Source organism: Bacillus sp. 7894-2 (genome assembly GCF_002272225.1).
GTDB lineage: Bacteria > Bacillota > Bacilli > Bacillales > Cytobacillaceae > Cytobacillus.
In genome coordinates, this window is sequence record NZ_NPDG01000019.1 from 1 (window position 1) to 57,671 (window position 57,671).

Here is a 57,671-nt window from a genome sequence, read left to right on the forward strand (position 1 = left end):
TTTATCTTGGTTTAACCAGAATTTCAGTTTCTAAACGTAAAAAAACCAGCTCCCATCAGGAACTGGCTTGATTACAGTATGTACAGCCGCCATTGCCGTAAATAATGATAAGAAAGTTTTAAACCACCACTCCTCAAAGTGGGTGTTCGCAGAAACATTCCTGCCTGTCCTCCTTGTCATATAGACGGAGGCCTGTCATTCCCGTTTCAATGTAAAACTCCCTATTACAGCTTAAAGGTTAAAACTTTATTATGATTACGAACAATGCAGCTTGTATTTATATATTAACGGATGCCGGCGGATTTTTCAATGGGCTTGCTCAGGTATTTTATTTGGTTGAGCAAGGGAGTGAGCGCTCTAAGCCATCGTTTTCTCCGCGCTCTCTCTTTTTTGAGCCTTTCCTCCAATTATAGTGAAAGCTGACCGCTTGCTCTTTTTTGCTTCTTAACAGTACGGATTTCCTTAATGTCGCGCTTCATCAGCAGAGAAACAATGAAGCCAATGGCAAGCATGGTGCCAAATACATAGAAGGTAATCGTATAGCTTTGCGTATTTTCATAGATGCTCGAGACAAGCATCGGTCCGACCACTCCGGCAATCGACCACGATGTAAGCAGATAACCATGAATCGCGCCAAGCTGTTTGGTGCCAAACAGGTCTCCGATAAAGGCCGGAAGCGATGCAAATCCGCCCCCATAGCATGAAACAATGATATAGAGGAAAACAGAAAAGATAAACGAGTTTGTGATGAATGGAAGAATGAAGAATGCTGCCACCTGTATCAGGAAGAAGGTCATATATGTATTTCCTCTTCCAAGATAATCGGATGCAAATGCCCAGCCAATTCTTCCGCCTCCATTAAAGAGACCCATTATGCCAACGATGCTTGCTGCGGTGATGGCGCTGGCTCCAGTGATTTCCTGTGCCATTGGTGCGGCAACGGAGAGGATCATGATGCCTGCAGAAATATTGATGAACATCATAAACCAAAGCAGCCAGAAACGCTTCGTCTTAATTGCTTCATTTGCAGTCAGCTGTGCCAGGTCCGCTTTTACCGGCCGCTCTTCCCTGTTCTCTTCCATTCCTTCAGGTGCCCATCCTTCTGGCGGCTTAGCGATGTAAAGTGCTCCCAAAATCATCAGTACAAAATAACTGATTCCAAGGATATAGAAGGTTGTCGGAATCGATGTGGCAATCATTAATCTGCTGGCAATTGGGCTTGTAATGAGAGCCCCTGCACCGAAGCCCATAACTGCCATCCCGGTGGCAAGTCCCCTTCTGTCAGGAAACCATTTTACCAATGTGGAGACAGGTGCAATATAGCCGAAGCCGAGACCCAATCCCCCAATGACACCGAAGAAAATCAGGAATAGGATATAGTTCTCCAATTGAATGGCAAACCCGGATCCAATAATCCCAATTCCAAAGAAGACAGCAGCAATCATGGCTGACACTCTTGGCCCCCGCTTTTCCACAAACCGGCCAAAAAAGGCTGCCGCAATCCCCAGAATAAAAATGGCAATGGTAAAAGCCAGTGAGACATCGGTCTTTTCCCAGCCGAGCGATTCCTTCAAGGGATTTTGATAAACACTGTACGCATACACCGAACCAATTGATAAATGAATGGCGACAGCTGAAAGGGCAATCAGCCATCTGTTCTTGTTCGCCATAAATAACCCCTTTCCTGAATATTGTTTTATTTATTTCCCTTATAAAGAATAAGCTCCATGCTATTTTTTACCTTCCCAAAAAAGCCTGTCTCTAATCCTTTTAGAGACAGGCTTTCTGAAAATCATTCTGATAAGAACCCTTTTTTCAGTAAATAGATTTCTTTTTTGTAATTATGGACAGCTTCGTCGAATGGCAGCTCCCCTGCAAATTTTTTTACGATATTATGAAACGTGACAGAAGAAATAATCTGCATCATATGGAAAAGCTCCTGCTCGTCCTGAATATTCAGCCGTTCCTTATTAATCAGATTGCTGATCTTCTTAAAATTCTCATTCAGGTCATTTTCCCCGAAGCTTCTTGCCATAACATTTTCGATCCGGTGAGTCATATTAAGAAACAAATTCCTCAAAAACTGCAGGTTTTCTTTTTCTTCTGTAATGATGGCTGTATAAAAATCGGTCATCGCATCAAAAAGATCACCATTATTTTTTTGCAGCGTTTCAAGGAAGTACTTCTTATAAGCAGACACATGGCTATTTAATAAGTAGAAAAACGCATCTTCTTTGTCATCAAAATACTGATAGAAGCTGCCACGCGGGATTTTGGCATCTTTTATGATATTGGATATGGATGCCTGGTAAAGCGGCACGCGGGCAAATTCCTTTTTGGCCGCATGGACTAAGTTTTCCCGTTTGTCTTCAGGCAAATTGAAAAAAGTAATTTTCGGCAAACTTTGTTCCTCCTTATTGCCAGTCTCTTTTTTCCTCCTTTAAGAATTGGATAAAATAAGGGACAGCCTTTCTGGGGTTCTCATTGATCAATGCTTGATATCTCGCTTTAATAGGGGCAGAAGCCCATTGGCTTTTAGAAATCCGTTCTTTCATGTACTGTGAGCTCAGTTTTTGAATCTCCAGCTGCTTATGCTTCCCTTCTTTAGAAAGTGCGAAACCGAGCGCACCAATAATAGCGTAAATCAGAATGGCTGCCGGCGATGTTTTCTCATCCTGAACGGCGAAAAACAAGGTCATGAGATTGATTAGTGACAGAATAATCAAAGGTGTAGACCAAAAAATATATCTGGAAGCTTTTTTCATGATGGGAGATACTATTTCTTCAAGCTGCTCAAGCTCTCTTTTTACGAAATTCGGCATATCTGTCCACACTTGCATTTATTTCGTCTCCTTTAAGTTTTAATCCCTTTATGGCCCAGCAGAAATTGCAGGCTTTCGGGCGAAAAAGTCATGGCTTCATTATCATCCAGCTGTTTTAAAGCAATCATTTCATCATGGAGATTCTCCATTTTCCGATCGAGGCGTGAAGCTGTGTCAGCTGCCTCTTTCAGTTCTTTCACTATTCTTTGCGGAATTTCTTTATTGTACTTGTAGTAAATCTTGTGCTCGAGGCTCGCCCAGAAATCCATCGCAATCGTCCGTATTTGAATCTCCACAGGAACAAGCTCTTCCCTGTCAGACATAAAAATGGGGATCTGGACAATTAGATGAAGGCTCTGGTAGCCATTTGGCTTGGGATGCTGAATATAATCCTTGCATTCGAGCACGGTTATATCTTTCTGGTTTTCAAGCATGGCTTTGATTTTATAAATATCGGATACAAAGGAACATGTAATGCGGACGCCCGCAATATCTCTAATATTCTGCTTAATGGATTCCAAAGAAATCTCCAATTTTTTTCTTTGCAGCTTTTTAAATATACTTTCTGGAGATTTAATACGTGATTTTACATGCTCAATTGGATTATAGTCATGCACATACTGAAATTCTTCTTTAAGGATATTTAATTTCGTGTTTATTTCTTCCAATGCGAACTTGTAGGACATCATAAAACGCACTAGATCTGTCCTTAGTTCCCTCAGTGTAATTTGCTCGGGCGTATTTGTGGCCATATGGACTCCTTTGAATTTTATCCTTATTTTTGGGTGGCTTAAGACTGGATGGCTTTTTGCAGATTGCAGCATTTACCCCCTGTTTTTGCAATTTAGAAATAAGCAAATGAATTTTGAACAATGCTTTCACCTCTATATGACACTGTGTCATTCTTACAATTGAATTGTATATGACATCGTGTCATACGTCAACTAAATATGACACGATGTCACAAAATTGCCTTCTTTTATTGAATGGACAGCTGTTTTGGAAACAAAGATTTGGCCTATTTACATATCACTGATGAGAACTGTATAATGGATAAATAATTAGTTACTCTCGATAACTATTACTCAAAGTAACCATTTAGGAGGTTTTTAAGATCGAAACATTTCAGCGGTTTTTTCATCAGCTTGTGCTATTGTATCGCCCATTTGAGAATAGGCTGAACAATGAATTAAGCAGGCATCATTTATACAGGGCTCAATGGTCCATCATGTATTACTTGAATAATGATGGCTCCGGTACACTGGTGGAGCTTTCACATTATCTTGGCGTTGAAAAACCAACGGTGACAAGGACGATTGCAAAATTGGAGGAAATGGGCTATTTAGAACCTGTTCCGACTAAAGACAAACGGGAAAAAAGAATGCAGCTGACCGATACTGGCAGGAAGGTTTATCAGGAGGTCCGCGTAACTATTGATCAATTCGAACAGGACATTCTAAAAGGAATTTCAGAGGAGGACCAGCTGGAAGGAATTCGTCTGATGAGCCTGATCCGCAAAAATTTAATGCAGGGAGAGTTATAAATTGAATTCGAAGCTTTGGACAAAGGATTTTATAATTGTTTCATCGGTTAATTTTTTCTTAACATTGATTTTCTATCTGCTGATGGTGACCATCGCTGTTTTTGCAGTGGATTACTATAGTGCCACAACCAGCCAGGCCGGGCTTGTGACGGGCATCTTTATTATTGGAACGCTCATTGGCAGGCTTTATATCGGGCGGGCCATTGATAACATCGGGCGTAAGAAAACACTTTTTATCGGTTTGATCTTTTTTACGCTGACGACACTTTTATATTTTGTGAACGTCGGAATTGCTTTCCTGCTGACTACCAGGTTTATACACGGCATTGCTTTAGGTGTGGCAAGTACGGCGACTGGGACCATCGCTGCACAAATTATTCCTGCAGCACGCAAAGGGGAAGGAATTGGCTACTTCAGCATGAGCACAACGCTGGCGACAGCTGTTGGGCCATTTATTGGATTATTGATGATGCAAAAGGTTTCTTTCCAAATGATTTTTGCCTTCTGTCTGGCCATCGGCATCATTGCCCTGATTACATCCTTCTTTTTATATGTTCCTGCAATAGAAACCTCTGGTGTGAAAAAGCAAGGCTTCCAAATTTCCAGCTTTATCGAGCCAAAAGCAGTCCCAATTGCATTCATCACACTGGCAATCGCATTCGGTTATTCCGGGGTCCTCTCTTTTATCAACTTTTACGCGATAGAAGTCGATTTAGTAAAGGCTGCGAGCTTTTTCTTTCTGATTTACTCAGCCGCTGTCCTGGTTTCACGACCATTTACCGGGCGGCTGATGGATCTTAAAGGAGCAAATTATGTTATGTACCCCGCTTTTCTCTTATTTGCAGCAGGCATGTTTGTGCTCAGCACAGCAAACAGCAGTTTCACCCTGCTTTTGGCTGGCGCGTTAATTGGGCTGGGCTTTGGTAATATGCAGTCCTGCACCCAGGCCGTGGCCGTCAAGCTGACACCGGCACATCGGATGGGATTGGCGACGTCAACGTTTTTTATTTTTCTTGATGCAGGCCTGGGATTTGGACCATATTTGCTTGGGTTCATAATTCCGGTTACAGGGTATGGCAGGCTCTATGGAATGATGGCCATGTTTGTATTAATGTCAGCGATTTTATATTATTTTCTGCATGGGAAGAAGGAGACGGCATCTTTAAGGAAATTGAACACTAATGTTTCAGCTTGACCCTGAGGTATTACAAAATACCAAAAGCCATGGACCTTTTTACCGTCCATGGCTTTTGATCGTTTTAGTTCTGAAGCACTGTAACCGTTTTAGGACTCGTGGTAACACTAAAGCCTTGCTTATTTGTAACATCCGCACTAATGGTATATGTTCCATCCGGAAGATCTGCGTCCGGAGTCCACTTTAAGTGAATTTCGAGTTCATTTTCCACATTAAAAGTTTCAACGATTTTTCCTGCTTCATCTTTAATGTACACTTTCCAGTTTACGCGGTTATTTGCAAATGCATTGATGCCGGCAGGTGTGTTTGCATTCACATTTTTATTAGGATAAACACTGAAGTAGCTTACCAGCATTCCTTCATTAATATAGGAAGGATCCCCCCATACAGCATAGCTATGGTTTAAGGCATGGTCGACACCCAAAACGACAATGCTTTTCGGTTCTTCTTTTACAAGGGCTGACGTTTTTCCAGGCTCGAGCGGCATATACTTGCCGTTATACCAGATGATGGCCCCATTATAGCCGCTTCCCCCCTCGTTATCTTCAGACTTGAAGGAAATCTCATATTGGCCGTCCTTTGGCTGTACCTGAATATCCGAGACGACTGGTGCAACTGAATCTACGTGAACCGGAAGCCTTACTTCCTGCGGTTTGGCATCCTTGTAATCAAGTGTTGTTTTGATTACATACTGATAGGTTCCATCCTCAACGAATTGCCCGTTTTGATTCTTAACATCCCATAAATATCCGTAAATCATATTATCCCCAAGTGCCATAATATTTTTTCGGAACTTCCATGGCTTGCCGGTATATTCACTGAAGTCACCTAAATAATTGATCACTTCACCTTTATCATTCTCAACATACATTTCTGTCTTTTGTAAATTGCGAAGAGCTGTAAAAGATGGGAAAACACCCGGCAAAGCAGCATTAGGGGAAATCACAATGCGGTCCATATTAAAGGTTCCGGTATATGGGTCATATCCCATTGGAAATCGTGCCCCTTCATCGTTCCAAAGAATGGTGTACCCAAGGAATGCATCTTTTTCCCAGGCAGCTGGGTCCAGGTTTTGAGGCTTGTCCCATTCTCCATAGTAACCCATATAAGGCACCGTTAGCGGAACAGCTGCTTCGCTATTTTTCCCGGATGGCACAAGACGGACAAAGCCTTCTACAAATGAGCCCTTCTTTAAGTTTTTCGGCAATTGAATCTGTACATCCAAACTCTTATTTTGTCCTGGCTTAATTTTCAGCTTTTTTCCTTTGAATTCCGTTACTTTATCACCGTTAACGATGGCAGCAGCCCCTGAAATTCTCTTGCTTGTCATCGTTAAATATTCTTTAGAGTCTAATTTACCGTCGTTGTCCAAATCAAACTCTTTTGTTTCTGTTTCATCTGTTAAAACATCAACGTACACTTGATATTCAAGATCTTTCACATCAGCATCACGAAGTGCTTCGACATTCAGTTTGAAGTGTGCTTTACCGTTGATCTCCTTAAGAGCAACGGCTCCAGCCTGTTCCAAAGGAGCATTTTTATTTGTAACAAGTACAGGTGTTTTGATCGCATTTTGTATTTGCATCATGCCGGAACCCTGAACGCGCGGTGAGTATGGAACCTGGTTATTTGCACGCGGATCCCATACGACTTTTGACGTATTCATTAAAGCAATTTTCGCTTTAAGCGCCGTTTCTTTTGATTGTTTTAATCCTTTTTCATATAGTGCCTGAAGCAGCAGTGCTGACCCTCCTGCAACATGAGGTGCTGCCATGGATGTTCCGCTCATGATTTCATATTCATTGCCGGGAACAGTCGAATAAATTCCGCCGCCAGGTGCGGATAGCTCAGGTTTGAAATCCAGCGTGTGCGGTGTTCCAAACGATGAAAAGTCTGACATATTATCCTTTTCCGCATTTTCCAGCCAAATCCCTTTGCTCATCTGCATTTTTACTGTTTGTCCCTTTGTAAGCTTGGAAATTAAGGCCTCTCCTGCCTCTTTGCCTGTTGTTGCTGCAGGGATAAAGTATGGACTAAAATACAAGAAAGAATAGTCCCCTTTTTCAGGCGGCGGAACAAGGATAACTGCCTTGGCTCCATTTTTTTCGGCTTCAGATTGTACATGTGTATAGGAAAAATAGTTAAGTGTTGGCTTTGCTATAACAATTTTGCCTGCTACATCTATGCCTGTAAAATCTTCTCTTTTGCCTTCCCCCACATACACAAATTCATAGCTCTCACCAGGAGTTAATACCTTTGAAAGCTTTAAATCCACATGGGTCTGATCCTGGTATGGAAGCTTGAAACCATTTTCATCCGAAAGGACGTTCCTATACAATTTACTATTTTCATAGGAAGCAACAGATAGCGCAAACGGGCTGACAGAAGGTTCCCCGACTGTGCCAATATCCGGATTTTCCGCATATGGCTTAGCAGAGGACTCCAAAATATTATTTTTAGTACTGTAAGAGGAATTGCCTCCAGCTACTACTACCAGGGTACCCTGCTCAGTTGCTTCCCGGATTGACTTTTGGATCGGATCATTTTCTTCTCCAACAAAGCCGGCATCAGATCCAAGACTCATGTTAATGACATCAGCCCCCATTGTGACAGCATGTTCAATTCCGGCAATAATATCATCTTCATAAGCTCCCCCGCCGTTATCAGAAAAGACTTTTTCTGCCAGGAGCTGAACACCGGGAGCAATCCCCTTAACTCCATCATTATCTTCATCTCCATTGGCACCTACAGTACCGGCGACATGCATGCCATGCGGGCTTCCATACTGCCCGCGGGGAATGACATCCGTATCCTCATCTGCCCAGTCATAGCCTGTCGGCACTTTGTCACTATACCAGACGTCATTTATAGCCGTTTCAGTGAGTTTTCCCTGTATTCCTTGCTCCGACCATTTCTGCTTATCTTTCCCATCATCCGTCAATGTCATATCCTGGTGTGTATAATCCAATCCGGAATCAACTACTGCAACAAGCAGCCCTTCTCCTTCATAGCCATGCCGCTCCCAGACCTTTTGCGCCTGCACTAACTCCTTGCTGGCACCCATGGATGGCTGGAAGGTCCTCGCAATATGCACGTTTGTGACTCCGGGAATTGCCTGTATGTCTTTTACATTACGAAACTCGGTATCTAGGCTGAATCCATTAAACCCCTCATAAAAGCGATGCTTCACTTTCTTGAAGGATTTTTTCCTGGAGAGCGTTGAAATGACTTCGTCCTGTTTTGCTTTCATTTTACTTTTTTTGCTTTGCTTTGTTTTCTCTGTATCTGCCGGCTTTTCGACCTCAACGATTACACGCAGAATTTCATTTGGCTTATAAGGCGCCACTAATCCTTTTTCTTGCAAATCTGTATACCCAAGCTTGTCCACTGCCTGTGATCCAGCCTGATGTTGCTGATCCAAAAATATTTTTTGCCCCTGCTTAACAATCTCTTCTACACTTGGAGCCTGGATCTGATCATCCTGATCTCCTTGTGCCGATACGGTTCCCCCAAATAATAAGGCTGCTGCCAATGCAGAAGTCAGCACCTTATAGGGTACCCCTTTTTTCGCCTTCATCTCTCTCCCGCCCTTTCCTCCATATGGAAAATAAATTTTTTAACTTTTCATAAAATTAATTGTAGGGCCGGGCCTGAGAGAAGTAAATTGGGGGAATTTTACGGGAAGGGTCTTTTAAATATCATAGCTTTGTATCTAAAACACGGTATATTTTCGTGTACTAATAGTATAAAAGACTCGTTAAGCTTATTACTCAGCGGTACAAAAGGCTTTTTAAATTACCCCAAATGGATAGCCTTTTTCCACTGCGCCAAAATCAGTTTTTAAAATATTAATATAGCTTTGAGCTCCTCATAGCTGAAAAAATACCAAAAACCACTGCTGCGATTTGCGATAAGAAAAAGCTATAAACATTAAAATAAAGACTATTAGTGTATTGATTGAACCAGCCAAAACGGTAAATTCTTGATTCCGGGTTATCCGGTTTTCCTCCAAGAGCCATGATCAGTTCACTTGTGTAATCATAAATTCCGATCATCAGCAAAGCACTGACAGCAAGCGAAAGCAGCAAAAGTCCTATAGTCATTTTGTTATTTTTCAATAGTGTTGCTTTTGCCCGTTTAAAAGTATAAACCCAACTGGAAATAAAGACAGGTGTAAAAAGAAAAATTATGAGGATGCCTAAATTTCCATTGCCGGAAACCACATGGGGCTTTACCGTAAAAACATGTTCTATAAGGTAAAAACCAAGGAATGAAAACAGGAAGCTTAAGCTCCAATAGATCTGTTTTTTTCTCAACGCTGACACACCCTTTTCATAATTTTTTAATGAAGCTTTTCTGTCATCTAATCAGCAGGTAAATCCCTGTAAAAATCAATATAATATATGTAAAAACCTTGAAAAACCGCTGATTGATTTTGACAAATAAAATTTGTCCCAGATATAGACCCAGCAGCACCAGGGGCAAAGCATACAAACTTGAAAGCCAAATCGTCTTATTGGTTCCTGCAAAGATGATCTGAACTACCAGACTGGCCGAGTAGATAAACAAGTAAAAAGCCAAAGTGGTTCCCCTAAGCCGCTCTTTTTCAGTATCCGTTCCTGAAAAATACAACAGAAGCGGCGGGCCGGGCATGCCAATGCTGGTTGTCATGATTCCTGACAATCCACCCACTGAATAATCCCTCGTGCTTGTTTCTTTCACACGGAAATTCGCCATCAAAAGGAGTGTTAAAAGCAAAATAATGAAACTGACAGCTATCTTCAGCCGGGAAATGTCCAAAAATAAAAAAATGGCCATACCGATGGGCAGCCCGGCTGAACTGCCAATTGTGAACCTTTTCAAAACTCCAAAGTCTGTATCCTTCTTGATTTTTGAAAATAAGGCAGCTGAAATGCTTAAGGATAAAATCAAATTGATTTGAATGGCTTCTCTTGGTTCAAAAAGCAGCAGCAAAAACGGTGTGGCCAGGATTGAGAAGCCAAATCCCGTGCTTGTCTGTAAAATGGATGCAATTAAAATAATAAGGATAAAAAGAAAGATTTCCATGTTCAAAACCTGCTTTTTACCCTATTTTACCACAGCCCGGAATCGTTCTGGCACACCTTCAGCTTTTCCTATACAATAATGGAAGGAATATGCAAAAGTGTGGTGAGCAAATTGTTTAAAGTGCTATTAATCGAGGATGATGCCTCCCTTTTTACTGAAATCAAAGACCGGCTCTCCCAATGGTCTTATGAAGTCCACGGAATTAAGGATTTCAGTGAAGTCATGAAGGAGTTTGCCTGCATTCAGCCAGATTTGGTCATTATTGATATCCAGCTTCCTAAGTTCGACGGGTTTCATTGGTGCCGGATGATCCGTTCACATTCGAATGTGCCGATTATTTTTCTGTCATCCCGTGATCACCCCTCAGACCAGGTCATGTCCATGCAGCTTGGCGCTGATGATTTTGTCCAAAAGCCCTTTCACTTCGAAGTTCTGATTGCCAAAATACAGGCAATCCTTAGACGTGTCTACAACTATAGTGCCGTTCAAAATAACCTGAAGACCTGGTGCGGTGCGGCGGTTGATTTCGAAAAGAATACCGTAACAAATGATAATGGTTCCATAGAATTAACGAAAAATGAAATTTACATTTTAAAGCTTCTAATAGAAAGAAAAAATCAAATAGTCAGCAGGGATGAGATTATTAATAGCCTATGGGATGACAAGCGATTCATTAGTGACAATACTCTGACGGTCAATGTTAACAGACTAAGGAAAAAGCTTGGCGAAATTGGGCTTGGCGACAGGATCGAAACAAAGGTCGGCCAGGGTTATATGGCAATTGAAGAGGAAGCCCCGCGTGTTTAGGAACTATATCAGGGAGCGCTTAAGCTGGATCCTGCTGTTCAGTTTCCTTCAGGTGCTTGCTGCCTTTGTCGTATATATCGATTCAGCCATATCCCTTAAGCCCTTCCTTTATTACACCTTTTTATCTGCCATTATTTTTACTGGGTTCATTTTTCTCCGTTATCAAAAAGAAACACGATTTTACAGAGAAGTAGCCGAGCGGGAAGATAATTTAGATCTGTCAAGCATACCGGAGTCTGTAAGTCCTTTTGAAAAAATAATAGAATCGGGCCTGGTTAGCCAAACCGAGCGGTTTAAACAGGAGTACACCCGGAATTGGACACTGCTGGAGCAGGAAAAGGATGAACTGCTTTCCTGGATTCATGAAGTCAAAACACCCTTGACTGCCATGCATCTCATGATTGACCGGATCGAGGATCAGAACCTTAAATCCGCCCTTACATACGAATGGCTGCGCATCCACCTTCTTCTGGATCAGCAGCTCCATCAAAAGCGGATTCCTTCTATGGAAAATGACCTGTATATTGAAATAGTTAATCTTGAAGGTATCCTATTTAGTGAGATCAAATCTCTGCAGTCCTGGTGCATGCAAAAAGGCATTGGCTTTGAAATGGAAATCGAAGAAATGGAAGCCATGAGCGATGCCAAATGGCTAAGCTTTATCATTCGCCAGCTTTTAACTAACGCTGTAAAGTATAGTGAGGACTCAGACATTTTGATTTCATGCTCCAGTCATGACGGTAAAATATCCTTGAGGATACAGGATTTTGGCAGAGGCATTGATCCGAGAGATTTGCCGCGGATCTTTGAGAAGGGATTCACCTCTACTGCCAATCATCATGAAAACGCAGCAACAGGCATGGGGTTATATTTAGCCAAAAAAGCAGCAGACCAGCTGAAAATACAAATCCATGCGGAGTCTTTTTTAAACAAAGGCACCATCATGACACTTGTATTCCCTACCCGAAATGATTTCGTCAGCATAACAGGCATGTGACAAAAATGTCACATGCTTTTGCTGTTAGTTCGTTCAATCGAAGGAATTACATAAACGTAACCTTCTATACTAAAGCTAACAAAGAAAGGATGGTTGCACATGACTGTACTTGAAGCCAAAAAAATTCATAAAAGCTACGGCAATAAATTTAATAGGCAGGAAGTATTAAAAGGAATTGATTTGAAGATTGAAACGGGTGAATTTGTAAGCATTATGGGTGCTTCCGGTTCAGGGAAGACCACACTTCTCAATGTGCTCTCGTCTATTGACAGTGCAAGCGGCGGAGAAATCAACATTGAAGGAAAGGAAATGACAAGGCTGAAGGAAAAACAGCTCGCTGAGTTCCGCAAGAAGCATCTCGGATTTATCTTTCAGGAATATAATCTCCTTGATACCTTGACAGTGAAGGAAAATATCCTTCTTCCGCTTTCCATCAGCAAAACACCAAAAAAAGAGGCCGATGAAAAGTTTGCAGCGGTGGCGGCTGAGCTTGGTATTTTAGAGTTAAAGGATAAATATCCGAATGAAATTTCCGGCGGGCAAAAGCAGCGCACTTCTGCAGCTCGTGCGTATATTCATGAGCCAAGCATCATTTTCGCTGATGAGCCGACAGGTGCGCTCGATTCGAAATCAGCTTCAGACTTATTAAATAAGTTAAGTGATTTAAATCAGAAAAGGAAAGCAACGATTATCATGGTCACCCATGATCCTGTAGCAGCAAGCTTCTGCAGCCGGGTTATTTTTATCAAGGATGGCCAGATCTATACGCAGCTTAATAAAGGTGATCAATCAAGACAGGCTTTTTTCAAGGATATTATGAAAACACAAGGTGTTTTGGGCGGTGTGCAGCATGAGCATTAATACCATCATTCTCCGCAATCTGAAAAAGAATCTGAAACATTATTATCTCTATGTATTTGCGCTCATTTTCAGTGTTGCTCTCTATTTTGCCTTTGTCACCCTTCAATATGACCCATCGATGACTGAAGCAAAGGGCTCGATTAAAGGTGCGGCTGCGATCAAAACGGCCTCCATCCTGCTCGTTGCGATTGTTTCTATCTTTCTTCTGTACGCCAACACGATTTTTATTAAAAGGCGAAGCAAAGAAATCGGGCTGTTTCAGCTGATCGGAATGACGAAGAATGAAATCTTCAGGCTGCTTAGCCTGGAAAATCTTACATTGTATTTTGGATCCTTGGTCATTGGAATCTTTATCGGCTTTTCGGTTTCAAAATTGATACTAATGGTTCTTTTTAAATTAACAGGTGTTGAGGGAGTAGCATCCTTGCACTTTTCAAGTGAGGCGCTTTTGCAGACTGTCATCGTCTTTACGGTAATTTATGTTTTCATCATGCTGATGAACTTTGTATTTATCAAGAGGCAAACCATTCTATCTTTATTCAGGGTGGTTTCGGTTGCCGAGGGAAAAGTGAAAAAGCTGTCCATTTGGGAAATGATCCTGGGCGTTCTTGGTTTAGCCCTGATCATTGCCGGCTATTACATCTCTTCCCTTTTATTTGGCGGGGATTTCACATCCATGAATCAGTTGTTTATGGCGATGGTTTTCATCCTTGCTTCCGTTATCATTGGAACCTATCTTTTCTACAAAGGATCTGTCAGCTTTGTCGCAAGCCTGATCCGCAATAAGAAGGACGGATACCTGAATGTAAATGAAGTACTTTCACTGTCCTCCATCATGTTCCGAATGAAGTCGAGTGCACTGCTTTTAACGATTATTACAACTGTGTCCGCCCTTGCAATCGGGCTGCTGTCTTTAAGCTATATTTCCTACTACTCAGCGGAAAAATCAGCTCAGGATAGCCTCCCCTCCCACTTTTCGTTCACAAGCCGGGAGGATGCAGATAAGTTTGCGAACAGGCTTGAAGAAAATGGATTAGGCTATAAGGAACAAAGCATTGAGGTATTGCAGGTGAATACTGATATGGAGGACATTCTGGATGTCAATCTGGAAGAAATGAATTTTGATTCGCCAACCATGCTTTTGCCGGTTGTAAGCGAAAAGTCCATACCTGGCATGGAACTTTCCCCTAAAGAAACCGTGCTTACTGGATATAATGATGCTCTGCAGAAGTTCATGACCTTGAAGGACTCAGGAAAGCTTGATTTCAAGGGAAAAACAAAAACCATTGAACAAAATTATATAGGGCTGAATAAAGACTTTGTTATCCCGTTTTATTTTACGGCAGGCGGGCTGCCGGTTGCCATTGTGGATAAAAAGGTGTATGAAGAACTGAAAGCTGACCTTAATCCTGAAATCCAACTGGAGAATTCGCTATTCATCGGGGTGGATTTGAAGAATGAAAGCGATATGGTGACAGCCAATGCACTTTTTAAAGAGATGGAGTTCAGCGGCAGAGCCGATTCGCAGCTGGAGATGAGCACAAGTCAAAAAATGAATATGGGGTTAGTCATGTTTATTGTCGGCTTTCTCGGCTTGACCTTCCTTGTCACTTCAGGCTGCATCCTCTATTTCAAACAAATGGATCAGAGTGAGGATGAAAAACCAAACTATACGATCTTGAGAAAGCTTGGCTTCACACAGGGAGACCTGCTGCGCGGAATTCGATCCAAAATGGCCTTCAACTTTGGAATTCCGCTGGTGGTCGGCCTTCTGCACAGCTACTTTGCCGTAAAATCAGGCTGGTTCTTCTTCGGCAGTGAGCTTTGGATGCCGATGATCCTGGTGATGGTGCTTTACACCGTGCTTTATTCGATTTTCGGAATACTGTCAGTGATGTATTCGAAAAAAGTGATAAAGGATGCACTTTAGGACGGAAAAACCGCTCAGGTATGATAGCCTGAGCGGTTTTTATGTGTTGGAATTTGGCTTCGTTATCGAGTTTGAATGGCTTATTTGCGGGTTTTCTATGTCTATTTGCAAGTTTTCCCAGTCTATTTGCAAATTGGTACTTGCTGGTCTTCGGAATTTCTTTTTATTTGCAGGTCTTCTCACTCTATTTGCAAGTTTTCCAGTTTATTTGCAGGTTTGACCAGGCTATTTGCAAATCACCTTATTTATTTGCAATTTCTTCATATCTATTTGCAAATTAGCCTCTCGTTTCATTCGCTGTGATTCAATAATTAACTTATCCAACTCCTGGCTTAATTTCAAGGTCTCTTCATCTGTCAGTCCCTTGGAATAAATGCTTTGAATCATTGCCTGCCTACTCTGTTCAATTGCCTCTGTAAAATCCATTGCGTTATCCTTCCAGAAGCGGAATTCGGGATTTATATCTTTTCACCAGCTCGCTGTTATGCTGGTCTGCTCCATCTACATTTCCACTTTTAAAAATAGGCGGTTCGAACCCGTTTTCAATCATCACTTCCACTGCTTCCACCATCAGGCTGTTTACAATCGCAAAGCCAATAATAGATGAGGCGGAGCCGAAGCTAGTCCCCATTGCTGGGTGCTGCATTAATGCGTCCCCTGGCTCGATATGATTGTCAATCGCCAGGTTCACTGATGAAAACAGATACTTTCCATCATTATGGCGGGAGGACTGCGTTTCAGCATAGCGCGGGGAAGTTATCCCAATCACGTATGCCCCCCTGGATTTAGAGATTTCAGCTACATCCACCGGTACTGGATTCCGTCCTGAAGTGGAAGCCACAATCACAATATCATTCGGCCGGATATCAGCATTTTCCATGAATCCTCCGGCAAAATTGTTTTCTTTTTCCAAGGAAGAAGAACGGACTGCGCCCTTATGCAGCATTAAATCCTCAACAAAAATGGGTTTAATGGGGGCAAGACCGCCTGCACGGTAAAACAGCTCTTCGGCGAGCATATGTGAATGCCCGCAGCCAAACACATGTATAATTCCATTGTTTTGGATAGACTCAGCCACTGCTTGGGCTGCTTTCTTCAGTTTTTGTCCCTCTTCTTTTTCCACGAGTGACAATAATTCTTTTATGTCATTTAGATATTTCTCCAGCATATTTCCTACCCCATTTATACCCTGACTTTGGATGCGCTTAGTGCTGCTTCGTCTGCAATCACTTTTACATTCGGATGATTTCTTAATACTGATGCAGGAAACTGCTCATTAACTCCATTTCCAAGAAGCTGCCCAATGGCATCGGCTTTTGCTTCACCTGAAGCAAGCAGGAGAATCTCCCTGCTCTGCATGATCGTAGCGATTCCCATGGTAATGGCTTGGGTCGGCACCTCTTCAATCGTATTAAAAAACCTGGCATTGGCTTTAATAGTTGAGTCTGCTAAATCAACGATATGAGTTTTAGATGAAAAAGATGTGCCAGGCTCATTAAAGCCAATGTGTCCATTATTGCCGATCCCCAAAATCTGCAGATCAATCCCGCCGTGGTTTTTAAGCTTACTCTCATAATTTCTGCATTCTGCTTCCAAATCCGCTGCCGTACCGCTTGGGACAAAAGTATTTTCCTTACGAATGTCGAGATGGTCAAACAATTGAGAATCCATAAAATATCGGTAGCTTTGCGGGTTTTCTCCAGAAAGGCCGATATATTCATCCAAATTAAAGGTAGTAACCTTTTTATATGATGTCCCGTTATCCTTATAATCTTCAATCAATCGTTTATATGTTCCCACAGGTGTGCTCCCGGTTGCCAATCCGAACGTCGCTTCAGGAAATTGGCATACCTTTCGGATGATGTACTCCGCTGCGGTTTTACTCATTTCTTCATAGTTGTTTACTTTAATAATCTCCATCATGAGTTCCTCCCTGCAAAAAAGCTGAATAAGAATATATTTGCACTAATGAAGGCAAAATATTGGAATAAAATTAACCCATTTATACTTCATATCGTAACACTGTAAAGTATAGTTGTCTATACCAATTTAACCACTATTAAAACCTGATTTTAAAAAGCATATTAATTTTTTCTTTTAAAAATGGTATAGACAACTATATTTATATTTTGGTATGATTACGACAGTTTAGTAAAACGCTTTCTTATTCATTATTTTTATTAAGGAGAGATCAATATGTTAGGATTCCTACAGAGAATTGGTAAGGCATTAATGCTTCCGATTGCAGTCCTGCCTGCGGCTGGTCTTTTGCTCCGCTTTGGACAGGATGATTTATTGGGTATTCCGTTCATCGCCAATGCCGGCAATGCCATTTTCGCAAACCTGGCACTTATTTTTGCCATTGGGGTTGCGATGGGATTTGCGAAGGATAATAATGGGGCTGCTGCCCTCTCAGGAGCCATCGGTTTTCTTGTATTAACCGAAGGGGCAATCGCCATCGATGAAAATATCAATATGGGTGTACTCGGCGGTATTATTGCCGGTATTATAGCCGGGTTATTATATAACCGGTTCCATGATATCAAGCTTCCGGATTGGCTCGGATTCTTCAGCGGACGCCGCTTTGTTCCGATTATTACATCCGTAACTATGATTTTGCTTGCTGCAATCGCAGGGTTTGCCTGGCCTCCAATTCAGGGTGCGATCGATGCACTGGGCAATTGGATTATTGGCCTTGGCGCATTGGGTTCAGGTATATTCGGCTTTATGAACCGCCTTTTAATTCCATTGGGGCTGCATCATGTATTGAACAGTTTATTCTGGTTCCAGTTCGGCGAATTTGAAGGAGTTAATGGAGATATAGCCCGCTTCTTCGCAGGAGATCCATCAGCTGGTGCTTACATGACAGGATTCTTCCCTGTAATGATGTTCGGTCTTCCGGCTGCAGCTTTTGCGATCATTGCAACAGCTAAGCCTGAAAAAAGAAAAGCGGTATCCGGAATGTTCATCGGTCTTGCGCTGACTTCATTCCTGACTGGTATTACAGAGCCGATCGAGTTCTCCTTTATGTTTATTGCACCTCTTTTATATGGAGTGCATGCCATCTTAACCGGGGTTTCCATGTGGGTAACATCCTTACTGGGCATACGGGATGGCTTCACATTCTCAGCAGGCGCACTCGATTTTGCACTGAACTTTAACATCGCGGAAAAGCCAGTGCTGCTATTGGGAATTGGTGTAGTCTACGCTATTCTGTACTTCGTTATCTTCTATGCCCTAATTAAAGCATTAGACCTGAAAACGCCTGGCCGTGAAGAGGACGAAGAGATCGTGGAAGATGAAGATGCACATGTCTCAACCGGCAACAACAAGTATGAAGTTATGGCCAGCCAATTTATTAAAGATATTGGCGGTACTGACAACATTACTTCTATTGATAACTGTGCAACACGCCTTCGCTTAACCATTGCTGATATGGAAAAAGTAAAGGAAAGCGCACTGAAAGCACATGGTGCAAAAGGAATCATGAAATTAAGCAAGACGAATCTGCAGATCATTGTTGGAACAGACGTTGAGTTTGTTGCAGATGAGATGAAGAAAATAAAGAAGTAATTGACTGAAAACCCAGTGTCCCTTGTTGACACTGGGTTTTTATTAGATCAACTTAATATTAGACGGAAGTTTTGCAGTGCAGAGTATATCGAGCTCCTTTAAACGCATTAAATTATAAGAAGAACCCTCCATCAGCAATTGATCTGCAAATGCCGGATGGCACATGACTTCCACCGTTTCCCCGTCTTCAGCCTTTTCTGCAAGAGTGATGAAATAGTCTTCCTGAATGCCATCTCCGTAAAAATCCAATAAGCACCTGTCCGTATGGCTCTTGACCCCTTCAAGAGCAAAATCGCCATTTACTCTGAAAGGGAGACCGTATTTTTTGGACAGGTATTGTACTACTGGGAGAAACTCATCCCGTGTATGAACATGGTGATGACTATCCAGGTGGGAAGGGGTAAGACCTGCCCCGATAAACCGGTCAATTTGTGCAGACCACTCCCGCTCCAGTTCTTCAAGAGAGATTCCCTCCAACTCCCCCTGCGATCTGAAGTATCCATCTTTTTTAGTTAATGTAATTATATCTGATAATAACGGCTTCCCGCATGTGAGGACTAAATGGACGCCGGTTCGTAATCTCGGATATTTTTTAGCCATAGAAAGGGCCTGCTCCGTTCCAGCCATATTCATCATCATAGTGGCGGAATTGACTATCCCATATAAATAGCTGTGCAAAATCCCATAATTGACGCCGGGGCTATAGCCGAAATCATCAGCATTGACGATGAGGTTTATCATGGTTTTTTCCTCCGATTACTAAACAACAAGGCAGCATGAAAATAATGCTGCCCTGCAAATTTTATTGAAATTGCGGCAAATAGGAACGATGGGCTTCGAGCATTTCATCAAGAATTTTTTTCGCTATCACGTCTGAACCCACCAGTGGATTGATTGTCAGTGCCAGTAATGCAGTATTGTAATCACCTGTAAGGGCCGCTTCTATGGTCAGCCTTTCAAAGGATTTAATGGATTGAACCAGCCCTCTGACTGCTACTGGAAGTTCCCCAACCGCTATTGGCTTAGGTCCGTCTTTCGTTATAATACAGCTGACTTCCACGGCTGAATCTGACGGAAGGCCAGCAATAGCACCATTATTCCGGGTGTTAACCGGCTGTATATCCCTTTTATCTGTATAAATCGAGTGAATGAGTCTGCATGCTGCATCACTGTAATAAGCCCCTCCCCTTTTTTCAAGCTGGGGAGGCTTTTCAGCAAGGTTGGGATTTTGATATAACTGGAATAGCTCTTCCTCCAGCTTTTTAACCACTTCAGCCCGGGTTCCGCCTTCTGATGCGGCATTGATTTCTTCTTCTACCATTTCGCGCGTCTTATAATAATAATTATGGTAAGGACATGGAAGCACATTTAAGGCCTGCAGGAATTCCGGCTCCCATCCCATCGCATGGATGTTTTTCATTGTGATCGATTTTTCCTTGTCTGTAAGCTTCTTCAACAGCTCATCCTTGACGCTTACTCCATCGACATAAACATCAAGGCCGTAGACCAGGTGATTGAGTCCTGCAAAATCGATCCTTACTCTGCTGTGATCCACATTCAATAACTGAGCTGCCCCCATCTCCATCCCAATAGGCACATTGCATAAACCAACTATTTTTATGATATTGCTGTATCGCAATACTGCTTCTGTAATGATTCCTGCGGGATTGGTAAAATTGATGAGCCATGCATTAGGGCACAATACTTCCATTTCACGGCAGATCTCCATTATGACGGGAATGGTTCTGAGTGCCTTGAAAAATCCTCCCGGGCCATTGGTTTCCTGGCCCAGGACTCCATATTTCAGCGGAATTCTCTCGTCTTTCGCTCTTGCATCCAGAAGACCGACACGAAATTGGGTTGTAACAAAATCGGCATTTTCAAGCGCTTCTTTCCTATTTAAAGTGAGGTGAATCTGAATAGGAACTCCGGCTTTTTCTACCATTCGCTTTGCCAATTGGCCGACAATCTCCAGCTTATTTCGTCCTTCCTCCACATCCACTAGCCAAATTTTCCTGACAGGCAATTCCTGCTGTCTTTTGATAAAGCCCTCGATTAATTCAGGTGTATAGCTTGAACCTCCGCCTATCACGGCTATTTTAATACCTTCTGGTTGCTGTGCCATTCTGTTACCTCTCTTAGTCTAATTTCTTGTATAAGTCGATGAATTCCTGTGCCATATCTTTGACAGTCAATGCATTCATCAAATGATCCTGGGCATGGACAAGAATGATGGGCAGATCGAATTGAGCCCCGGAAGCCTCTCCCTGAATTAACTCCGTTTGATGTCTGTGTGCCAGCACAAACTCCTCCTCGGCTTCCCGGATTTTAACTTCAGCGGCTTCGAACTTGCCTGACTTTGCTTCCCGGATGGATTCCATGGCAAGACTTCGGGCATTCCCGCTGTGCAGAATAAGCTGAAATGAGATTTGATAGAGCTTTTCTTTATCCATTTATAACCCGCCTAACCTTGAATTGTTGGTGACTGTTCCGGCTGCACCTGCTTCTTCTTCTTTTCATCCAATTTTCCTGTTATATAGACAAATGGAAGATAAATCACAATAGAAATCGTTAAATTTACAAGTGCCAGCACTGCACCGGAGACATGTCCTCCTGTCGCAAGGTAGCCTCCAATTCCTGCCGGTGTTACCCAAGGGATGCTTGCCACTACGACCGGATAAACCAGGCCCCATTTAATGGCCAGATACGCCACAACCGTCATGATGACTGGTGCTGAAACAAACGGAATCAGCCAGATTGGATTTAACACAATTGGAAGTCCGAATAATAATGGTTCATTGATTTGAAAAATTCCAGGCGGCGTTCCTAATGCAAGCAGCTGCTTATGCCGCTTACGTCCTGCAATAAACATGGAAATGATAAGTCCAAGAGTTGCTCCTGAGCCGCCCAGATAGACAAAGGCATCCAGAAATGGGCCTGCCATAATGGCATACTGATCCAGATCCGTCACTCCCTGAGCATATAAATCGGTATTTTTTGTTCCGAGAGATGTAAACAGAGGGGTTGTAACACCACCAAGAATGTTAGGACCATGAAGTCCAACCGACCAAAAACCATGGACAAGAAAGACAATAAGGATCGCAAATGGCAGTGAATCGGCAGCATTTGTCAATGGTGCTACAAGTGTTGTATTCAGCCAGTCATTCAAAAATTCCCCATCTGTCATTTTTCTGAACAGAAGACCAGCCACTCCAAATACGAAAATCGTCAGCATGCCCGGCACCAGTTTGGCAAAAGCCCCTGAAACGGCAGGAGGAACTCCATCCGGAAGTTTGATAATAAAGGCTTTCACCTTTGTAAGACGGATAAATAATTCAGTTGCAAGAAGAGCTACTACAATCCCGGTAAATAGAGCTGTAGCATTAAAATATCCATAGCCAATGAACCCCCAGACACCTTCTGTTTCCGGCACCTGGCCTACCTGAGGAACTAAGAGGAAGAAACAGGCTGCGGCAACCAGCATTGCTTCGAATCCATCATCCCCATACGATTTGGCAAGCCTGTGGGAAATGCCAAACACGGCGAATATGGTTAAGAAGGCAAAGGTACCCCACCAGATATCTCCGCCAAGTGTTTTCCAGGATTCGCCGAAAATACTTTCCATGAGTCTGCCGTATGGCTTAATGATTTCCCCCAAATTATTAAACAGAACAGCAAATGATCCTACCATTGTGATGGCGATCATCCCGATCAAAGCATCCCGGATAGCAAGCAAATGCCTGTTATTGCCGAATTTCATAGCATAAGGCATGATATATTTCTCAATAAACGTCATCATCACTATTCACCCTTTATTAATGAAATAGCTTGCTTTAATACTTCCTCGCCATTGCATAAGCCATAATGCATCGGATTTATGGGAGCTACAGGAATTCGGCCTCCTGCTTCCTTCTTTAATTGCTCGGTCATAAACCGAATCTGCGGTCCCAGCAGCAATACATCTGCAGAATCAATATGCCTTCGAACCTCCCCGTTGCCAACAGCCCAAATTTTACAGTCGATACCCTGGCTTTTAGCACTTGCCTCCATTTTTGTCACCAGGAGACTTGTAGACATTCCAGCCGAACAGCATAATAAAATATTCATGATTACCCCCCTTTTTCTCTGTGAGCGAGTTCAAATAAATAAAATAATTGCTTAACCTAATAGTACAATCAATAAAAGCAGATAATTCAGTCAATTTAAATCAAATATATTCCTTTTTTGAGTCATCACCTCCTTTGAATACCTTATGCTTGAAATTAATTGTAATTACAAATATTTTATTTTTCAATACATTTTTAAAATTTGTTATTACAAATAATTTTATAATTGATATGACAATATGTTCTATGGAATAATAGATAGAAGAACAGAGTAGGAGGAACGGGTATGAAAGACGGTTTCACCGAGGAAAGTGCCCTGCACTTAAAGGTTAAAGATAGCATTTTGGAACTTATCAGAAACGGAGAATACAAACCGGATACCAAATTGCCGACAGAAGCGGAGTTTTGTGAAAAATACGGAGTCAGCCGGACAACTATTAGAACAGCACTCCAGCAGCTGAGCACAGAAGGCCATATTTACCGCCAGCAAGGCAGAGGCACATTTGTATCAAGCAATAAAGTAAAGCAGCGCCTGACTTCTACAGTTGAAAACTTTTCAAAGCAAATGGCAATGCAGGGAAAGAATCCGCTCATAAAAGTCATAAACCTGGAAGTCATCCCTGCCGATTCCTTCTTAGCAGATGTCTTTGACCTGTCAGAAGGTGATCCGGTTAATGTTCTCGAACGGATCAGGTACGCAGATGAAGAGCCCCTTCAATATGAAAAAGCCTTCCTGCCATGGAAAAAGACCCCCAGCTTAAATCGGGAGGCCTGTGAAAAATCCTTATACCATTTACTGCAGACACAATACAGTTTAAATATCAAAAAGACAGTGGAGCATTTAGAAATCGGGTACCCCGAAGAAGAAATTAGTGAACTGCTGAATATCAAACCTGAAACACCGTGTTTCTCTCTTGAGACCTATGCCCATATTGAGGACGGAAGCTTAATCGAGTATTCCAAAACGATGTTCCGCGGGGATTATGCTCATTTTATTATTGAACGGAATTATGAATAATAGATGGACTGAAAATGCCAGCCGATTTTGGAGGTTCTGACTCAGTCTCCAGGATTTCCACTTTTTGTGTCCGAAGTTGGACCGGGTTCTGACTGTATGACAGGGATTTCTGCTTTTTGTGTCCGAAGTTGATCCAGGTTCTGACTCTGCGGGCGTGTTATCTCTTTTTTGTGTCAGAAGGTGACCCAGGTTCTGACTCTAGCAGCGCGGTTTCTGCTTTTTGTGTCTGAAGTTGGCCCAGGTTCTGACTCTAGCAGCGCGATTTCCGCTTTTTGTGTCAGAAGTTGGCCCGGGTTCTGACTGTATGACAGGGATTTCTACTTTTTGTGTGTTGAAGTTGATCCAGGTTCTGACTCTGCCTCCCTTTGAAATCTGAATTCCCAATCAGGATTATAGCGGGTAACAGTCACTTTCCTGGTCATGTTGTCCTCCTGAATTTATTTTAAGCTCATCAAACACGCCCATAAAAAATCTTCCCCAAATAGATCATTGGGCTGCTGCATTTTTTTCATCGTTCTAAGCTTCAGAAAATGGAAGTCATCTTGAAAGATCTCTTTCAATCGTTCTTCCGTATATCCGATGCCTCCCTTTAGGCTGCCAATGCGATACACCTCCCAGTCCGGCGTGGGAAGTGCTCCATCCGGATTAAAGCATACCAGCCCAAATTTTCCTCCAGGCTTTAGTGCAGCTTTGATTATTTCCAGGTATGTAAGCCTTCTATGCGGCGGAAGGTGATGAAACATGCCGCTGTCATAAATAAAATCATAGCTTTGAGGTTCAAAATGAAAGTCGAATAGAGATATACATTCAAAATTAATTTCCACCTGTGCTTGATTTGCTCTTTCACCTGCCCATTTGATCGCCCTTTCGGAAAAATCGATGGCATCCACTTGTACCCCATTATTTGCCAGAAATATGGCATTCCTTCCAGGGCCGCATCCAATTTCCATCACCTTCCCCGCGTGCAGGCCATTTTGCATATACTCAAAAAGATTTTCATCCGGTCCTTTTACTTTGAAAAATGGAATCTCTTTGTCCCGGTCTTCGTAGAAGTTTTCCCAGAATATTTTTGGTTCTCTTAACAATCCATCCAGCATTTCCAATAAGTCATTATGACTTAAAATAGCTTTTTCCATAGCCATCCTCCCCCTTTCTTTTATTTTACTTAAACCCTAATGGGAAAGGATTACAGCAGCGTTAAGAATAGATTATTTAAGTAAAAGCTCTAGGTATATTTTGCATTATTCTTCCATCTGGGATTCCTGAAAAAGGGGTATTTTTAAGTTTTATAGTATAAGAAATACTAAAGTCTTAAAGCAAAGAGAATTACTTCCAGACGCATCCTAGGGGCTCTGGATAAACATCCATTCATTGCTTTTTGTAATATTTGTAACACTTAAGAAATATATTCTTTTGAAAACTTGTCCTTCATTTCGGTCAGCTCTCATATAATGACGACAAGAAGGTTTAGGAGGTACGTCATGTTTTTGTTTCTTGATAAAGCGATTCTCGGTATGGCCATTCTGCGCCTTATTTCCGGAAGCATTGAAATTTTTGTGGCACTATTAATCTTAAAAATGAATGATATCGAAAAAGCCTTGATTATGAATAGTTCACTGGCCCTTATTGGACCGCCTGTGCTTCTCCTGACGACAGTCATTGGATTGACCGGAATGGCTGATAAAGTTTCATTAAGCAAGATCCTGTGGGTGATTTGCGGGGTTGGCTGCATTCTGTATGGGGTTAAAGGGAGATAGAGCTGCATAGACAGCTCTATTTTTGATGTTTCAGCAAGTCCGAAACGGTGGTCATTTGGTATCCTTGCTCTTTTAATGAAGCAATTATTTTCTTAACAGATTTCAGAGACTCATCCCGGCTTTCATACATGACATGAAGAAGAATGATGGAGCCTGGTTCTATATTTTCCGCTACATACTCCGTGATTTTATCTGCATCCCCTTCTATGTCCGGAAAACTTTCAGGCTCGATATTCCACAAAACCGTTTTTCGCTCCTGTTTAGACAAGTAGTAAGGCAGGAGAAATAACTTTTTCCCGTATGGAGGGCGAAAATGAATTTCTCCTTTATAGCCTGTCTGCCTGATTAAATCATCTGTTTTCTCAATTTCTTCTTTGATAAAAGTGGGAGATTTTAATACCATACGTGAATGAGAGTAGGAATGATTGCCGATTTCATGCCCTTCTCCCACAATTTTTTTCGCATCTTCCATATGATGTTCAATCTCTTTTCCTGTTAAATAGAAAGTGGCTTTAACATCCTCTTCCCGTAAAATTGTTAAGATTTCATCGGTATTAACGTCAGGTCCATCATCAAAAGTCATGGCTACAACTTTGTCCTCTGTTTCTGCTTTATTAACAAGGCCGCCGAAAAACTGAAAGTTCCTGGACTTCGATACTTCAAAGAGCAAAAAGGCAATTCCTAATAGCAAGATAATCCATAAAATAATTTTAAGCAGTTTTTTCATTTTTCCTCCTGATGCTTTAGTTACAGAGTAATTATAATTTAAATACGTAAAAAAACCAGCCCCCGATTGGAAACTGGTTTGATAACATAAGTATGTAGCCGCTTTTGCCGTAACTGGTATAAGAAAGTTTTAAACCACCACTCCTCAAAGTGGGTGTTCGCAGAAACATTCCTGTCTGTCCTCCTTGTCATATAGACGGAGGCTTGTCATTCCTGTTCCGATGTTAAACTCCCTATTTCAGCTTAAAGGTTAAAACTTTAGTAAGATTACGTACAATGCAGCTTGTTTTATTATAATAATATAATTTGCTGGGTGTTTCAATAGAAGTTTCTTCCTGTCCCCGATTAATCTATGTAAAACGTTTGATGTCAGTGTACTATTTAACTATATTATTTTTTTCCTAGATATAAGAAATCATTGAATTCCTATTATAGCTTCATATCGATATTGGCAACCTTCCTGGTGACGCACGGAATAATGTGTGTAATCAGTAAATCTTCGGAAAAGCAAAGAACCCCAGCTCCAAAACACTAATTGAAGCCGGGGTTTAAAGCCGCCGCGTCAGTTTTAACGATAGGTTATTTCCAAAAACTGAACAGTTGCTTGATCCCTATCAATCCGGACTTTGAGTTCAAAATCATCAAGCTGTTAGGTTAACTCTTCACACTTAGCTGATTCGTAACAAGTCACCGTTTCTGTTTTGTTAGCTTCGCCATACAATTTAACTGCTTCTGCCTTAGTAAAGGGAAGAGCAGGGAACAGACGCGGGCTTAAATATTCCGGATATACAGAAAGGCTGCCAATTGAACCATCCTTCATATTTAAGGTTGCTCTTACACCGGCACCATCAGCCTGGTAGTAAAGGCTTTTAATATTGAGCTGAGTCTCAGTCTTTTTTGGCTTGCCCATTCTCGCTAAGATATCATCATAGTCATCTCCAGGCTTTAAGCCAAAAATATGAAGCTCACCGCTGGAAAGAATGAAGGCATCTTTAATTCCTGCTTTTTTGACTGCCTCCAGCTGCTTCACAGCATTCCTCCTGTCCTTAAAAGCACCTGCCTGCACACGGTAATATGTTTTGTCATCAATGACAGCCGTGGTAATTGCCGCTGGAATTTGTTTTTCCTCCAGCAAGTCTGCCCGCTTTTCCGCATTCTCTTTTTTGCTGAAAGAACCGGCAATAATCTTATGATATAAAGCCTCCTCTCCGGATAGAATGAGACGCTGACCGGGATAGATGGTCGTACCTGTTAAATCATTCAGCTCCTTAATCTGCGTCACACTCAGATGATGCTTCTTAGACAGGGAATATAAAGTATCCCCTTTTTTGACCACAGCTATTTCTTTATCGCCGCTGTGGTCCGCTAAAACTGATCCCCCTGAAAAAATAACTGCCAGAGATAAGACTCCTGCTGCAATTGCCTGTTTGATTTTCTTCATTAAATTCACCTCACTATATATGACGTAGGGAAATAATGGATGTCGCAGAGGGACGAGCCTATTTTAGAAATTGGGCAGCATGGCTGCTATCGTTTTTTCAATTCCATTTCCAAACAAAAGAGAGATGGCCCCAAAAGCCATCTCCCTCCTTTTATGCTGGTGCATCAATTTCATCTTCAGCGATGTGTTTTTCGTTATATTCCACGTCTTTGCGGGCATTGTAGCGGTCCGCTTTTTCGAGGGTAACCGTGATGTTGTAGTCAGGGATGCCCGCGAATTTTTCATAGCGGCCTCTTGGCAACAGGAAGTTTCCTTCCGGGAAGTGGACTTCAACGTTGCCACGGGCGATGTCGACGAATTTGGCTCTTCCCTGGAAGACACCGAATCCGTTGTAAAGGACGATCCCTTCACCCTCTGCAATGCTTAAGTCTTTTCCATCTTCTGCGTTCATTAATACATCGTATCGTCCGGCGCCATTCAGAGGGTCCACTTCTTTGTAGACCATGGAATTGAACTGCTTGCCGCGGCGTGATGTGACGATGAACTGGCCTTCTTTTTTGCCGAGGTCTGGAATATCAACGGTAACGAGTGTGCCTTTTCCATCCGGAGTCGGGCAAATGCCGTCCTCGCAAAGCCATGCTCCGCCCCATTGGAAGACATCCCCTGCTTTTTTCAGATGCTGGATGCCATCATAATTAGGATTCGCTACAGCAATTTCATCCCGGATTTCCTGTGCATCTTTAAAATCAACCAGATGGGCCGTTTCAGGCTTTACGCGCTTCGCCAGATCAATATAAATTTTCCACTCTTCGCGCGCCTCTGCAATTTTATTTTTATTTCCTTCAATTTCAGGACTGAAGTACACCATTCTCTCCGTTGAAGTGGAGGTACCGCCGCCCTCCTGCTCGTACCTTGTTTTGGCAGGCAGCACGATGACCGCTTCTTTTGCATCAACCAGGGTAGAAGTATTTAAGATGATATCCTGGTGAACACGGATATCCAGTTCAGAAAGAGCTTTTTCGATAAAATCAGGATCCGGCATGGTCTCAAGGAAGTTGCCACCTGATAGATAGTAAAGCTTGATTTTTCGTTCATGGTCTTCAGGCAGCAGGATATTTTCCAATGTCACACCGACAATATCGCCCTGCCATTTCTCAAGCTCAAAGCCCCAAAGATTTTGAATGCGGTCAAAAGTGTCACCATAAAAATCTCCGCCAGGCAATACAAATGGATCGGCACCCATTTCACCGCTTCCCTGTACAGATGAATGGCCGCGGAAAGGCATTAAGCCATTATGCTTTCGGCCCAAATGGCCGCGAAGCAGCGCAAGATTCGCTACCTGTGAGATATTATCTGTGGCAAAGGAGTGCATGGTCAGGCCAAGAGCCCAGGCATAGACTGCGTTTTTGCTGTTCGCAAGCAGTTCAGCAAGCTCAATGATACGCTCTTTCGTTACACCGGAAGATTTAATAATCTCTTCCCATGACTGCTCTTTCACTTTCTTTTTCAAATCCTCGTAGCCATTCACATGCTCATTCACAAAGTTATGGTTGACGGCAGAACCGCGCTCTGCTTTCTCCATGTCAAACCAATGCTTCATGATGCCGTGCATAAAGGCAATGTCTCCGCCGATGTTGACCTGATAAAAGTCATCTGCGATTTTTGTGCCGAATAAAGCAGATTCAGGGTTTGAAGGAATCCAGTATTTGTCCATCGCAGGCTCTTTATATGGATTAACGACGATAATTTTTGTGCCGTTCTTTTTCGCTTCAAGCATATATTTGGATGATACAGGCGAGCTGTTCGAAGCCACGCTTCCCCAGAATAACAGGACATCTGTTCCGATCCAGTCCAGGTAATTGGCTGTGGAAGCTCCTACCCCAATGGAACGCTTTAAAGCGGTTTTAGAAGGCGAATGGCAAATACGGCTCGCATTATCAATGTGGTTCGTTCCCAGGAAACGTGCAACTTTGCCGGCCACATAATACGATTCATTCGTAATTCCGCGGCTAGTCAGGTAAAAAGCATATTGCTTCGGATCAAGAACCTTCATTTTTTCAGCGATCATGTTCATCGCATCATCCCAGGTGATCCGGGAGAATTTGCGCTCGCCTTTTCTGCGGATCATCGGATATGGAATGCGGCCCAATTTACGAAGCTCCGTGCTGTCATATTTGCGCAGCTCATCGATATCAGCATGCAAGATGTCCGGTTTAATCGCACCGGCCGTGTTTAAACGAAGGACATTTAAACGTGTTGTGCACACGTGAGGCCCTTTAAGCGTCTGGTCATAAAGACCGGAAACGCCAAGCGCACAGCCGTCACAGACACCTTTTGTAAGTATATTTGTGGCATAGCCGATATTATCTTTGTTTTCCCAAAGAATTTTTGCTGTATCCCTCATATGCTTTGGCTTGATTTTGCCAAGACCGAATGGAATCGGACTCACCCAATGCTTTGGATCCGGCATGGCCTTTTTATTCTGAGGTCCTGGATGTTTTGTTTTTCCCACCTGAAACACTCCTTTGTTTTTTCTATTTAATAGAGATCGTGAATCTCTTAATTCTCAATGGTTAAGTTGCTTTTTATTAATGTATATAGGCAAATGTTATAAACTTGCCGTTTCTGATAAAAAACCGCCGCAAAAAGCCTCTACTTCTAGATGCTGATTTCTGCGGCGGTTAGTCTTTAGCAGGGTCGCTGCCAAGTGCCATACCAATAGAAAAGCGGAAGCGCCTTGCTCAGCCCCGACAGGCATAAGACGAATCACGCAGGAAACCTCCCAAAGCAAGCTTTGGTCGGGCGATGTATCGCTGACGAAGCTTTCCTTGTCCTGATTTCTGAAGTGATTTGGCTTATGACCCGAGGGGCTAGGCGCTGGAGCTAGACACTATCTATCTTGAATACTGTTTTTATAAAATTTAACTTGCCAAACGCTCATTTGCTTCATTTTGCCTGCGCAATTTTTTCATATCAAAACGGATCAGGATTGACACAATGAGTGCCACTACAAAAAGTCCGGCAAAGCTTGTCAGACTTGAAGCATAGCTTCCAGTTGAATCCTTCATCCATGCTGCAAACATTGGGCCTGCAAGACCTGCTGCTGCCCATGCTGTAAGGATGTAGCCATGAATGGCGCCAAGCTGCTTTGTTCCAAAAACGTCGCCGATAAATGCCGGGATGGATGAGAATCCTCCGCCATACATGGTGTACACAACAGCAAGCATAATCTGGAATAGAATCGCTTCTTTTGTGATCGGCAGCAAAAGGAATAGGGCGATCTGTGATACGAAGAAAATCGTATACGTGTTCGGGCGGCCAATATAATCAGAAATGGATGCCCATGCCAGACGGCCAAGTCCATTAAAGATGCCAAGCACTCCGACAAGCGTAGCTGCTTCTGCCGTTGTCAGGCCTATGCTTTCCTGTGCCAGCGGCTTTGCAGCAGACAAAATTGCAATTCCGCACGTTACATTAATGAACAGCATGAACCATAAATAATAGAATCGGGTTGTCTTTACTGCTTCATTCGCCGTTAACTGTGCTAAATCCTGTTTAATTTTGATTTTTCCGGCTGCAGCTTTTTCCTTCATGCCTTCAGGTGCCCAGCCTTCAGGCGGTTTTTCTAGATATAAAGATGATAATGTCATAATGATCAAGTAGGCAGCACCTAAAATAAAGAATGTGTTTGCTGTACCAACAGATTTAATTAATCCATCCATAACCGGACTCGCTACCGCTGCAGCAAAGCCAAATCCCATGATGGCAAGACCTGTTGCAAATCCGCGGCGGTCAGGGAACCATTTTACCAGTGTGGATACCGGAGCAATATAGCCGACTCCCAAACCAATTCCCCCCAGTACCCCGTAAGTTATGTACAAAAATGGCAAGGATCCCATATTTACGGCCAATCCGGCTCCAAGCATGCCCGCACCGAAAAATCCTGCTGCCAGTAGACCAGCCTTTTTTGGGCCGTGCTTTTCAACAAAGTGGCCAAGAAATGCTGCTGACAATCCCAGAAATAGAATCGCCAAACTGAAAGTCAGCTGTACTTCCTTTGATGTCCAGCCAAACTGGTCAATCAATGGATTGGTAAAGTTGCTCCAGGCGTAAACCGAACCGATGGAGATATGAATCCCTACGGCCGAGGCGGCAATCAGCCACCGATTTTTTGTCTTTTTCACTCTTTTTCCCCCTCGTAATGCTCAAACCATTTTAAAGCGGTTTCAGGATAATTTCCTGAAACAAAAAAACCGCCAATCTCTCCGGCATTCCCATATTGGGGTATGCTGAAGAAGGATTGACGGTTAGTATCAAGCAGGATGCGCTGCTTAAAGGACCAACTGTTAATCTAATAGAATCTGATGGCATTTTAACCGACGACAGGTTCGCTATCTCAAATCAAAATGTGACAGATTTTTGAACTATTAAAAATCATATCACTTTAAAAAAGCTTCTTCAAGCCTTTTTTAGCAATTTTTCATCAGTGACATATTGTTTAATAGATTTACATCGCAAGCGTTGTAGAAACTTGTAATCTTTTTATAAGTTTTGTCGAATCTGTTTATTTGCCAGTTAATTTGTCGATAATAGAATATATTATTTCATCCCCGGATTAGGAGCCGAATCAATGACCACACCTTCGACTGCTATAAAAAAACTTCACAATGACATCGATGTCCTGCGCAAAAAGATGATTTCTGTTGGAAAAAACAAGGGATTGTCACACCCTGATACGCTCATGTACTCAGAGGAGCTCGATAAGCTCATCTATAAAGTGCAGCGAAGCAAGCTCATCCATTAGAACAACCCTCCATAATTAAGAAACGCACACTCTTTTAAAAAGGAGTGTGTTTGTTTTTTGATTAACCGCTCAATCGTGCATTTTTATTGAGAAAAACGAAAAAGAGCGCCATAATGATAAGATAATAACTAAAAGGAAATGGAGATCATATGAAGAAAAAATTCATGATTCTATTAGCAATCGTCCTTCTTGTTCTGACAGCCTGCGGCAAAGATCAAGCGATTGCGTTAAAAGATCAAAGCGGCAATGAAGTTGCCTTCCCGCAGGACAAGCCCTCTGTCTTCTTCTTTATCACAACATACACCTGAGGACTCTGTCAGCAGCAGCTGGTCGAGCTGCATGAGAATATGGATAAATTAGAAGATCTGGATGCCAATATGTATATCGTCAGCAATGATCAGCCTGAGCAGCAGCTAGAGCTTTATCAGGCTCTGGAAGAAAAGATGGGGAAAAGCCTCCCGTTTATTTCTGATCCGGAAATGAAGCTCATCGAACAGGCCGGCATGAAAAATGGCGATACTGCCTACAGGGGCTATGCTGTAATGAATACGAAAGGCGAGATCGTGTTCAACAAGGTCAATGACCATTGGGGAGAAGAAATTGATACAACTGCAGAGGATCTAAAAAAGGAACTCTCCAATTAAAAAAACACGCCTGTGAGCGTGTTCATGAATTCCTGTCTCTATCTGTGAACTGGAGCATGGCGATAACAAACATACCGAAACTGATCATCAAAGACAACACTTCAAAGGTACCCATTTATACATCGCCTCCTTACCTTCAGCCTTCCCGGAAGCAAACTTGTCCTATACTCAGGATGAGTGCCTAATTGAAAATCCGTTCAAAAGGCCTAAAAAGAGCCAGCTGCATTGCAAATTTGCATGTAACTGGCTCTTTTATTATGAAATTATGAACGATCCGTCACTCGGAATAAATTTATTTGCGCATAACTTGAATTTACGTTCGTATAGCTCTATTTATTTGCGTATAAGAAAGTTTTATATGAATATAGCTCTATTTTACTTGCGTTCAGCACTTAGACCGAACTTTCCTTTCTGAAAACGGGCTGAACCTGGACATGTTTCCTTCTTAATGAACCAGCACTTAAAAATACTTCAATCCCCAATAACAATAAAATAATCCAAATTCCTGTATTCAGGATGATAGCCTGCAAAGGGCTCTCGATGAAAAAGGTAAACGTAAAGAACATTGCAAATGTGAAGATCCGGCTCCACTGTGTCACGTCGTAGGTGAAGATGCCCTCTTTTATGCCATACATTCGAATGCGCCAAACAAGCCTTATAATTTCAATACCCTCTACAATCATGAAGACCAGGAACACAGCCAGCCAAAACCACATGGCAGCAGAACCTGAAGCAATACCCGATTTGACCATAGCAAGCCCGCTGATCGATAACGCTCCGTGAAAAATGCAGTTGGTATTATTCCAATCCTTCGCTAAATTCCACCCGCGCACAGCATACCGCTTCAGAATAAACCAGGCACTGATTAAATAAAGAAGAAATCCAGCCAAAATAAGAGAAGCATTCAAAAAGCCAGGCACCTCGTTAAAGACAGTATTGAACAGGAGCACAAGTGACTGTGTACTTACCGTGGTCAGCAGCAGAACACCATGTGCCTGCCGGCCAAAAGGTGCAGCTCTAAGCTCCTTGAAACCTCTTATGCTGATCCAAATATAAACTAACCATAAGCCCGCATTCAGGATCGCGAGCGCCTGGGCTTCCGCACCGGCACCAAATTGCCTGAAGAACATAATGCCGCAAATCGAAGTGCCGGCTACCCACGTTCCGATGCCAAAGCGATTAATGGGATTAGCGTAATGCAGCCTCTTGAACTCTCCTTTAAAAATGGTCATCCCAATGGATACAAGGAAAGCCAGCCATAACGCTAAATCTGCTATGCTGAGAATCTTGCCGAAGCCTCCCAAATAGAAAGGCATCCCGAAGAAATTGAGCAGCACGCCCTGTGTAACAATGCCAAACGCCATCACAGCCGCCATGGCTGCCGTATTGATATTAATTTTTTTAAGTATGATAAATAAAACAGTCCCAAAAAAAAGAAAGCCAAGTAAAAGGAAATATAACACTATAATCACCGTATTTAATTTATTTACTATTATTATAACATTCAATGCAAGTGGCACTTTTGCGGCCGAAAAAAAGGCAGCGCATGTTATATGCACTGCCAGCTCCCTAGGTCAAAACTGTTTTTCTATTTTCATTGCCTTCTAAATTAACCCCTTCAAATGGAAGTTCAATCTCCATCTTCGTGCCTTCCCCCACTTTGCTTTCGATGGTTAAGCGGCCATTATGGTTTTCGATAATTTTATAGCAAATCATCAGACCCAGACCGGTTCCTTTTTCCTTTGTTGTGTAAAAGGGTTCCCCAAGGCTTGGGATACGGTCGTCTGAAATGCCAACCCCTTGATCGATGAATTGAACGGAAATTGTATTGCCGGTCTTTTTCATGATTTTAATCGTTAATTGGCCTCCGTCCGGCATGGCTTCAATCGCATTCTTAATAATATTGAGGAATACTTGCTTCAATTGATTTCTCTCACAATGAATCATTGGGGCATTAACCTTATTTTCTACCTTTATTTCCACGTTATTTAAAATAGACTGGGTATTGCTCAGGAGAATCACTTCGCTGATTAATTTTGTCAGGTCTTGCTTTTCGAATATGTTCGCAGTCGGCTTGGCCAGCACTAAAAATTCACCAACGATTCCATTAATGCGGTCCAATTCCGAAAGCACAATATCAAAATACTCTTCTTTTTGGCTGCTGGACTTGAAAAGCTGAACAAACCCTTTGATCGATGTAAGCGGGTTCCGGATTTCATGTGCAATGCCGGCTGCCATCTGACCTAGAAGTGCCAGCTTTTCCGATTTTTGCAGAAGCTGTTCCTGTTCCTTTTTTTTATCAGAAATATCTGTCCCGATCGAGAGGATGGCCTCTTTTCCTTCAAATTCCACATAAAGTGATGAAATTTCAAAATAACTCCTGGTTCCATCACTGCGTTTAATCATATATTCAGTATTGTTGAGAAGCTCCTTCTCTGTACTTATGTGTTGATATCGTTCATGTAAGCGGCCCTGATAGTCAGATTCAACAATATCAAGAAGCGATAGGCCAACTAATGAATCAGTATTTAATTTCGACATGGCACTGACAGCTGCAGAGTTTGCATATAAAATTACATAGTCCTTATGTATGAGCACGGAAACCGGAAGTGATTCCAGAAGCATTTTATAGCTTCCCTCGCTGGCCCGCGCTTTTTTTGCATAGTACCGGTTTTTATCAAACTGCCAGCCTACAAACCAGGCAATACCTGTAAAAAGAAAAAAGTCAAAAGAAAGAAACTTTTCATGCGAAATAATAGATTGATAGGAAGTAAATAAAACCGAAATAAGCACAAGTGAAATTTGACCTGTATGTTTATACATATAGTCCTCTTTTTTGTTTTTTCTATTATTTTAGCATCAATTGTGAAGAAAGCGATATCATTTTTTTAGAACAAGGGGATTCCTGAAGCAATCACATGCAGATCAAGCCCCCAAATTCCGCTTACTTCTTCACCTGCCCATTTCCTTTCACAATATATTTCGTCGATGTCAAAGCCGGCAGCCCCATCGGACCCCGGGCATGAAGCTTTTGGGTGCTGATGCCGATTTCAGCGCCGAACCCAAATTCGAATCCATCTGTGAAACGGGTGGAGGCATTATGGTAAACGGCTGCTGCATCGACTTCATTCAGAAATTTTTCCACATTTTCTGTGTTTGAAGAGATAATCGCTTCAGAATGTTTTGTGCCAAAGCGGTTGATATGAACAATGGCCTCTTCCACGCTTTCCGTCACTTTCAATGCGACTTCCAACCCTAAATATTCAGCGGCCCAATCCTCTTCTGCGGCCGGGATGATCCCTTCCCCGCTGACACCTTCACCGCCATGAATCAAAACCCCTTTTTCCTTTAGTGCTTTCACAAGATCGTTCAGCCCCTCCCACTCTCTGTGAACAAGGATCGTTTCACAAGCATTGCAAACGGACGGACGCTGTGTTTTGGCATTAACGGCTATGCTAATCGCCATTTCCTTCACAGCACTTTCATCAATATAGACATGACAATTGCCGGCACCTGTCTCAAGCACTGGGACTGTGGATTGTTCCACAACTGTCTTAATCAGCTTTGCCCCTCCCCGCGGAATCAGGACATCCAGGTATTCGTTCAGTTTGAACATAGCTGAAGCAGTTTCCCGGCTTGTATCCTCAATAAGCTGAACCGCATCACGCGGCAGGTCACTCTTTTCCAATGCATGATGAATCACTTTCACAATTGCCTTATTGGAATGAATGGCAGTAGAACTTCCGCGCAGCATCACAGCATTGCCTGTCTTCAAGCATAAGCTTGATGCATCGACCGTTACATTTGGGCGCGCTTCATAGATCATGCCGACAACACCAAGCGGGACCCGAACCTGTGTTATCTCAAGCCCGTTTGGCCGTTCCCAATCGGAAATAATCTCTCCAACTGGATCTTCCAGCCGGGTGAGCTGGATGAGTGCGTCCGCCATATCCTTAAGCCGGGCTTCATTTAACCGCAGACGGTCCAATAGAGCATCGCTCATTCCCTTTTCCTTACCTGCGTCCAGGTCCTTTTCATTTTCTGTTAAAATAAAATCCTTCTCCTGCATCAGCTGCTCTGAGATCAGTTCAAGTGCACGATTTTTTTGCTGTGTCGACTTTTTTGCCAGCTCTGCCGCTGCCTTTTTCGCTTTTTGGCCTTTATGAATTAACTCCATGAACTTTTCTCCTTTCTTTTTTGGGTTACCCAGTGATCCCGGTGAATGACAACCCGGCGGTCGCTCCCGGCCAGCTGCATGGCTTCCGCACTGGATAGCCCTTTAATGGCCCGAAGTTCATCGGATGAGAAATTAACCTGCCCCTTGCCGATCAAATCCCCTTTTGGGCCAATCACTTCCACCACATCCTGAATATGAAAATGGCCTGTTATGCTGGTCACACCTGCAGGCAGAAGGCTTTTTCCCTGCGTTAATATGGCCTGTGCAGCACCGTGATCCACTTCAATTTTCCCATTCGGAACAGAATGCAGCGCAAGCCACTGCTTGGAGGTTTTGACACTCGGCTGTGACCTCGTGCCGATATAAGTCCCATCCCCTTTGCCTTCAAGGATCTCAACCAGCTTTCCCGCACCATGACCCACACCTATAAAAACCTGCACACCCAGTGCCAATGCTGTCCTTGCCGCCGCAAGCTTTGTCACCATTCCGCCGGTTCCCACCTTTGAGCCTGACCCTGCGGCAGCATTCATCAATTCCTCCGTTATTTCTGTTAAAAAATTGAACTTTTTTGCTTCTGAATTTGTGCGGGGATTGGAATCATAAATTCCATTCACATCTGTCAGGATGATCAGGCGATGTGCCTGTACCAGCCCGCAGACAAGCGCTGACAGCATATCGTTATCACCGAAGGCCAGCTCCTCAATCGATACAGAATCATTTTCATTAATGATCGGAAGTACATTCCGCTTCAATAGTTCGGACAATGTGGCATGTGCATTTTGGTATTGCTCCTTATGCAGGAAGTTTTGCCTTGTCAGCAGCAATTGCGCTGCAACGATGCCATGCTTTTTGAATTCTTCCGTATACCCCCGCATTAATAACCCCTGGCCCACTGCGGCGGCCGCCTGTTTTCCGGCAATGGTCACCGGGCGCGAAGGATAGCCAAGATCCATAAACCCAGCAGCAACAGCTCCGGATGAAATCAAAATAACTTCATGCCCCATCTCTTTCAGCCGCGAAAGGGCAGCTGCATGTTCCTCCAGCTTTTCCATGCACAATCCGCCATTGTTATTAGTCAGCGAACTGCTTCCAATTTTCACAACAATCCGTTCCTTCTTCACAACAGACACCACCCTTATGTTAAAAAGCGTTCGCCCGCTTTCTTAAGCGGAATAAAAAAAAGCCCTCCCATCCCTATAAAAAGGACGGAAGAGCTTTGTCTTTCGCGGTACCACCTTCATTGGCACTCCATACTGCAAGCGCCCGCTTTGAAAATCCGTTAACGCCGGAAATTCGGCCAGTTTTGTCTGGCAGCTCTAAGGATAGGTTCAATAGCTTTGCAGGCTGCAGGATCTTTCAGCCGGTGAATCCCGCTCTCTTCTTGCCTGAGTTCTATTTACTGATTCCCTGTCAATGCTGTTGATGTTTTCATAATATTAGAATTATTATGCACGCTTCTGTATTTTATGTCAATGATTAATTTGCTGATTTAAAGGGGTAAAATTCTCATTTTCACGGTAAGGTGCATTCCCATGATATTGCACGCCGAATCGGGAATGCTAAGAAAAAAGACTAACGGGAGGATGTACATATGGAGTCAAATGGAAAGCAGTTATCCATCTTTTCTCTTGGCGGCATCAATGAAATTGGGAAAAACATGTATGTGATTCAATATGATGACGATATTATCGTGATAGATGCCGGGGGGAAATTCCCCGATGAGACATTATTGGGGATCGATTTGATCATCCCGGATATCACTTACCTTGAGGAAAACAGGGAGAAAATACGAGGCCTGATTGTCACTCATGGACATGAGGATCATATCGGCGGGGTTGCCTATCTCCTGAAAAAGATTAATATGCCTGTGTATGCAACAAGATTTACACTGGGGCTCATAGAACTAAAACTATCGGAGAATCGCCTGCTTGGTGACTCTGAGCTGATCACCATTGATTCTGATACCAGTCTTGATTTTGGTGAAATAGGCGTAAGCTTTTTTAAAGTGAATCATAGCATCCCGGACTGTCTGGGAATTGTGTTTAAAACACCAGAGGGAAATGTCGTCCATACCGGTGACTTTAAATTTGATTTGACTCCTGTAAACCAGGAGCATGCTGATATCCACAGGATGGCTGAAATCGGGCGGGAAGGAGTTCTCGCACTTCTCTCAGAAAGCACAAACGCAGAGCGGTCCGGCTTTTCGCCTACCGAGCATATTGTCGGGGAGAACATTGAGGAAGCATTTATGAAAGCCCCCCGCAAAATCATCATCTCCACCTTCGCTTCCAATGTGAGCCGGGTCCAGCAGGTCGTGGCTGCAGCTATGAAAGCAAACCGAAAGCTTGTGCTGCTTGGCCGAAGCATGGTGAATGTGGTGGATGTGGCTATTGAACGGGGGTATCTGAATGTTCCCGAGGGGATGATTATCAACCCAAAAGAGGCGATGAATCTCGCTCCTGAAAAGGTGTGCATACTTTGTACCGGCAGCCAGGGTGAGCCGATGGCTGCCCTCTCACGCCTTTCTTCCGGAAATTACCGTGACGCTGAAATTCATCCTGAAGATACCGTGATTCTGGCTGCCTCCCCAATCCCGGGCAACGAGCGTGATGTTTCTAAAATCATTGATAACCTCTTTAAACTGGGTGCCAGAGTAATTTACGGATCAGGCAGCTCAACGGGAATGCATGTGTCCGGCCACGGCTACCAGGAGGATTTAAAGCTTATGCTCACATTGATGAAGCCGAAATATTTTATTCCCATTCACGGTGAATACAGAATGCTTCATCACCATAAATTGCTTGCTGAATCGATCGGTGTTGAAAAAGGGAACACTTTTATCATTAAAAATGGGGATGTCGTTGATATAGAAAACGGAAAAGCACGCCAGACAAGGCGGGTGCCTGCCGGAGATACGTATGTGGATGGAGTGGGTGTCGGTGACATTGGCAGCATCGTGCTCCGCGACAGGAAGCAGCTATCAGAGGATGGCATGCTTGTGATCGTACTGACCATGAGCAAGAGTGAACGCAAAATGATATCAAGGCCGGATACTATATCCCGGGGCTTTATTTACGCAAGGGAATCCGAAGATCTGCTGAGAGACATAAACCGGATTGCAGAAAAAATTGTCAACGATCTTCCTGAGCAGGATAAAAGCCAGTGGAATGTCATCAAGCAGAGCATCAAGAAATCACTGGGGCAGTTCCTATTTGAAAAAACAAAGCGCAAACCAATGATCCTGCCGATCATAATTGAAATATAAACGAAAAGAGGCAAGCCTATTATGGCTTGCCTTTATCACAGGATCACGAACAATCAGTCAGGAAACTTCCCTCCTGATTGGAGTTTCCCATTATCTAAAGGGCTGCTTATCCGCGGCGTCCGCCTCGGCCGCCCCGCTTTCCTTCAGTATTGCGCTTCAATGAAGAAATATTTTCTTCGCTCGATTTTAAGAATTTTGCCATTTTGTCTTCAAAGCTTTCCTTTGGCTTAAAGTTTCCTTTTGAACGGAAATCTCTGGAACCACCACCGCCGCGGCGATCATCTCTTCCCTGGCGCGGTGGGCGCGGTGAATAAGAAGATTGGCCTTCCGGTCTGTCCACTGCTTTTTTGATGGATAAGGCAATTTTGCCTTCCTTCTCACTTAGCACTTTAACAGTTACTTCATCGCCAACTTTTAAATGATCATTCACATCTTTAACATAGCTGTCAGCTACCTCACTGATGTGAACTAGACCAGTCGTGCCGCCTGGCAGCTCGACAAAAGCTCCGAAATTTGTAATACCTGTTACTTTTCCTTGTACCTTGCTTCCAATTTCGATTGACAAAAAAACTTCCCCCTCGGTAGTGTTAACAACGTCTTATTATAACTTTTTTTTAAGATAATTTCAATGCCGGCGATATCCCCCGATATTCTACCCGAAATGAGCGGGGTTCAACCCTGTTTTTAGGTGATATTTGTGTAATTTACTGCATTTTGGGCCACTAAATTCATTTTTCAGAGGAAATAGGCTGGGATATTCCAATCTTGCCATGCGGATGCGGCTCTTTTATGTTGAAAAAAATTTTTGTGCGGATACCGCGTTTTTGTATGCGGATAAAAATTTTTATGGGCGGATAGCGCCTTTTTATGTGCGGATAGCTGATTTTCTGTGCGGAAGGTTGATTTAGCTAAATTGCAAACTAAAAAAACTCCTGAAACAGGAGTCTTACACACTATGACCACTCTGCAGAACCTTCCTGCTGAAATGACGCTTCAGGATCACCCCATAAAGGGAAGCCAATACCTGCTGAAACAGCATGCCAATGACGACAGGAACGGCAACAGGTGCCGGAAAATAAGTGACTGCCAGGACAGAGCCAACACTGATATTCCTCATGCCTCCATTAAATGTAACAGCCACAGTCGTTCCCTGATCGAATTTCAGTACATTTGCGATGATGAAAGAGATCAGGTAGCCCATAAATGCCACACTAAATACAGTGATCCCGATGAGGATCAATTTAAGATTGACCTCCATCAGATACGGTGCAACAACAGCTCCATTCAGCATGACCACAATGGCCATGCCCAGCTTTGAAAAAGGAGATAGACGGCTGCTTAAGAATGCAGCGCTTTTTCCTGCAAATTGATTGAAAAGCATACCCAGAAAAGAAGGCAGAACAATCATGCCAAATAACCCGGTCATCATCGGCACGGCATCGATCTGTACAGATTTCTGGAAAAATACAGACAATGTCAGCGGAACAATAAAGGGTGACAGAAAGGTATCTACCAGAATAATAGACAAGGTCAGCGGGATATTCCCGCGATATATCGAAACCCATATAAAGCTTGATATGCCAGTCGGAATGGCCATAGCCAATACCAGCCCGGTAATAGTTAAAGAATCATTTCCGAACGCAAGTGTACCGGTGCTCCATGCAAAGAGAGGCATTAAAATATGAAGTAAAAACAAAATGAGAAAAAGCGGCTTTGGATGATGAATGATTTCTTTTAAACTGCTAAAACTCGAGTTCAGACTGCCTGAAAACGTCATAAATGCAAAAACCCAAGGAATGATAAAGGCAAAATCCTTCATATAACCTGCGAGCATAACACCAAGAACCACGCTTATTGGAGTAATCAATGGCATCATTTTCTCCAGCTGTTTATTAATTTGAATCAGCACACTGAGTACTCTCCTTTTCCGAATATATCTTTACCTGACTAACTATTTTATCATAATTAGGCTGGCTATAGATCAAAAATGAAAAAGAGCCAAAATCGGCTCTTTTAGGTCAGCCATTCTTTACACAAAGGACAATCGGCCTGCTTGATTCTGCTGGATGAACTGATGAGTCAAGGTAACAATCTCTTCTTTATCATGGTCCAAGGATGCCACATGATAGGAGTTATAGAGCGATATAGCATTCTTTTTGGCGGAACCAATCTTTTGCAAAATAAAATCTGTACACTCTGCAGGCACAACATGATCTTCTACCGATTTAAAACCTAATACAGGTGCTTTAATGTCAGGCAATAAGTCAGGTGTTCTATCCATGATCTTCTGCAATTCGAAGATGGATGGGACCGGAACTTTCCCATACGTTATTTCCTCTACACCCTCTTTTTTTATATCAGGTGCGCCTTCATCTATATAACTGGGATTTGTTTTCCCTTTTAAATTTTCATAACACGGAACCCGAAGAGCGGCATTTATTAGTACTATACCTGCAATTTCCGGATAATTATTAGCCAGCCAAAGTGTCAGCGCCCCACCCATCGATTGACCTGCGGCATAGACGGATGTGCATTTTTCTTTTAAAAATTGATAACCCTTTTCGGCTTCAGCAAACCAATCCTCATGAGTGGTCTTTTCCATATCTTTATAATGTGTGCCATGCCCTTTAAGCCTTGGAGCAAAGACTGTATAGCCAAGCTTGGCAAATGACTCCCCCAAAAACCGGACACTCTGGGGAGTTCCAAGAAAACCATGTGTGATCAGGATCCCGATCTCATTGCCTTCATAATAGAATGATTCTGCACCGTCCAAAACAGGATAACGTTCATTCATCAAACTGTTCCTCCCTCAGAATTAATTATTCACATTATATAACCAACTATTCCGACCTGTCAACTTGTATTTAAACAAAATAAGACCGCCCAATAAATATATGGAGCGGTTAAACTAAAGAAAGTATTAACACAAAGACAAAGATAGCGTAACATACACCAAAGACAATAGCCCTCACATTAGATTTACGCGAGTACCCTGTGAAGTCGGCAGGTGATTGAGCTCCATCCACCTTCCTACTGTGAATGACCATACTGATATTGATCATCACTAAAATCGCGATTGTCAGAAAAAAAGTAAACTCCGGCTCCATATTCAGAATTTCCCCTGACTCATAATGTAAGTACGCATTGAGAAAAAATATGCAGCTGACAAGAAGAGTCCAAATACTCCCCACAGCCCGCTGCTTACTCCATTCATTACCCATCTTTTCTTTCTCATAGATGGCAATTTGCTCGGTGACTGAAAGAATAGATTTGGTAGAATTGCGTCTTACCCATCCCACAATGGATTGAATCAGAGTTGCTATACCAATGAAAAAAAACATTTGGAAAAAAGTAATATCTATTAATATATGTGAAATGTAAAAAGCGGTTAAGAAGAATAGGACAGTGCCATTTGAAAACAGGAGCTGTTTAATTCTCAGAGTCTTAATTTCAGAATTAGTCATGATCCGGCCTCCCTGTGCCATGAAAATAGTGTAAAAGTTCCATCGGTTACAAAAGATTCGTAAGTGGCAAAAATCCTCCTAATAATTTCTAGAATAGTATTATTCTACAACTAACCAGATGAGGATGCCACCCCCGAAAAAAAACGGCCGCACTTTTATGTGCAGCCGTTTTTCTAAATAATATTGGTTGTGTCCACTATTTCCAGTTTGTATAACAGGCTATCTCCTGTCCTGCTATTTCCGCTTCTCCTTCAGGATAATCCCCGTACTGCCAGTCCTCCATCACTTGAAATCACTTCGCCTGTAATGGCACGGGATTGATCAGAAGCAAGCAATAGATACGCTCCGACATGGTCTTCACTAGTCATGGCTATCCGAAGGGGATTCCGGGATTTAATGCTGTTCGCTTTCGTATCCTGATCGACTGCTTTCACAAACGGCTTAAGCGGGCCAATGACATGAAGTGCTGTTAGAGTGCCGCCCGGTGCCACCGCATTCACCCTGATATCCGGGGCTAATTCAAAGGCAAGCTGGCGCATGAAGCCGATTTGCGCATGCTTGCTTGCTGTATACCAGACTCCGCCCCCGTCCGGGTAAAAGCCGGCTCCGGAAACCGTGAAAATCATATTTCCATTTGTTTTTTTCAGTTCTTCTGCAGAAGCTTTTGCACCATTAAAATAGCCTTTTACATTAATTTCAAATAACAGGTCATAGGCAGCTGACATAGCCTCTGGTGATACTTCACGAAATTTGGCAAATCCGTCGAATACACCTGCATTGGCCACGAACACATCCAATTTTCCCGTCTCTTCCACACAAGCTTCAACGGCGTGTATGTGATCCTCAAATTCCGTGACGTCTCCTTCGATGCATAGAACACGATCGCCGAATGCCTGTTTCAATTGCTCAAGGCCAGCAGCTGACTTATCCAGCACCGTTACAAAGGCTCCTTCCTGTATAAAACTCTCTGTAACAGCCTTGCCGATGCCAGAGGCGCCCCCGGTCAAATAGACTGATTTTCCGCTAAGCAGTGCCATACTGGATGCTCCTCCTTATACAAAAATAGCAAGATTTCTGGTATTGAGTGTCGTCTGATCGACAATGAAAACCCTCTTGGATAATTTCCAGACGCCATCTTCATATATAAACTCATCACGCCGTTCTCCTGAAATCAGGTCATGATGGATGTCTGTACTGCGGCTGCGATAGATTAGAAGATAACTATTTACAGATGCTTTTTCATTCGGCACATAGTCTGTCAGTTTGACATTGCTTACATAGCGGCGGGTGCGGGAAGGCGGAATTTCCGCCCAGGCATAATCCGTTTTTAACCGTTCGACTCGGAGGCTCAGCAACTCTATATCATCATTAAAAGAAAACATATCTTCCGCATAATCCGGCCTTTCAGTGCCTTCTTTATTGACGCGTACAGGCATTTGATAACTCAGAGATGAATGCATAAGGCTGAACCAGCCATCAAAATCGATATGATCAAGCAGCTCAGCTTCTCTGTAGAGCCATTGTTCAAATTCATAGGTTGCGAGCATTTTCTCTAAACTCATTCTGTATTCCCCCATTTCCAGACATCGTTCCAGTTTACTTAAGCGTTCATGAGATCAAGCCAGTAGCGATAGAAGTTCCTTTGATTTGCTTCAGAAAATTTATCATCGTAGACAACACCAGGACCGATGAAACCATTGACCGGTTCACGGTGCATCCCCATCGTATAATTGTAAACAAGTTCTTTCATAACAGGCATTGGTCCTGATGCAGCAGCGGTTATGTCAGTAAATACTTCTGTATCATCCTGCTCAAATATGCCTGAAGGGCTGAACGTTAAAATGAATGAATCCCTTGAACGTTTCTTCCAGTCCTCTGCTGCATTTTTCTCTACGAGGAACCAGGCGATCACTTCCATTTTATCAGGCCCAATTGGCCTCCACATCCGAACGGTGGTATTCGAAATCAGCTGCCCTTTTACCTTTGTATGCGAAATGAGGAAGCTCAGGTTCGGAAAGATGTTTCCAATCATATTTTTCAAATTGGCCAGCACATCATATTGTTCATCTGTTAAATTGGATTGATATTCAGATTTCAGCTCTTCTGGGAATGCGAAGTCGGGATTGGGCGTACCAAGATTTAGACCATGTCCGTTTAGTGTGTGGATTTGGTATCCTTTTTTTGAGTAAGTGGCATTAGGCACCATTCCTAATTTTGCAATGGAGCCATGCGTAACCATTGTGTGGTAGGAATCGCCGACAAAGTTATCGGCTCCTATCTTCCAGTTTGAATGGATGATAAATCTTTGCGGAGGGCCGACGACTTCCATTTCAGCTCGTCCGGCTAAAATGTCCAAATACCATTTGAAATCTCCGAGGAAATCTGAAAGAGACTCTGCTTCTTCATTCCACGTTCCAAAAATAAGGCCTTTATACGATTCAATCCTTACTTTGTGCAACCCCAATTTGGACTTATCCAGATCAGTGCCATAGATATCCTTCTGCAGAGGGACTCCAATCAGATCACCATTGTTTTTAAAATTAAAGCCGTGATAAGGACAGACAAATGAAGATTTATTACCTTTGTCAGCTCGGCACAACTTCATCCCGCGGTGTGTGCACATATTGTAAAAGCCGCGGATTTCATCCTCTGAATCTCTTGTAATAATAATCGAGTACCCTGCTAAATCTCTTAATATGTAATCATTTTTATTCGGGATTTCTGATTCATGGCCAATAAAAATCCAGGTTTTCATAAACACCTTTTTATGCTCTATATCGTAAATCTTTGGATCTGCGAGGATAAAGGCAGGAATGGATCCAGCCTCAGGCTGGACAGTTTCGTTTAAGTAGCCGATTGCTTCTGTTTGGGTCATTTCTTCTAAGTTCTTAGTTGTCGTTTTAATCATATGTAAATTCCCCCTTCGTCTTTAAATAAGCTGGATCAAACAGCGGGGAAAAGAATGAATTCTCTTCCCGCTATAACACCTGGCTCACGTCATCCAACCCGGATCATCTCATCCCTGTTCTTTAAGGAAGCAAGGATACTCAGAGCTGCCAGGTAGCTTGTCTTTGGGTTATTAGGCATCGGGTCATTTTCTACTTGAAGCGACAGCTTCCCGAAAGAGCCTGCAGCCTCAATCGTATGGCTATTTTTCTTTACTGCTGGATCGGATATGATTTTAACTCCGGTATTTTCAGCACCTAAACCAGCGAGTGACAAGATAATAGAAACATTGATATTCTTAGGGAATAATTTAATGGCTTCAGCCGCTGAACCCTCAAAAAGCACATTTTCCCGATCAAGAGGGGCACCAGGCAGGGCATGAGGAGGCTTCCTCGTGATAATGGAGACAGAATCCAGCTCGCCAACCGATTTTGCTGCCTTTAAAACATCCAGTCCGCCGATTGCCCCTGATGGCAGGTGGATTTTCGTATTATTTAGGATGCAGATTTCTTCAAGACATTTATAAAATTCCTTGTCCGCCAACGCCCCGACACTGCTGACAACCAGATCTTTTCCAGAAAGCAAAATGGAAGCGGCATACTCTTCTACGGCTTCAACCGTTGCAGCTTCTATAACGAGGTCTGCATCGGATTTTATAAGGGATTGCACGTCTGCGTAAATTTCCGTATCAAATTCATCCGATAGTTCCTTTGCCTGATCCTGGCAGCGGGTAAAAAGGCCAATAATTTTCGCATCAGGTATCAAGCAGTCTTTATTTATGCTTTGCAGCAGGAACCTGCCTATATTCCCGCCTCCTATTAAGGCTAATTTCATTTCGGTACCCTCCTAATTGGCAAAACCATAGGAATCTGCAAAAAACTCCAGGCCGCAATGCCGCGTTTCACGTGAAAGTCCGCTTTCCTTCAGGCCAGGGAAGTCGAGATGAAGATCCTGGAAAACGGTATGGTTATTATGGAAAACGGCACCGGCCTCTAACCGGTCTGCAAATTCAATTGCTTTCGATTCATTTTCTGTCCAAACAGACGCCCTTAAACCAAATTCACTGTCATTTGCAAGGCTGATGACTTCCTCATCCTCGTTAAATGGAAGAATCGGAATGACAGGACCAAACTGTTCAGCCCGAACGATTTCACTTTTCTGATCCACATCCGTGATGATCGCAGGCAGTATGAAGTAGCCTTTATCCCAGGACTCTGGATCAAGCTGGATCCCTCCTGTGATAACTGTGGCTCCTGATTTTCTGGCGCGTTCGATCAGGCCGTTCACATATTCGTACTGTGCCTTATTGTTCAATGGCCCCATCTCGGCATCAGGCTGAATGCCGTTCCCAACCTTAATATGCTGAAATTCTTTTCTAAGCTTTTCTGTCAGCTCCGCGTATCGTGATTCATGTACATAAATCCTTTTTATGGCTGAGCATACCTGGCCTGCTGCCCGAAGAATACCGAAACGCAGGCGTTTGATAGCGCTTTCATCAAGAATTACATCTTCCAGAATGATAGCCGCATCATTCCCGCCAAGCTCCATGTACACATTTTTCACTGTGCCTGAAGCAGCCCGCATGATTTCTTTCCCAGTCTCAGTGCTTCCGACAAATGCAATTGTGCGGATGCGCGGATCTGAACAAAGCTTATTGCCGATGACCCCTCCTGAACCCGTTACAACATTAATGACTCCTTCAGGTAAATAAGTTGCTACTATTTTGAGGAATGACATGATCGTCAGCGGACAGCTCGTCGCCGGCTTTACAACGACTGTGTTTCCCGCAAGGACTGCCGGTATAACCCGCTTAAACGTAAGGATCATCGGTGAGTTCCATGGTGAGATCACCGCTGTTACCCCACGGGGACGCTTGCGGATTTGAACCTTCTGGGAACCGGGAATGGATTCTGGCTTCCACCATTCCAGCAGCTCATCCGCAGCTTCCTTCATAATATCAACACAGCGGAGAAGGTCTTTTTTCGCTTCCACCAGCACCTTTCCATTTTCCCGGATCAGCAAAGTTACGTTCTCTTCGATACTCGCTTTAATCTCGTCTGCAGCGAGCTTCATCCGGTTTGCCCGGTCCTCAACTTCACTTCCCGACCAGGTTTCAAAAGCCTTTGCTGCTGCTGTAATGGCCAAATCAACGTGCTCTTCCGTGCATAAAGCTACTTCACCAACGACTTCCTGATGATCAGCTGGATTGATAACACTTGTCTTTTTTTCACCCTGGATCCACTCTCCGGCTACCAAATATTTTCCTGAAACAAATGGATACGTCGTAATCACCACAAATCACTCCCTTACAACTTTTTCGGTTTGAACGCTTCTGCCGCGCCAGGAGGCCCACCAAATGGTTTTGCCATTGGCCCGACCGCTTCCATATCCACTACGATCATGGTTGGTTTACTCCTGCCGATTGCCTTATCCAGCTCGGATGAGAATTCTTCCGGAGAACCAATTTTCGCTGCAGCAAATCCCATGGACTTGGCCAGCATAACGAAATCAGGACTTACTAGATCCACTGCTACCTGCCGTCCATAGGCGGCATCCTGAATATTACGGAGAACTCCGTATCCTGAATCATCAAACAGGATAACGATTAATGGAAGGCTTTCCTGAACAGCAGTGGCCATTTCTCCAACATTGACCATGAAGCCGCCATCGCCAGCTAATAAAACAACTTGCCAATCCTTACATCCCATTTGTGCTCCGATTGCAGTTGGCAGCCCCTGCCCAATCCCTCCGCCTGAAGCATGAATGGATGTGCGAGGTTCATAGATTTCAAATAACCGGCTGCCCCAAACATTTGCCTGTACAGTAACGTCACGCACCAATACAGTATCCCGCGGAAGCAATTTCCGCATAACATCTGCTATTTTTTCATATGGTCCAAGAGTGGCTCTCAGCTGAAGACGCAGTTCCTTTCTTACTGAAAGCACTTCTTCCAAATATTCATCAGAAGGTGCCAATGATTCGTTAGCCAATTCATCATTTAATTTTCTCAAAATTAGCTTAGCATCACCTGCCAGCCCTATGGCGGCAGCATAATTTCGGTTCATTGCCAGAAGGTCGGCATCAATGCTGATATGATTTTCAGGAACTTCGATTTTCCAGTTGGAGGTCTCATTCCCTCTAAACCTGACTCCAATGCTGATCAGCAGATCCGATTTCTTTACTAAGTCTTTTGTTAATTCAAACGCTGCAAAGTGGCCAATACATTGAGGGTGATCCTCAGGGATGCTGCCCTTGCCTGATTGGCTCGTAATAACGGCTGCCCCGATTCTTTCCGCAAGCTCCCGTAATTCTTTGGAAGCACCGGAGTTAATGACGCCTCCCCCTGCCCAAATTACCGGGCGGCGCGCCTGCATGACTTTGGTTACAGCCTCTTTCGGAAGATACGGTATGGAGCTGTTTTCCTGAACTGAAATATTCACTTCTTCCAATGAATAATCCGGTATAATTGCAGATTGGAAATCGATTGGGATTTCAAGTGAAACAGGGCCTGAAGGTGCAGCAATGGCTTCCTTAATCGCCTGCCTGATAACCGCTGCAGCTTGTTCAGGTCTTCTTAGTCTCATTGCTTTTTTGCATGAGCCCTCCATGATCGAAAGCTGGTCTTTACACTCGTGAATATAGCCTCTGCCAGTTCCCAGATAAGGTGATGCTACCTCTCCTGTTAAATGAAGGACCGGTACTCCAGCTGCCCATGACTCAATCAGTGAACCAGCTGCGTTTCCTGCGCCAGTTCCCGTACTCGTGATGACCACTCCCAATTTTCCTGTCGCCCGTGCATAACCATCTGCCATATTTGCCGCACCGCTCTCCCCACGCGAGCAAACCAGATGTATACTTCCATCACGAAGGATGGCATCATAAATCGGCATATTATGAATGCTTACAATCCCAAATGCCACCTCAACACCAGCACGGACGAGTTCCTTCACAACTGCATCTGCAGCTGTAAATTCCATTTGCTCATTTGCTTTTAGCGGTGCAATTTCCAATTGTTCCTGTTGGCTCATCCTGATCATTCCTGCCTTTGCTTAAAATTAAAGCGCTTTCCCAAGCGCTCCAGCTGTTTCAATGGTGGATCCTGAAACATAACTCGCCTGCTTTGAGGCTAAAAAGAGAATGACACTTGCTACTTCTTCTGCTTCTCCAACCCGGCCCAGCGGAATCTTCCGTTTAGCTGCAAGATCCTTATAATATTCCTCGGCATCCATATCAGGTGCGTTTTTCAATCGTCTGCGTTCCCACTGGTCAGTACGGATTAATCCAAGACTTACGGAGTTGACCAGGATATTATCTGATGCAAGCTCTTGGGAAAGCGTTTTACTTAAGTTTAAAAGCCCTGCCCTTGTGGCGGCCGTAGCGACCATGTGTCTTTCAGGTTCCTTTGCAAGCGTCGCATTAATATTGATGATCCTTCCGCCTCCGCGCTTCACTAAATAAGGATGAACAGCACGTACCGCATGGATAATGGCAAAATATTTTAACTGAATCTGCTCCTGCCATTGCTCATCCGTAATATCGAAGAAATGGCCCATAACGCTTTGACCTGCTGCATTAACTAAAATATCAATTCCCTGAAATTGGGATGCTGCAGAATCAACAAACCGGGTAACGTCTCCCTTATTTGTTACATCACAAGTGGAAGCAAAGATCGACTCCCGGGATCCGAACAGCAATAAATGGTTGAAAGCACTATTCTTCCTCTCTTCATTTCTGCCGCATACCGCTACATTTGCACCTTCCTGCAGGAACATTTCTGCTGTTTTGAGTCCTACTCCCGAAGTTCCGCCCATTATAACTGCTGTTTTTCCTTTTAAACCAAAGTCCATCACGATACCCCTTTCAAATAGTGCATTAGGTTAATGCATTCACGTTAGCCCATCCTGGATCAGGCTTTCCGCCCATCGCTGCACGCGCTTCAGGTTTAGGAGGTCCGGCAATTCCCCATTGATCCATCAGGTGCGGCACCCGTTTCCATACACGAGCCACCCATTCTTCCTCATCTTCAATGGTTTCAAGATAACAAGTGTATTCCATGACAAATTTGGCAGGATCCTGGAAGTAACAGAAAATGTTATTTCCCGGTCCATGGCGTCCTGGTCCCCAAAGCTCCTGATATCCTGCTTTTCGGACGTTTGAAATCCCCCGCATGACTTCGTCCACCATATCTACCTCATAGGCAATATGATTGACCGATGCATGCTGGTCCTGGTTAAAGGCCAGCGAGTGATGCTTCTTGTTACAGCGCAGGAAAGACATCTGGTGCTCGCTCCAATCAGTAACCTTGAAGCCTAATATATTTGTATAAAAGTCTGTAATCATATCCAGGTCCGCCGTATTCATGACAACATGATTCAGCTTCACCGGATCCACATTTTTCTTATTCCAGATTGTTGTATGCATTTCCACCCATGCTGACAGCTCAATGCACCGGTTTTCCGGATCAGCAAATCGAAGGCCATACCCTTTGCCTTCTTCATCTAAATAGCCCGGCGGTGAAATAATCGGAACACCTTTTGAAGCAAGAATCTCCGCAGCCCTGTCAACGGAACTCTTATCAACCATTCCAAATGCAATATGGTGAAGCCCCGCTTTTTCGCCCCGTCTTAAATTTAAAATATGATTCTCTGAACCAGCACCCCTGAAATAGACAGAATCCCCATCGGCGGATACCTTATCCAAACCCCAAATCTTCTCGTAAAACTCAGCCTGTTCCTCAAGGACTGGGGTAATGAGGCTAATGTGCCGCAAGTGTGTAATACCTAACATCCTGGCACCTCCAAAATTATTATGTATATATTACTGATGCTGTTTGGCACAGTTTATTAATGGAACCGGGATGATCCGGCCATTTTTTGCTAGCGTACCATCCCGGATATACTCTTTAGAATGCTAGATTGCTGAAAGACTATTATTTTCCGTTGATAATAGCTTCTCTTTCTTTCGCACGCTGAATGCGCAGCTCCTCAAGAGCACTTCCCTTCGGATATGTAGGAAGATTAGGTTTTACGGCACCAAGCATAACCAGCATTAGCGCTTCTTCATCGCCATCATTGTGAATGCCGCGGTACACTCCCGGAGGGGAACTGATGCAGTCACGCTCATTCAGACGAATTTCATGTACCTCTTCCTTGCCTTCTTCCTGTATGAGAGCTTTAACACTCCCTTTAAGAATAAAGAAAACTTCTTCAACATCATCGTGAAGATGAAGCGGTCCTACACATCCAGCTGGAAGCACCATTGTGCTGAGTGTGAAATGCTCCGCTGCAATCACATTTGAATCATTATTTGCTGTAGCTCCGCGGCCGATATATCTCATTTGTGCCCTTTTGTACTTTGGATCAATTTCTTCCTGAAACTTAAGAACATTCCAATCTAATGATCGATCTTCCAGCCTTGCTACATATTTTTTTTCAAAAGCCTGCACGTCAAATTTTTCTGCTGACATCCTTATATCACTCCTAATCTTCTTTAGTGTTTTATATACAAAACAATGTTTTACTTACAGTGTAATAATAAATCTCAATATTTATTATGTCAATTAAAAATATTGAGAAAAATTAAATTATTAAAACCATGTTTTAAATGCAAAACTTTTATACGATTACTTTTCGATTTGGCGGAAGTTGCTCTATCCGAAGCTCTGCTGCCTCTTTTTTGACTGTGAATGTATAAGCGATGAAACCTAAGCTTGCTGCAATGATTAACATAACGATAGATGGGCCGAAATCACCGCCTGAAAGGTCTCTCATCCATCCCATAATATAGCTCGAAAAGCCGCCTAAAATATTAGTGAATCCCATAAGGCCAGCAGCACGACCTGCTGTTTCCGGGGTCGAAAATTTTACGATAAATAAATTGCTTAAATGGAAGACCCCCCCTTGAGTTCCCATCGCCAGTCCCATACAAACACCAGCCATAACCGGATTGGGTGCAAAAATAGCTGCCGTTAAAAAAATTGCCGTTAAACTGAACAGAATCGTGGCCAGCAGGCTTGGCCGTCTTGTTTTGTCTGCCAAAAAACCGCAGGATAGCACAAACCCCAGAGCAAACAGCCAGGATAAAGAGGTAATCCCCGTCATTGCTTCTCTTGTGAAACCTTTTGCCTCAACGAGATAAGTAGGCAGCCAAATGCTGATGCCGAAAAACAAAAACGATGCCATTAACATCCCAAACCAAACGATCCAATAGCGATAGTCCTGTGCAAAGTTTTTCTTTGGTTTTACAGTGCCATCAGATTTGCGGATATACGCAAGCTCTTCCTTATCAATTGCATAATGTTCTTCAGGAGTATCCCTGGTAAGAAACCAAAACATTGGAATAACAATAAATAGATTAAAACCAGCCAGGAAGAAAAACGCAGCTTCCCAATGGAAGGTAGCAAGCACTAAAGTCAATATAACTACACCACAAGCAGGTCCGAAATAATTGCCTGCAAGCCAGGTAGATTGTGCACGGCCAAGTTCCCGCTGGTTAAACCAATTCGAAATGAACTTCCCGCAGACCGGAATCATCATCCCTTCACCGAATCCAAGGATCACCCTGCTGACTAAAAACATCTCATAAGAAGTAGCCAAACCGCCTGCAATCATGGTGGCAGTCCAAATTAACAGCCCAAATACAGCCGTTTTCCGAGGACCTGCTTTATCAATAACAAAGCCCCAGAAAATATTTGAAATGGCGTAAGAGATTGTAAAGATAAACGTTATTAAGCCGATTTTGGCATTTTTGTCTTCCCCTGTAAGACCCAAATCACTAAGAAAGCCAGGATCTGTCTGAATAATAGAAATACCCAATTTATCGATTTGTCCAAAGAACCAGAAGAAGAAAATAGGCACTGCAATATAAAGCCATCTTTTGTTCCCTTTTAGCATATGCGTTCCCCTTTTCAATCAATCTTGTAAACGTTTTCAATTGCTGGCGAATCCTAAAATATTATACTTCATAAGAAAAATTTTTTAGATAGTATTTTCCCCTCCTTTCAATAATTTATGTTTCGTATATAAAACAATGTTTACCACTTATCAATAGTGTAAAGTTTTTCGAAAATTGAGTCAATAAATATTTTAAATTTGTTTTACTTTAAAAAATATGTTTTATATGCAAAACAAAAAAGCTTGCAGCATGTGCAAGCTTTTCAACGTTGTTTCTATGATTTTTAATGGTATCCCATATAGCCTGATAGTTTATTAGAAACCTCCAGCACCTTCGGCAGCGCTACTTGCTCAATAAACTCATCATGGAATGTGGTTTCGGTTGCAACAACATTAATAGCCGCCATAACACTGCCGGTTTTATCGAATATCGGTGCCGCTACTGATTGGATACCATGATGAAGCTCCCCTTTGGTAATGGAGTAACCATGTCCCTTGATTGTGTTGATTTCATTCTGAAAGTCAGCCATGGAGGTTTTGGTCCGATCCGTATAAGGCTTCAATTCCGAGCCGTAGAATAGCTGATTCAGCTTTTCCTGCGGCTGATAGGCAAGCAGCAATTTGCCATTGGCTGTGGCGTGAGCCGGAAGCCTCAATCCGATATTGACATTTATTGCAGACACGCCTCTAACTGGAGCACTTCCAACATAGACCACCTCACTCCCATCGAGAATGGATAAATGGCAGGAAGCCCCTGTTTCATCTCTTAATGTTTCCAAATAAGGCTGGGCAATTTCAGGAAGTTTCAATGTACTTAAATATGAAAAGCCTAACTCTAATACTTGTGGCGTCAAACTATATCTCTTTGTGCTTTCGTCCTGGTCAAGATAACCAAGCGATTGAAGAGTATACAATAATCGATACGGCACTGTTCGGCTAACATTCAATTCTTTTGCAATTTCAACGAGTGAAAGAGTAGGACGCTCTCCACTGAATAGTTTTAAGATTTCCAGCCCCCGCACAAGTGCATTGGCATTATACCGTTCTTTCTCCTCTTTAGCCATGACTGTCACCTCCTATTTTTTTTACTAACATATTAACAAAACTGGATAAGAAACAGGAAATATTACCTATTATTATTTTTCAACTAATTCTTCCTTTTGGTAGCAGCCCTGCAAGAAATTCAGTATTATGGAATTAAAATAGGCAGGATCCTCCTGATAGCATAAATGCCCTGTTTTCGGGATCGTTTTAAGTATAGAATTAGGGATATACTGATGGAAAATTTCTGATTCGCTGACAGGAGTCACCTTATCCAACGCCCCGCAAATAATAAGGACAGGAACCGCAATGGAAGGCAAAATGTCCATTTGATCTAAATTTGACAGTGAATAAGCCACAGAGCGATAACCTGCTGGCCTTACCTGGGACATAATACGCTCCGCTTCCTTTTTAACTTCTGGATTGGGATTTGGTGCAAGAAGTTCTTTAACTCTTAATTGAGCCAATTCCATTGGACTCAATGTTTCAATATTATGTAAGCGGTTCTTCAGTTTTCTTTCATTTTCTTCATGACTCTGTCCTGCTGCGCCTCGAGTGGCATCGGCAATGATCAGCCTGTTCACCATATCTGGATAACGGCTGCAGAAATCAAGAGCAATGGCTGATCCCATTGAATGACCTAATAGATTGACAGATTTATAATTTAAACCTTCAATAAAGTCTTTCAAAACATCAGCAAATTGGCTGAAATGTGTAAATTCTACTTTAGGATCCGAGCTCTTTCCGTAACCAGGGGCATCCCATGCGATAACAGTAAAGTCCTTACTCAGCTCTTCCAGCTGCTTTTTCCAGGATTGCGAATTGTTTCCCAGCCCATGCAGAATAACAAGTGGCTCCCCGTTTCCCTTAACCTCATAATGAATCATGAAATCTTTCACATTAACAAATGCCATCTTTTAACCTCCACATATGTTCGTTTTGTAAGTAAAACATCGTTTTGGTTACCCTAATCATAAATCATATTTGGCAATAGTCAACTGAATAGTCAAAATATATTAAATCCTATTAAATCTTTACCACCGTTAACAAGCTGCTGACTCAACCTAAAAAGTGTAAATGCCTGCCAGCAAATTAAACCCTATTAAATCTAAATATATGAATGTAAACAAAGATATTCTCCAGGTTGACAAAGCTTTATGTTAACCATAAAATAAAACCAGTTAACCTATTAATCTGAATTGGAGAGTTATTATGAAAGTTAAAGAGATGACATACGTGGCTTTATTTGCAGCAGTAATGGGAGCACTCGGTCTTGTTCCACCAATCATGCTATCTTTTACACCCGTTCCGATTACCTTACAGACACTTGGTGTCCTTTTAGCCGGTGGTATTTTAGGTGCCAGACTGGGCGGAATCAGCATGGCTGTGTTTTTACTGCTGGTTGCAGCCGGTGCTCCATTATTATCGGGCGGCCGCGGCGGCATAGGGGTTTTCTTTGGTCCAAGCGCCGGCTATTTAATTTCCTACCCGGTAACAGCCTTTTTTATCGGCTACTTACTTTCACACTTCAAAACTTTAAAGTTAATGAATATCCTTCTCATAAACTTGACTGTCGGAATATTCCTAATCTATCT

56 protein-coding genes and 2 other RNA genes (1 of these 58 running past the window's edge) are annotated in these 57,671 nt (G+C 43.0%); 14 read left to right on the plus strand and 44 right to left on the minus strand.

What is annotated here, in order from left to right:
- Positions 1–79 precede the first annotated feature (79 nt).
- From ssrS (CHI10_RS03840) to CHI10_RS03860, 5 genes are all read right to left on the minus strand, one after another.
- Positions 80–276: non-coding RNA, 6S RNA (gene ssrS, locus CHI10_RS03840), on the minus strand.
- A gap of 131 nt (positions 277–407) precedes the next feature.
- A complete protein-coding gene (locus tag CHI10_RS03845; RefSeq protein WP_095243014.1) occupies positions 408–1,670 on the minus strand; it encodes an L-lactate MFS transporter in 1,263 nt (420 codons plus the stop codon).
- Between the two features lie 122 nt (positions 1,671–1,792).
- Entirely contained in the window at positions 1,793–2,401 is a 609-nt protein-coding gene (locus CHI10_RS03850; protein WP_095243015.1) for a TetR/AcrR family transcriptional regulator, read from the minus strand.
- A gap of 13 nt (positions 2,402–2,414) precedes the next feature.
- Positions 2,415–2,840 (minus strand): DUF5392 family protein, encoded by a 426-nt coding sequence (locus CHI10_RS03855; RefSeq protein WP_095243016.1) that lies wholly within the window; start codon positions 2,838–2,840, stop codon positions 2,415–2,417.
- Between the two features lie 14 nt (positions 2,841–2,854).
- Positions 2,855–3,574: a GTP pyrophosphokinase gene (locus CHI10_RS03860; RefSeq protein ID WP_095243116.1), complete on the minus strand. Its 720-nt coding sequence runs from the start codon at positions 3,572–3,574 to the stop codon at positions 2,855–2,857.
- Positions 3,575–3,969: 395 nt separating this feature from the next.
- On the opposite strand from CHI10_RS03860, the gene CHI10_RS03865 reads away from it, so the two are divergent.
- Positions 3,970–4,365, plus strand: a complete 396-nt coding sequence (locus CHI10_RS03865; protein ID WP_095243017.1) for a MarR family winged helix-turn-helix transcriptional regulator — start codon at positions 3,970–3,972, stop codon at positions 4,363–4,365.
- A gap of 1 nt (position 4,366) precedes the next feature.
- A complete protein-coding gene (locus CHI10_RS03870) occupies positions 4,367–5,560 on the plus strand; it encodes an MFS transporter (protein WP_095243018.1) in 1,194 nt (397 codons plus the stop codon).
- A gap of 64 nt (positions 5,561–5,624) precedes the next feature.
- Here CHI10_RS03870 and CHI10_RS03875 read toward each other — a convergent pair whose 3' ends face one another.
- The 3 genes from CHI10_RS03875 to CHI10_RS03885 all read right to left on the minus strand — a co-directional run bounded on the left by CHI10_RS03875 (position 5,625) and on the right by CHI10_RS03885 (position 10,627).
- Positions 5,625–9,137 carry a S8 family serine peptidase gene (locus CHI10_RS03875; RefSeq protein ID WP_095243019.1) on the minus strand — a complete coding sequence of 1,171 codons (3,513 nt, stop codon included), beginning with the start codon at positions 9,135–9,137 and terminating at the stop codon, positions 5,625–5,627.
- Positions 9,138–9,408: 271 nt separating this feature from the next.
- The gene (locus tag CHI10_RS03880) at positions 9,409–9,876 is read right to left on the minus strand and encodes a hypothetical protein (protein ID WP_095243020.1); all 468 of its coding nucleotides are present in this window, start codon (positions 9,874–9,876) and stop codon (positions 9,409–9,411) included.
- A 43-nt stretch (positions 9,877–9,919) separates the two neighbouring features.
- On the minus strand, positions 9,920–10,627 hold the full coding sequence (locus tag CHI10_RS03885) for a sulfite exporter TauE/SafE family protein (protein WP_095243021.1): 708 nt from the start codon (positions 10,625–10,627) through the stop codon (positions 9,920–9,922).
- A 111-nt stretch (positions 10,628–10,738) separates the two neighbouring features.
- Between CHI10_RS03885 and CHI10_RS03890 the strand changes: the two genes are divergently transcribed.
- From CHI10_RS03890 to CHI10_RS03905, 4 genes are all read left to right on the plus strand, one after another.
- Positions 10,739–11,434: a response regulator transcription factor gene (locus CHI10_RS03890; RefSeq protein WP_095243022.1), complete on the plus strand. Its 696-nt coding sequence runs from the start codon at positions 10,739–10,741 to the stop codon at positions 11,432–11,434.
- The gene (locus CHI10_RS03895) at positions 11,427–12,431 is read left to right on the plus strand and encodes a sensor histidine kinase (protein ID WP_095243023.1); all 1,005 of its coding nucleotides are present in this window, start codon (positions 11,427–11,429) and stop codon (positions 12,429–12,431) included. Before CHI10_RS03890 ends, CHI10_RS03895 begins: the two co-directional genes overlap by 8 nt.
- A gap of 99 nt (positions 12,432–12,530) precedes the next feature.
- Positions 12,531–13,292 (plus strand): ABC transporter ATP-binding protein, encoded by a 762-nt coding sequence (locus CHI10_RS03900; protein ID WP_095243024.1) that lies wholly within the window; start codon positions 12,531–12,533, stop codon positions 13,290–13,292.
- On the plus strand, positions 13,282–15,222 hold the full coding sequence (locus CHI10_RS03905; RefSeq protein ID WP_095243025.1) for an ABC transporter permease: 1,941 nt from the start codon (positions 13,282–13,284) through the stop codon (positions 15,220–15,222). Before CHI10_RS03900 ends, CHI10_RS03905 begins: the two co-directional genes overlap by 11 nt.
- A gap of 225 nt (positions 15,223–15,447) precedes the next feature.
- Here the strand turns inward: CHI10_RS03905 and CHI10_RS03915 are convergent, their stop codons facing one another.
- From CHI10_RS03915 to nagB, 3 genes are read right to left on the minus strand one after another with little or no spacing between them, the layout of a single operon-like run.
- Complete coding sequence (locus CHI10_RS03915; RefSeq protein WP_142301760.1) at positions 15,448–15,648, minus strand: aspartyl-phosphate phosphatase Spo0E family protein; 201 nt, start codon at positions 15,646–15,648, stop codon at positions 15,448–15,450.
- A gap of 4 nt (positions 15,649–15,652) precedes the next feature.
- Positions 15,653–16,390, minus strand: a complete 738-nt coding sequence (locus tag CHI10_RS03920; protein WP_095243027.1) for an SIS domain-containing protein — start codon at positions 16,388–16,390, stop codon at positions 15,653–15,655.
- Between the two features lie 14 nt (positions 16,391–16,404).
- Entirely contained in the window at positions 16,405–17,142 is a 738-nt protein-coding gene (gene nagB / locus CHI10_RS03925; protein WP_179288951.1) for a glucosamine-6-phosphate deaminase, read from the minus strand.
- 276 nt (positions 17,143–17,418) lie between these two features.
- Here nagB and nagE point away from each other — a divergent pair, with 276 nt between their 5' ends.
- Positions 17,419–18,795, plus strand: coding sequence for an N-acetylglucosamine-specific PTS transporter subunit IIBC (gene nagE, locus CHI10_RS03930; protein WP_095243029.1), 1,377 nt, complete (start codon positions 17,419–17,421; stop codon positions 18,793–18,795).
- A gap of 42 nt (positions 18,796–18,837) precedes the next feature.
- On the opposite strand, the gene chbG is transcribed toward nagE, so the two are convergent.
- The 5 genes from chbG to CHI10_RS03955 all read right to left on the minus strand — a co-directional run bounded on the left by chbG (position 18,838) and on the right by CHI10_RS03955 (position 22,902).
- Positions 18,838–19,536: a chitin disaccharide deacetylase gene (chbG, locus tag CHI10_RS03935; protein ID WP_095243030.1), complete on the minus strand. Its 699-nt coding sequence runs from the start codon at positions 19,534–19,536 to the stop codon at positions 18,838–18,840.
- A gap of 61 nt (positions 19,537–19,597) precedes the next feature.
- A complete protein-coding gene (locus CHI10_RS03940) occupies positions 19,598–20,920 on the minus strand; it encodes a 6-phospho-beta-glucosidase (RefSeq protein WP_095243031.1) in 1,323 nt (440 codons plus the stop codon).
- Between the two features lie 13 nt (positions 20,921–20,933).
- Positions 20,934–21,248, minus strand: a complete 315-nt coding sequence (locus CHI10_RS03945) for a PTS sugar transporter subunit IIA (protein WP_095243032.1) — start codon at positions 21,246–21,248, stop codon at positions 20,934–20,936.
- Between the two features lie 11 nt (positions 21,249–21,259).
- The gene (locus CHI10_RS03950; protein ID WP_095243033.1) at positions 21,260–22,594 is read right to left on the minus strand and encodes a PTS sugar transporter subunit IIC; all 1,335 of its coding nucleotides are present in this window, start codon (positions 22,592–22,594) and stop codon (positions 21,260–21,262) included.
- Positions 22,595–22,596: 2 nt separating this feature from the next.
- A complete protein-coding gene (locus tag CHI10_RS03955) occupies positions 22,597–22,902 on the minus strand; it encodes a PTS sugar transporter subunit IIB (RefSeq protein ID WP_095243034.1) in 306 nt (101 codons plus the stop codon).
- 285 nt (positions 22,903–23,187) lie between these two features.
- Between CHI10_RS03955 and CHI10_RS03960 the strand changes: the two genes are divergently transcribed.
- The gene (locus tag CHI10_RS03960) at positions 23,188–23,919 is read left to right on the plus strand and encodes a GntR family transcriptional regulator (RefSeq protein WP_095243035.1); all 732 of its coding nucleotides are present in this window, start codon (positions 23,188–23,190) and stop codon (positions 23,917–23,919) included.
- A gap of 437 nt (positions 23,920–24,356) precedes the next feature.
- On the opposite strand, the gene CHI10_RS03965 is transcribed toward CHI10_RS03960, so the two are convergent.
- Positions 24,357–25,055, minus strand: a complete 699-nt coding sequence (locus tag CHI10_RS03965) for a class I SAM-dependent methyltransferase (protein ID WP_095243036.1) — start codon at positions 25,053–25,055, stop codon at positions 24,357–24,359.
- A gap of 345 nt (positions 25,056–25,400) precedes the next feature.
- Between CHI10_RS03965 and CHI10_RS03970 the strand changes: the two genes are divergently transcribed.
- Positions 25,401–25,676, plus strand: coding sequence for a YqhV family protein (locus CHI10_RS03970; protein ID WP_095243037.1), 276 nt, complete (start codon positions 25,401–25,403; stop codon positions 25,674–25,676).
- A 16-nt stretch (positions 25,677–25,692) separates the two neighbouring features.
- Here the strand turns inward: CHI10_RS03970 and CHI10_RS03975 are convergent, their stop codons facing one another.
- The 6 genes from CHI10_RS03975 to CHI10_RS04000 form a co-directional block, all read right to left on the minus strand.
- Positions 25,693–26,403 (minus strand): polysaccharide deacetylase family protein, encoded by a 711-nt coding sequence (locus CHI10_RS03975; RefSeq protein WP_095243038.1) that lies wholly within the window; start codon positions 26,401–26,403, stop codon positions 25,693–25,695.
- Positions 26,404–26,494: 91 nt separating this feature from the next.
- A non-coding RNA gene (gene ssrS, locus CHI10_RS03980) (6S RNA) lies at positions 26,495–26,690 on the minus strand.
- 361 nt (positions 26,691–27,051) lie between these two features.
- Positions 27,052–27,843: a LysM peptidoglycan-binding domain-containing protein gene (locus CHI10_RS03990; RefSeq protein WP_286137090.1), complete on the minus strand. Its 792-nt coding sequence runs from the start codon at positions 27,841–27,843 to the stop codon at positions 27,052–27,054.
- 151 nt (positions 27,844–27,994) lie between these two features.
- Positions 27,995–30,355, minus strand: coding sequence for an FdhF/YdeP family oxidoreductase (locus tag CHI10_RS03995; RefSeq protein ID WP_095243039.1), 2,361 nt, complete (start codon positions 30,353–30,355; stop codon positions 27,995–27,997).
- A gap of 96 nt (positions 30,356–30,451) precedes the next feature.
- On the minus strand, positions 30,452–30,613 hold the full coding sequence (locus CHI10_RS22225; protein WP_179288947.1) for a hypothetical protein: 162 nt from the start codon (positions 30,611–30,613) through the stop codon (positions 30,452–30,454).
- Between the two features lie 151 nt (positions 30,614–30,764).
- Positions 30,765–32,027 (minus strand): L-lactate MFS transporter, encoded by a 1,263-nt coding sequence (locus CHI10_RS04000; protein ID WP_095243040.1) that lies wholly within the window; start codon positions 32,025–32,027, stop codon positions 30,765–30,767.
- A gap of 446 nt (positions 32,028–32,473) precedes the next feature.
- On the opposite strand from CHI10_RS04000, the gene CHI10_RS04005 reads away from it, so the two are divergent.
- The 3 genes from CHI10_RS04005 (at position 32,474) to CHI10_RS04010 (ending at position 33,291) form a co-directional block, all read left to right on the plus strand.
- Positions 32,474–32,647, plus strand: coding sequence for an aspartyl-phosphate phosphatase Spo0E family protein (locus tag CHI10_RS04005; RefSeq protein ID WP_095243041.1), 174 nt, complete (start codon positions 32,474–32,476; stop codon positions 32,645–32,647).
- 149 nt (positions 32,648–32,796) lie between these two features.
- Positions 32,797–32,955: a hypothetical protein gene (locus CHI10_RS22230; RefSeq protein ID WP_179288948.1), complete on the plus strand. Its 159-nt coding sequence runs from the start codon at positions 32,797–32,799 to the stop codon at positions 32,953–32,955.
- An 18-nt stretch (positions 32,956–32,973) separates the two neighbouring features.
- Positions 32,974–33,291: a redoxin domain-containing protein gene (locus tag CHI10_RS04010; protein WP_353615960.1), complete on the plus strand. Its 318-nt coding sequence runs from the start codon at positions 32,974–32,976 to the stop codon at positions 33,289–33,291.
- A gap of 22 nt (positions 33,292–33,313) precedes the next feature.
- Here CHI10_RS04010 and CHI10_RS22850 read toward each other — a convergent pair whose 3' ends face one another.
- The 5 genes from CHI10_RS22850 to proB form a co-directional block, all read right to left on the minus strand.
- Positions 33,314–33,406, minus strand: a complete 93-nt coding sequence (locus CHI10_RS22850; protein WP_226618119.1) for a putative holin-like toxin — start codon at positions 33,404–33,406, stop codon at positions 33,314–33,316.
- Positions 33,407–33,683: 277 nt separating this feature from the next.
- Positions 33,684–34,850, minus strand: coding sequence for a TDT family transporter (locus CHI10_RS04015; RefSeq protein ID WP_286137095.1), 1,167 nt, complete (start codon positions 34,848–34,850; stop codon positions 33,684–33,686).
- Positions 34,851–34,860: 10 nt separating this feature from the next.
- On the minus strand, positions 34,861–36,114 hold the full coding sequence (locus tag CHI10_RS04020; RefSeq protein ID WP_095243043.1) for an ATP-binding protein: 1,254 nt from the start codon (positions 36,112–36,114) through the stop codon (positions 34,861–34,863).
- A 121-nt stretch (positions 36,115–36,235) separates the two neighbouring features.
- On the minus strand, positions 36,236–37,468 hold the full coding sequence (locus CHI10_RS04025; RefSeq protein ID WP_095243044.1) for a glutamate-5-semialdehyde dehydrogenase: 1,233 nt from the start codon (positions 37,466–37,468) through the stop codon (positions 36,236–36,238).
- A complete protein-coding gene (gene proB, locus CHI10_RS04030) occupies positions 37,459–38,589 on the minus strand; it encodes a glutamate 5-kinase (protein ID WP_095243045.1) in 1,131 nt (376 codons plus the stop codon). The genes CHI10_RS04025 and proB overlap by 10 nt, the downstream gene beginning before the upstream one ends.
- Positions 38,590–39,059: 470 nt before the next feature.
- Between proB and CHI10_RS04035 the strand changes: the two genes are divergently transcribed.
- Entirely contained in the window at positions 39,060–40,733 is a 1,674-nt protein-coding gene (locus tag CHI10_RS04035) for a ribonuclease J (protein WP_095243046.1), read from the plus strand.
- 106 nt (positions 40,734–40,839) lie between these two features.
- Here CHI10_RS04035 and CHI10_RS04040 read toward each other — a convergent pair whose 3' ends face one another.
- The 16 genes from CHI10_RS04040 to CHI10_RS04115 form a co-directional block, all read right to left on the minus strand.
- Positions 40,840–41,298 (minus strand): S1 domain-containing RNA-binding protein, encoded by a 459-nt coding sequence (locus CHI10_RS04040; protein ID WP_076257917.1) that lies wholly within the window; start codon positions 41,296–41,298, stop codon positions 40,840–40,842.
- 381 nt (positions 41,299–41,679) lie between these two features.
- Complete coding sequence (locus CHI10_RS04045; protein WP_095243047.1) at positions 41,680–42,642, minus strand: bile acid:sodium symporter family protein; 963 nt, start codon at positions 42,640–42,642, stop codon at positions 41,680–41,682.
- Positions 42,643–42,762: 120 nt separating this feature from the next.
- On the minus strand, positions 42,763–43,527 hold the full coding sequence (locus CHI10_RS04050) for an alpha/beta hydrolase (protein ID WP_095243048.1): 765 nt from the start codon (positions 43,525–43,527) through the stop codon (positions 42,763–42,765).
- A gap of 109 nt (positions 43,528–43,636) precedes the next feature.
- Positions 43,637–44,197 (minus strand): hypothetical protein, encoded by a 561-nt coding sequence (locus tag CHI10_RS04055; protein ID WP_095243049.1) that lies wholly within the window; start codon positions 44,195–44,197, stop codon positions 43,637–43,639.
- Positions 44,198–44,448: 251 nt separating this feature from the next.
- A complete protein-coding gene (locus CHI10_RS04060; protein ID WP_095243050.1) occupies positions 44,449–45,234 on the minus strand; it encodes an SDR family NAD(P)-dependent oxidoreductase in 786 nt (261 codons plus the stop codon).
- Positions 45,235–45,249: 15 nt separating this feature from the next.
- Complete coding sequence (locus CHI10_RS04065) at positions 45,250–45,759, minus strand: aromatic-ring-hydroxylating dioxygenase subunit beta (protein WP_095243051.1); 510 nt, start codon at positions 45,757–45,759, stop codon at positions 45,250–45,252.
- Between the two features lie 38 nt (positions 45,760–45,797).
- Positions 45,798–47,105 carry an aromatic ring-hydroxylating dioxygenase subunit alpha gene (locus CHI10_RS04070; RefSeq protein ID WP_095243052.1) on the minus strand — a complete coding sequence of 436 codons (1,308 nt, stop codon included), beginning with the start codon at positions 47,103–47,105 and terminating at the stop codon, positions 45,798–45,800.
- Positions 47,106–47,194: 89 nt separating this feature from the next.
- On the minus strand, positions 47,195–47,977 hold the full coding sequence (gene nadX, locus CHI10_RS04075) for an aspartate dehydrogenase (RefSeq protein ID WP_095243053.1): 783 nt from the start codon (positions 47,975–47,977) through the stop codon (positions 47,195–47,197).
- Positions 47,978–47,989: 12 nt separating this feature from the next.
- Positions 47,990–49,435 (minus strand): aldehyde dehydrogenase family protein, encoded by a 1,446-nt coding sequence (locus CHI10_RS04080; RefSeq protein ID WP_095243054.1) that lies wholly within the window; start codon positions 49,433–49,435, stop codon positions 47,990–47,992.
- A gap of 14 nt (positions 49,436–49,449) precedes the next feature.
- On the minus strand, positions 49,450–51,171 hold the full coding sequence (locus CHI10_RS04085) for a thiamine pyrophosphate-binding protein (RefSeq protein WP_095243055.1): 1,722 nt from the start codon (positions 51,169–51,171) through the stop codon (positions 49,450–49,452).
- 27 nt (positions 51,172–51,198) lie between these two features.
- Positions 51,199–51,990 carry an SDR family oxidoreductase gene (locus CHI10_RS04090; RefSeq protein WP_095243056.1) on the minus strand — a complete coding sequence of 264 codons (792 nt, stop codon included), beginning with the start codon at positions 51,988–51,990 and terminating at the stop codon, positions 51,199–51,201.
- Between the two features lie 25 nt (positions 51,991–52,015).
- Positions 52,016–52,930 (minus strand): VOC family protein, encoded by a 915-nt coding sequence (locus CHI10_RS04095; RefSeq protein WP_095243057.1) that lies wholly within the window; start codon positions 52,928–52,930, stop codon positions 52,016–52,018.
- A 142-nt stretch (positions 52,931–53,072) separates the two neighbouring features.
- A complete protein-coding gene (locus tag CHI10_RS04100) occupies positions 53,073–53,609 on the minus strand; it encodes a cupin domain-containing protein (RefSeq protein WP_095243058.1) in 537 nt (178 codons plus the stop codon).
- Positions 53,610–53,757: 148 nt separating this feature from the next.
- Positions 53,758–55,035 (minus strand): MFS transporter, encoded by a 1,278-nt coding sequence (locus CHI10_RS04105; RefSeq protein ID WP_095243059.1) that lies wholly within the window; start codon positions 55,033–55,035, stop codon positions 53,758–53,760.
- A gap of 284 nt (positions 55,036–55,319) precedes the next feature.
- Positions 55,320–56,099, minus strand: a complete 780-nt coding sequence (locus tag CHI10_RS04110; protein ID WP_095243060.1) for an IclR family transcriptional regulator — start codon at positions 56,097–56,099, stop codon at positions 55,320–55,322.
- Between the two features lie 72 nt (positions 56,100–56,171).
- A complete protein-coding gene (locus CHI10_RS04115) occupies positions 56,172–56,990 on the minus strand; it encodes an alpha/beta fold hydrolase (RefSeq protein ID WP_095243061.1) in 819 nt (272 codons plus the stop codon).
- A 298-nt stretch (positions 56,991–57,288) separates the two neighbouring features.
- Between CHI10_RS04115 and CHI10_RS04120 the strand changes: the two genes are divergently transcribed.
- Positions 57,289–57,671 carry the 5' portion of a biotin transporter BioY gene (locus tag CHI10_RS04120; RefSeq protein ID WP_076257922.1) on the plus strand. 181 nt of this gene lie beyond the right edge of the window, so 383 of the gene's 564 nt are visible here — the first part of the coding sequence; it begins with the start codon at positions 57,289–57,291; its stop codon lies beyond the right edge, outside the window.

Coding starts and splice junctions, on each gene's coding strand:
- CHI10_RS03845 (WP_095243014.1), bottom strand. CDS start 1,670: ATGGCGAACAAGAACAGATGGCTGATTGCCCTTTCAGCTGTCGCCATT.
- CHI10_RS03855 (WP_095243016.1), bottom strand. CDS start 2,840: ATGCAAGTGTGGACAGATATGCCGAATTTCGTAAAAAGAGAGCTTGAG.
- CHI10_RS03860 (WP_095243116.1), bottom strand. CDS start 3,574: ATGGCCACAAATACGCCCGAGCAAATTACACTGAGGGAACTAAGGACA.
- CHI10_RS03875 (WP_095243019.1), bottom strand. CDS start 9,137: ATGAAGGCGAAAAAAGGGGTACCCTATAAGGTGCTGACTTCTGCATTG.
- CHI10_RS03885 (WP_095243021.1), bottom strand. CDS start 10,627: ATGGAAATCTTTCTTTTTATCCTTATTATTTTAATTGCATCCATTTTA.
- CHI10_RS03900 (WP_095243024.1), top strand. CDS start 12,531: ATGACTGTACTTGAAGCCAAAAAAATTCATAAAAGCTACGGCAATAAA.
- CHI10_RS03905 (WP_095243025.1), top strand. CDS start 13,282: ATGAGCATTAATACCATCATTCTCCGCAATCTGAAAAAGAATCTGAAA.
- CHI10_RS03915 (WP_142301760.1), bottom strand. CDS start 15,648: ATGGATTTTACAGAGGCAATTGAACAGAGTAGGCAGGCAATGATTCAA.
- CHI10_RS03920 (WP_095243027.1), bottom strand. CDS start 16,390: ATGCTGGAGAAATATCTAAATGACATAAAAGAATTATTGTCACTCGTG.
- nagB (WP_179288951.1), bottom strand. CDS start 17,142: ATGGAGATTATTAAAGTAAACAACTATGAAGAAATGAGTAAAACCGCA.
- nagE (WP_095243029.1), top strand. CDS start 17,419: ATGTTAGGATTCCTACAGAGAATTGGTAAGGCATTAATGCTTCCGATT.
- chbG (WP_095243030.1), bottom strand. CDS start 19,536: ATGATAAACCTCATCGTCAATGCTGATGATTTCGGCTATAGCCCCGGC.
- CHI10_RS03940 (WP_095243031.1), bottom strand. CDS start 20,920: ATGGCACAGCAACCAGAAGGTATTAAAATAGCCGTGATAGGCGGAGGT.
- CHI10_RS03945 (WP_095243032.1), bottom strand. CDS start 21,248: ATGGATAAAGAAAAGCTCTATCAAATCTCATTTCAGCTTATTCTGCAC.
- CHI10_RS03950 (WP_095243033.1), bottom strand. CDS start 22,594: ATGATGACGTTTATTGAGAAATATATCATGCCTTATGCTATGAAATTC.
- CHI10_RS03955 (WP_095243034.1), bottom strand. CDS start 22,902: ATGAATATTTTATTATGCTGTTCGGCTGGAATGTCTACAAGTCTCCTG.
- CHI10_RS03960 (WP_095243035.1), top strand. CDS start 23,188: ATGAAAGACGGTTTCACCGAGGAAAGTGCCCTGCACTTAAAGGTTAAA.
- CHI10_RS03965 (WP_095243036.1), bottom strand. CDS start 25,055: ATGGAAAAAGCTATTTTAAGTCATAATGACTTATTGGAAATGCTGGAT.
- CHI10_RS03970 (WP_095243037.1), top strand. CDS start 25,401: ATGTTTTTGTTTCTTGATAAAGCGATTCTCGGTATGGCCATTCTGCGC.
- CHI10_RS03975 (WP_095243038.1), bottom strand. CDS start 26,403: ATGAAAAAACTGCTTAAAATTATTTTATGGATTATCTTGCTATTAGGA.
- CHI10_RS03990 (WP_286137090.1), bottom strand. CDS start 27,843: ATGAAGAAAATCAAACAGGCAATTGCAGCAGGAGTCTTATCTCTGGCA.
- CHI10_RS04005 (WP_095243041.1), top strand. CDS start 32,474: ATGACCACACCTTCGACTGCTATAAAAAAACTTCACAATGACATCGAT.
- CHI10_RS22230 (WP_179288948.1), top strand. CDS start 32,797: ATGAAGAAAAAATTCATGATTCTATTAGCAATCGTCCTTCTTGTTCTG.
- CHI10_RS22850 (WP_226618119.1), bottom strand. CDS start 33,406: ATGGGTACCTTTGAAGTGTTGTCTTTGATGATCAGTTTCGGTATGTTT.
- CHI10_RS04020 (WP_095243043.1), bottom strand. CDS start 36,114: ATGTATAAACATACAGGTCAAATTTCACTTGTGCTTATTTCGGTTTTA.
- CHI10_RS04025 (WP_095243044.1), bottom strand. CDS start 37,468: ATGGAGTTAATTCATAAAGGCCAAAAAGCGAAAAAGGCAGCGGCAGAG.
- CHI10_RS04035 (WP_095243046.1), top strand. CDS start 39,060: ATGGAGTCAAATGGAAAGCAGTTATCCATCTTTTCTCTTGGCGGCATC.
- CHI10_RS04050 (WP_095243048.1), bottom strand. CDS start 43,527: ATGAATGAACGTTATCCTGTTTTGGACGGTGCAGAATCATTCTATTAT.
- CHI10_RS04055 (WP_095243049.1), bottom strand. CDS start 44,197: ATGACTAATTCTGAAATTAAGACTCTGAGAATTAAACAGCTCCTGTTT.
- CHI10_RS04060 (WP_095243050.1), bottom strand. CDS start 45,234: ATGGCACTGCTTAGCGGAAAATCAGTCTATTTGACCGGGGGCGCCTCT.
- CHI10_RS04065 (WP_095243051.1), bottom strand. CDS start 45,759: ATGAGTTTAGAGAAAATGCTCGCAACCTATGAATTTGAACAATGGCTC.
- CHI10_RS04070 (WP_095243052.1), bottom strand. CDS start 47,105: ATGATTAAAACGACAACTAAGAACTTAGAAGAAATGACCCAAACAGAA.
- nadX (WP_095243053.1), bottom strand. CDS start 47,977: ATGAAATTAGCCTTAATAGGAGGCGGGAATATAGGCAGGTTCCTGCTG.
- CHI10_RS04085 (WP_095243055.1), bottom strand. CDS start 51,171: ATGAGCCAACAGGAACAATTGGAAATTGCACCGCTAAAAGCAAATGAG.
- CHI10_RS04090 (WP_095243056.1), bottom strand. CDS start 51,990: ATGGACTTTGGTTTAAAAGGAAAAACAGCAGTTATAATGGGCGGAACT.
- CHI10_RS04095 (WP_095243057.1), bottom strand. CDS start 52,930: ATGTTAGGTATTACACACTTGCGGCACATTAGCCTCATTACCCCAGTC.
- CHI10_RS04100 (WP_095243058.1), bottom strand. CDS start 53,609: ATGTCAGCAGAAAAATTTGACGTGCAGGCTTTTGAAAAAAAATATGTA.
- CHI10_RS04105 (WP_095243059.1), bottom strand. CDS start 55,035: ATGCTAAAAGGGAACAAAAGATGGCTTTATATTGCAGTGCCTATTTTC.
- CHI10_RS04110 (WP_095243060.1), bottom strand. CDS start 56,099: ATGGCTAAAGAGGAGAAAGAACGGTATAATGCCAATGCACTTGTGCGG.
- CHI10_RS04115 (WP_095243061.1), bottom strand. CDS start 56,990: ATGGCATTTGTTAATGTGAAAGATTTCATGATTCATTATGAGGTTAAG.